This window comes from Caballeronia sp. DA-9, from assembly GCF_051615025.1.
In the GTDB taxonomy this organism is placed as follows: Bacteria; Pseudomonadota; Gammaproteobacteria; order Burkholderiales; family Burkholderiaceae; genus Caballeronia; species Caballeronia sordidicola.
The window spans coordinates 285,828-342,447 of the sequence record NZ_CP195131.1; the positions used below are offsets into that span (position 1 = coordinate 285,828).

General features: G+C 61.1%; 51 protein-coding genes (2 of these 51 only partly in view). 31 read left to right on the plus strand and 20 right to left on the minus strand.

The window, feature by feature from the left end; translation table 11 throughout:
• The 10 genes from ACRWA7_RS01295 to ACRWA7_RS01340 form a co-directional block, all read left to right on the plus strand.
• Positions 1–544, plus strand: the 3' portion of a protein-coding gene (locus ACRWA7_RS01295; protein WP_438390734.1) for a fumarylacetoacetate hydrolase family protein. The gene continues 236 nt to the left of window position 1, outside the view; 544 of the gene's 780 nt are visible here — the last part of the coding sequence; the start codon falls outside the window, past its left edge; its stop codon occupies positions 542–544.
• 1 nt (position 545) lies between these two features.
• Positions 546–2,093, plus strand: a complete 1,548-nt coding sequence (locus tag ACRWA7_RS01300; protein ID WP_438390735.1) for a Re/Si-specific NAD(P)(+) transhydrogenase subunit alpha — start codon at positions 546–548, stop codon at positions 2,091–2,093.
• Between the two features lie 11 nt (positions 2,094–2,104).
• Complete coding sequence (gene pntB / locus ACRWA7_RS01305; RefSeq protein ID WP_438390736.1) at positions 2,105–3,499, plus strand: Re/Si-specific NAD(P)(+) transhydrogenase subunit beta; 1,395 nt, start codon at positions 2,105–2,107, stop codon at positions 3,497–3,499.
• A gap of 18 nt (positions 3,500–3,517) precedes the next feature.
• Entirely contained in the window at positions 3,518–4,930 is a 1,413-nt protein-coding gene (pyk, locus tag ACRWA7_RS01310; RefSeq protein WP_438390737.1) for a pyruvate kinase, read from the plus strand.
• Between the two features lie 346 nt (positions 4,931–5,276).
• Entirely contained in the window at positions 5,277–6,284 is a 1,008-nt protein-coding gene (locus ACRWA7_RS01315; protein ID WP_438390738.1) for a 2-dehydropantoate 2-reductase, read from the plus strand.
• Positions 6,285–6,389: 105 nt separating this feature from the next.
• The gene (locus ACRWA7_RS01320; RefSeq protein ID WP_438390739.1) at positions 6,390–6,743 is read left to right on the plus strand and encodes a DUF1428 domain-containing protein; all 354 of its coding nucleotides are present in this window, start codon (positions 6,390–6,392) and stop codon (positions 6,741–6,743) included.
• 75 nt (positions 6,744–6,818) lie between these two features.
• Complete coding sequence (locus ACRWA7_RS01325; protein ID WP_438390740.1) at positions 6,819–7,574, plus strand: AAA family ATPase; 756 nt, start codon at positions 6,819–6,821, stop codon at positions 7,572–7,574.
• A 203-nt stretch (positions 7,575–7,777) separates the two neighbouring features.
• Positions 7,778–7,993 carry a hypothetical protein gene (locus ACRWA7_RS01330; protein ID WP_438390741.1) on the plus strand — a complete coding sequence of 72 codons (216 nt, stop codon included), beginning with the start codon at positions 7,778–7,780 and terminating at the stop codon, positions 7,991–7,993.
• Positions 7,987–8,166, plus strand: coding sequence for a hypothetical protein (locus tag ACRWA7_RS01335; RefSeq protein ID WP_438390742.1), 180 nt, complete (start codon positions 7,987–7,989; stop codon positions 8,164–8,166). The genes ACRWA7_RS01330 and ACRWA7_RS01335 overlap by 7 nt, the downstream gene beginning before the upstream one ends.
• A gap of 119 nt (positions 8,167–8,285) precedes the next feature.
• Positions 8,286–8,765, plus strand: a complete 480-nt coding sequence (locus tag ACRWA7_RS01340; RefSeq protein WP_060856474.1) for a ferritin-like domain-containing protein — start codon at positions 8,286–8,288, stop codon at positions 8,763–8,765.
• Positions 8,766–8,780: 15 nt separating this feature from the next.
• On the opposite strand, the gene ACRWA7_RS01345 is transcribed toward ACRWA7_RS01340, so the two are convergent.
• Positions 8,781–9,932, minus strand: coding sequence for an epoxide hydrolase family protein (locus ACRWA7_RS01345; RefSeq protein WP_438390743.1), 1,152 nt, complete (start codon positions 9,930–9,932; stop codon positions 8,781–8,783).
• A gap of 169 nt (positions 9,933–10,101) precedes the next feature.
• Here ACRWA7_RS01345 and ACRWA7_RS01350 point away from each other — a divergent pair, with 169 nt between their 5' ends.
• Complete coding sequence (locus ACRWA7_RS01350; RefSeq protein WP_060856472.1) at positions 10,102–10,500, plus strand: FKBP-type peptidyl-prolyl cis-trans isomerase; 399 nt, start codon at positions 10,102–10,104, stop codon at positions 10,498–10,500.
• A 94-nt stretch (positions 10,501–10,594) separates the two neighbouring features.
• Here ACRWA7_RS01350 and ACRWA7_RS01355 read toward each other — a convergent pair whose 3' ends face one another.
• Entirely contained in the window at positions 10,595–10,879 is a 285-nt protein-coding gene (locus ACRWA7_RS01355) for a hypothetical protein (protein WP_060856471.1), read from the minus strand.
• Positions 10,880–11,233: 354 nt separating this feature from the next.
• Between ACRWA7_RS01355 and ACRWA7_RS01360 the strand changes: the two genes are divergently transcribed.
• Positions 11,234–12,283 (plus strand): helix-turn-helix transcriptional regulator, encoded by a 1,050-nt coding sequence (locus tag ACRWA7_RS01360; protein WP_438390744.1) that lies wholly within the window; start codon positions 11,234–11,236, stop codon positions 12,281–12,283.
• A gap of 12 nt (positions 12,284–12,295) precedes the next feature.
• On the opposite strand, the gene ACRWA7_RS01365 is transcribed toward ACRWA7_RS01360, so the two are convergent.
• The 3 genes from ACRWA7_RS01365 to ACRWA7_RS01375 all read right to left on the minus strand — a co-directional run bounded on the left by ACRWA7_RS01365 (position 12,296) and on the right by ACRWA7_RS01375 (position 16,150).
• On the minus strand, positions 12,296–13,579 hold the full coding sequence (locus tag ACRWA7_RS01365) for an MFS transporter (RefSeq protein WP_438390745.1): 1,284 nt from the start codon (positions 13,577–13,579) through the stop codon (positions 12,296–12,298).
• An 88-nt stretch (positions 13,580–13,667) separates the two neighbouring features.
• Entirely contained in the window at positions 13,668–14,771 is a 1,104-nt protein-coding gene (locus tag ACRWA7_RS01370) for an adenosine deaminase family protein (RefSeq protein ID WP_438390746.1), read from the minus strand.
• A 29-nt stretch (positions 14,772–14,800) separates the two neighbouring features.
• Complete coding sequence (locus tag ACRWA7_RS01375; protein ID WP_438391024.1) at positions 14,801–16,150, minus strand: NCS2 family permease; 1,350 nt, start codon at positions 16,148–16,150, stop codon at positions 14,801–14,803.
• Between the two features lie 92 nt (positions 16,151–16,242).
• Between ACRWA7_RS01375 and ACRWA7_RS01380 the strand changes: the two genes are divergently transcribed.
• Positions 16,243–17,151 (plus strand): LysR family transcriptional regulator, encoded by a 909-nt coding sequence (locus ACRWA7_RS01380; RefSeq protein WP_438390747.1) that lies wholly within the window; start codon positions 16,243–16,245, stop codon positions 17,149–17,151.
• Between the two features lie 12 nt (positions 17,152–17,163).
• Here ACRWA7_RS01380 and ACRWA7_RS01385 read toward each other — a convergent pair whose 3' ends face one another.
• The 3 genes from ACRWA7_RS01385 to ACRWA7_RS01395 all read right to left on the minus strand — a co-directional run bounded on the left by ACRWA7_RS01385 (position 17,164) and on the right by ACRWA7_RS01395 (position 20,288).
• Positions 17,164–18,207 (minus strand): nucleoside hydrolase, encoded by a 1,044-nt coding sequence (locus tag ACRWA7_RS01385; RefSeq protein WP_438390748.1) that lies wholly within the window; start codon positions 18,205–18,207, stop codon positions 17,164–17,166.
• A gap of 2 nt (positions 18,208–18,209) precedes the next feature.
• Entirely contained in the window at positions 18,210–19,319 is a 1,110-nt protein-coding gene (locus ACRWA7_RS01390; RefSeq protein ID WP_438390749.1) for a porin, read from the minus strand.
• 240 nt (positions 19,320–19,559) lie between these two features.
• On the minus strand, positions 19,560–20,288 hold the full coding sequence (locus ACRWA7_RS01395; protein WP_438390750.1) for a GntR family transcriptional regulator: 729 nt from the start codon (positions 20,286–20,288) through the stop codon (positions 19,560–19,562).
• Positions 20,289–20,445: 157 nt separating this feature from the next.
• Here ACRWA7_RS01395 and ACRWA7_RS01400 point away from each other — a divergent pair, with 157 nt between their 5' ends.
• The 6 genes from ACRWA7_RS01400 to ACRWA7_RS01425 all read left to right on the plus strand — a co-directional run bounded on the left by ACRWA7_RS01400 (position 20,446) and on the right by ACRWA7_RS01425 (position 29,276).
• Positions 20,446–21,666 (plus strand): pyridoxal-phosphate-dependent aminotransferase family protein, encoded by a 1,221-nt coding sequence (locus tag ACRWA7_RS01400; protein ID WP_438390751.1) that lies wholly within the window; start codon positions 20,446–20,448, stop codon positions 21,664–21,666.
• Between the two features lie 15 nt (positions 21,667–21,681).
• Positions 21,682–24,705, plus strand: a complete 3,024-nt coding sequence (locus tag ACRWA7_RS01405; protein WP_438390752.1) for an FAD-binding and (Fe-S)-binding domain-containing protein — start codon at positions 21,682–21,684, stop codon at positions 24,703–24,705.
• A 198-nt stretch (positions 24,706–24,903) separates the two neighbouring features.
• Complete coding sequence (locus ACRWA7_RS01410; RefSeq protein ID WP_438391025.1) at positions 24,904–26,196, plus strand: MFS transporter; 1,293 nt, start codon at positions 24,904–24,906, stop codon at positions 26,194–26,196.
• Positions 26,197–26,207: 11 nt separating this feature from the next.
• On the plus strand, positions 26,208–26,990 hold the full coding sequence (locus ACRWA7_RS01415; RefSeq protein ID WP_438390753.1) for an enoyl-CoA hydratase/isomerase family protein: 783 nt from the start codon (positions 26,208–26,210) through the stop codon (positions 26,988–26,990).
• Position 26,991: 1 nt separating this feature from the next.
• A complete protein-coding gene (locus tag ACRWA7_RS01420; protein ID WP_438390754.1) occupies positions 26,992–28,230 on the plus strand; it encodes a CaiB/BaiF CoA transferase family protein in 1,239 nt (412 codons plus the stop codon).
• 146 nt (positions 28,231–28,376) lie between these two features.
• The gene (locus ACRWA7_RS01425; RefSeq protein ID WP_438390755.1) at positions 28,377–29,276 is read left to right on the plus strand and encodes a DMT family transporter; all 900 of its coding nucleotides are present in this window, start codon (positions 28,377–28,379) and stop codon (positions 29,274–29,276) included.
• 6 nt (positions 29,277–29,282) lie between these two features.
• Here ACRWA7_RS01425 and ACRWA7_RS01430 read toward each other — a convergent pair whose 3' ends face one another.
• A complete protein-coding gene (locus ACRWA7_RS01430) occupies positions 29,283–29,972 on the minus strand; it encodes a nucleoside 2-deoxyribosyltransferase (RefSeq protein WP_438390756.1) in 690 nt (229 codons plus the stop codon).
• Between the two features lie 478 nt (positions 29,973–30,450).
• On the opposite strand from ACRWA7_RS01430, the gene ACRWA7_RS01435 reads away from it, so the two are divergent.
• Entirely contained in the window at positions 30,451–31,593 is a 1,143-nt protein-coding gene (locus tag ACRWA7_RS01435) for a diguanylate cyclase domain-containing protein (protein ID WP_438390757.1), read from the plus strand.
• A 15-nt stretch (positions 31,594–31,608) separates the two neighbouring features.
• Here the strand turns inward: ACRWA7_RS01435 and ACRWA7_RS01440 are convergent, their stop codons facing one another.
• Positions 31,609–31,896: a transcriptional regulator gene (locus ACRWA7_RS01440; protein ID WP_060856458.1), complete on the minus strand. Its 288-nt coding sequence runs from the start codon at positions 31,894–31,896 to the stop codon at positions 31,609–31,611.
• Between the two features lie 296 nt (positions 31,897–32,192).
• Here ACRWA7_RS01440 and ACRWA7_RS01445 point away from each other — a divergent pair, with 296 nt between their 5' ends.
• Positions 32,193–32,843 (plus strand): DUF2278 family protein, encoded by a 651-nt coding sequence (locus tag ACRWA7_RS01445; protein ID WP_438390758.1) that lies wholly within the window; start codon positions 32,193–32,195, stop codon positions 32,841–32,843.
• Here the strand turns inward: ACRWA7_RS01445 and ACRWA7_RS01450 are convergent.
• Positions 32,840–33,181, minus strand: coding sequence for a zinc ribbon domain-containing protein YjdM (locus tag ACRWA7_RS01450; protein ID WP_060856456.1), 342 nt, complete (start codon positions 33,179–33,181; stop codon positions 32,840–32,842). The genes ACRWA7_RS01445 and ACRWA7_RS01450 overlap by 4 nt on opposite strands.
• Positions 33,182–33,283: 102 nt before the next feature.
• Positions 33,284–34,468 (minus strand): alpha-hydroxy acid oxidase, encoded by a 1,185-nt coding sequence (locus tag ACRWA7_RS01455; protein WP_060856455.1) that lies wholly within the window; start codon positions 34,466–34,468, stop codon positions 33,284–33,286.
• Between the two features lie 70 nt (positions 34,469–34,538).
• Here ACRWA7_RS01455 and ACRWA7_RS01460 point away from each other — a divergent pair, with 70 nt between their 5' ends.
• A complete protein-coding gene (locus ACRWA7_RS01460) occupies positions 34,539–35,366 on the plus strand; it encodes an IclR family transcriptional regulator (RefSeq protein ID WP_438390759.1) in 828 nt (275 codons plus the stop codon).
• 8 nt (positions 35,367–35,374) lie between these two features.
• Here ACRWA7_RS01460 and dapA read toward each other — a convergent pair whose 3' ends face one another.
• From dapA to ACRWA7_RS01485, 5 genes are all read right to left on the minus strand, one after another.
• The gene (gene dapA / locus ACRWA7_RS01465) at positions 35,375–36,280 is read right to left on the minus strand and encodes a 4-hydroxy-tetrahydrodipicolinate synthase (RefSeq protein WP_438390760.1); all 906 of its coding nucleotides are present in this window, start codon (positions 36,278–36,280) and stop codon (positions 35,375–35,377) included.
• A gap of 26 nt (positions 36,281–36,306) precedes the next feature.
• Positions 36,307–38,016 carry an ABC transporter permease subunit gene (locus ACRWA7_RS01470; protein WP_438391026.1) on the minus strand — a complete coding sequence of 570 codons (1,710 nt, stop codon included), beginning with the start codon at positions 38,014–38,016 and terminating at the stop codon, positions 36,307–36,309.
• 96 nt (positions 38,017–38,112) lie between these two features.
• The gene (locus tag ACRWA7_RS01475; RefSeq protein WP_438390761.1) at positions 38,113–39,210 is read right to left on the minus strand and encodes an ABC transporter ATP-binding protein; all 1,098 of its coding nucleotides are present in this window, start codon (positions 39,208–39,210) and stop codon (positions 38,113–38,115) included.
• A gap of 43 nt (positions 39,211–39,253) precedes the next feature.
• Positions 39,254–40,360 carry an ABC transporter substrate-binding protein gene (locus ACRWA7_RS01480; RefSeq protein WP_438390762.1) on the minus strand — a complete coding sequence of 369 codons (1,107 nt, stop codon included), beginning with the start codon at positions 40,358–40,360 and terminating at the stop codon, positions 39,254–39,256.
• Positions 40,361–40,448: 88 nt separating this feature from the next.
• Positions 40,449–41,876 (minus strand): FAD-binding oxidoreductase, encoded by a 1,428-nt coding sequence (locus tag ACRWA7_RS01485; RefSeq protein ID WP_438390763.1) that lies wholly within the window; start codon positions 41,874–41,876, stop codon positions 40,449–40,451.
• 732 nt (positions 41,877–42,608) lie between these two features.
• Here ACRWA7_RS01485 and rpoD point away from each other — a divergent pair.
• Positions 42,609–44,495, plus strand: coding sequence for an RNA polymerase sigma factor RpoD (gene rpoD, locus ACRWA7_RS01490; RefSeq protein ID WP_244164092.1), 1,887 nt, complete (start codon positions 42,609–42,611; stop codon positions 44,493–44,495).
• Positions 44,496–44,673: 178 nt separating this feature from the next.
• On the opposite strand, the gene ACRWA7_RS01495 is transcribed toward rpoD, so the two are convergent.
• The gene (locus ACRWA7_RS01495) at positions 44,674–46,230 is read right to left on the minus strand and encodes an acid phosphatase (RefSeq protein WP_060856448.1); all 1,557 of its coding nucleotides are present in this window, start codon (positions 46,228–46,230) and stop codon (positions 44,674–44,676) included.
• A 208-nt stretch (positions 46,231–46,438) separates the two neighbouring features.
• Between ACRWA7_RS01495 and ACRWA7_RS01500 the strand changes: the two genes are divergently transcribed.
• Positions 46,439–47,713 carry a cytochrome-c peroxidase gene (locus tag ACRWA7_RS01500; RefSeq protein ID WP_438390764.1) on the plus strand — a complete coding sequence of 425 codons (1,275 nt, stop codon included), beginning with the start codon at positions 46,439–46,441 and terminating at the stop codon, positions 47,711–47,713.
• A 19-nt stretch (positions 47,714–47,732) separates the two neighbouring features.
• On the opposite strand, the gene ACRWA7_RS01505 is transcribed toward ACRWA7_RS01500, so the two are convergent.
• Together ACRWA7_RS01505 and ACRWA7_RS01510 are read right to left on the minus strand one after the other, a co-directional pair.
• Positions 47,733–49,412: a S10 family peptidase gene (locus ACRWA7_RS01505; RefSeq protein WP_438390765.1), complete on the minus strand. Its 1,680-nt coding sequence runs from the start codon at positions 49,410–49,412 to the stop codon at positions 47,733–47,735.
• A 115-nt stretch (positions 49,413–49,527) separates the two neighbouring features.
• Positions 49,528–50,451, minus strand: coding sequence for a LysR substrate-binding domain-containing protein (locus tag ACRWA7_RS01510; protein WP_438390766.1), 924 nt, complete (start codon positions 50,449–50,451; stop codon positions 49,528–49,530).
• A gap of 137 nt (positions 50,452–50,588) precedes the next feature.
• Here ACRWA7_RS01510 and ACRWA7_RS01515 point away from each other — a divergent pair, with 137 nt between their 5' ends.
• The 7 genes in view from ACRWA7_RS01515 to ACRWA7_RS01545 are tightly spaced (at most 45 nt apart) and all read left to right on the plus strand, a layout consistent with a single transcriptional unit that may run on beyond the window.
• A complete protein-coding gene (locus ACRWA7_RS01515; RefSeq protein WP_438390767.1) occupies positions 50,589–51,665 on the plus strand; it encodes an ABC transporter substrate-binding protein in 1,077 nt (358 codons plus the stop codon).
• Positions 51,666–51,694: 29 nt separating this feature from the next.
• Positions 51,695–52,774, plus strand: a complete 1,080-nt coding sequence (locus ACRWA7_RS01520) for an ABC transporter ATP-binding protein (protein WP_438390768.1) — start codon at positions 51,695–51,697, stop codon at positions 52,772–52,774.
• Positions 52,761–53,633 (plus strand): ABC transporter permease, encoded by an 873-nt coding sequence (locus ACRWA7_RS01525; RefSeq protein ID WP_438390769.1) that lies wholly within the window; start codon positions 52,761–52,763, stop codon positions 53,631–53,633. Before ACRWA7_RS01520 ends, ACRWA7_RS01525 begins: the two co-directional genes overlap by 14 nt.
• Positions 53,634–53,646: 13 nt before the next feature.
• On the plus strand, positions 53,647–54,444 hold the full coding sequence (locus ACRWA7_RS01530; RefSeq protein WP_060856442.1) for an ABC transporter permease: 798 nt from the start codon (positions 53,647–53,649) through the stop codon (positions 54,442–54,444).
• Positions 54,441–55,583 carry an NAD(P)/FAD-dependent oxidoreductase gene (locus ACRWA7_RS01535; protein ID WP_438390770.1) on the plus strand — a complete coding sequence of 381 codons (1,143 nt, stop codon included), beginning with the start codon at positions 54,441–54,443 and terminating at the stop codon, positions 55,581–55,583. Before ACRWA7_RS01530 ends, ACRWA7_RS01535 begins: the two co-directional genes overlap by 4 nt.
• Positions 55,584–55,628: 45 nt before the next feature.
• Positions 55,629–56,000: a (2Fe-2S)-binding protein gene (locus tag ACRWA7_RS01540; RefSeq protein ID WP_438390771.1), complete on the plus strand. Its 372-nt coding sequence runs from the start codon at positions 55,629–55,631 to the stop codon at positions 55,998–56,000.
• On the plus strand, positions 55,990–56,620 hold the beginning of the coding sequence (locus ACRWA7_RS01545) for an FAD-dependent oxidoreductase (protein WP_438390772.1). 764 nt of this gene lie beyond the right edge of the window; 631 of the gene's 1,395 nt are visible here — the first part of the coding sequence; the start codon lies at positions 55,990–55,992; the stop codon falls past the right edge of the window. The genes ACRWA7_RS01540 and ACRWA7_RS01545 overlap by 11 nt, the downstream gene beginning before the upstream one ends.

Below are 56,620 nucleotides of genomic sequence, written 5' to 3' on the forward strand. Positions count from 1 at the left end.
TCCGCTCTTTCTCATCAAGCCGCCAACCTCCGTGATCGGCCACGGCGAACCTATCCAGCGTCCGAAAGCGTACAGCGGCAAGATTGCGTATGAAGGCGAACTTGCCATTGTGATTGGCAAGCGCTGCAGCAATGTATCGGCGGAAGAAGCCGACGACTACATCTTCGGCTATAGCTGCATCAACGACGTCACCGCCGCCGAACTCCTCAACGAAGATCCCAACTTCGCGCAATGGTGCCGCTCGAAGGGCTTCGATACATTCAGTTGCATTGGACCCGCGATCCAGCGCGATTTCGACTGGCGTAACGCACATGTCATCACTCGGCTCGATGGTGTCGAGCGCCAGAACTATCCGCTCTCGGACATGATCTTCTCGCCCGCGCAGCAAGTGAGCCTGATCTCGCAGGACATGACGCTCGAGCCCGGCGACGTGATCGCGTGCGGTACGTCCGTTGGCGTGGGATCGATCAAGGATGGCGCGACGGTTGAAGTGTCCATCGGCGGGATTGGCGTGTTGTCGAACGTTTTAGCGGGCGGGGTCTGACATGGCGATGACCATTGCAGTGCCGCGCGAGATTCGCGCTGGCGAGCGTCGCGTTGCAGCGACGCCCGAGACTGTCGGCCAGTTGCTGAAGCTTGGCTTTTCCGTGAATGTGGAATCGCAGGCAGGACTCGCCGCCTCATTCGATGACGACGCCTACCGTGCGGCCGGCGCACACATTGTGAGCGACACGAACGCGTTATGGTCCGACGCCGACATTGTGATCAAGGTCCGCGCGCCGGAGCCGCAGGAAGCCGCGTTGCTCAAGCGAGGCGCAACGCTGATCAGCTTCATCTGGCCCGCGCAAAACGCGGCGCTTCTCGCACAGCTTGCCGCGGCTGGCGCCAACGTCATGGCGATGGACAGCGTTCCCCGCATCTCGCGCGCGCAAAAGCTGGACGCGCTCAGCTCGATGGCGAACATGGCGGGTTATCGCGCGGTCATTGAAGCGGCGCAGCATTTCGGACGCGTGTTCACCGGACAGATCACCGCGGCCGGCAAGATGCCGCCGGCGAAAGTGCTGGTGATCGGCGCAGGCGTTGCAGGTCTCGCGGCGATTGGCGCGGCACGTGGTCTGGGCGCCATCGTGCGTGCTTTCGATACGCGCGCCGAAGTCGAGCAGCAAGTCGAAAGCATGGGCGCGGTGTTCCTCACGGTCGACATGGAGGAAGAAGGCAGCGGCGGTGGTGGCTACGCGAAACAGATGAGCGCGGAGTTCATCGCGGCGGAAATGGCGCTGTTCGCGGCGCAGGCGAAGGAAGTCGACATCATCATCACGACCGCGCTGATTCCGGGCAAGCCCGCGCCGAAGCTGATCACCGCCGAGATGGTCGGCATGATGCGCGCGGGCAGCGTGATCGTGGACATGGCGGCCGAGCAGGGCGGCAATTGCGAACTTACCCAGCCGGGCGAAGTGGTGCAGGTCCACGGTGTATCGATAGTCGGTTACACCGATCTCGCGAGCCGCATGGCGACGCAGTCGAGCCAGCTTTACGGCACGAACATCCGCCACTTGCTGACCGATCTGACGCCGCAGAAAGATGGCGTCGCGAAGATCAACATGGACGACGACGTGATGCGTGGCGCGACCGTCGTGCATGAAGGCGCCGTGAGCTGGCCGCCGCCCCCGCCGAAAACGGTTGCCATCGCGGCGCACAAGCCCGCGCCCGCGAAGCCCGTGGCGGCGGAAGTCAAGGAAGAGCCGCGCAATGGTTTCGTCTCGGTTGTGATTCTGGCCGTCGCCGCGCTGGCGCTGCTCGCGCTCGGCGCGGTCGCGCCGCCTGCGTTCGTCGCGCATCTGACCGTCTTCGTGCTCGCGGTGTTCGTGGGTTACCAGGTGGTCTGGAACGTGACGCCCGCGTTGCACACGCCGCTGATGAGCGTGACCAACGCGATCAGCGGGATCATCGTGATCGGCGCGCTGCTGCAACTCGGCACGTCCGACACGCTGGTGACGGTGCTTGGCGGTATCGCGTTGCTGGTTGCCACGATCAACATTGCAGGCGGGTTCCTCGTGACCCAGCGCATGTTGAAGATGTTTCAGCGCAATTAAGGAGAAAAAACATGCTGAACGGAATTGGCAACATTGCGTATCTGGGCGCGGCCGTGCTCTTCATCCTGAGCCTGCGCGGACTGAGTCATCCGAGCACCGCGCGCCGGGGCAACCTGTATGGCGTCGCGGGCATGCTGATCGCCGTTGTGGCGACACTGCTCATTGCGCAAGGAGCGGGGCTCGCGGTCGTGCTGGCGGCGGCCGTGATTGGCGCGGCGATCGGCGCCGTGCTCGCGCGGCGTGTCGAGATGACGCAAATGCCGCAGCTTGTCGCCGTGCTGCACAGCTTCGTGGGGCTGGCGGCGGTGCTGATCGGCTTCACCAACTACCTGATGCCGCTTGGCGATATCGCCGGCGCCGAGCTGACCATCCACCTGTGCGAGATCTATCTCGGCGTGTTCATTGGCACGATCACCTTCACGGGATCCATTGTCGCGTTCCTGAAACTGCAAGGCACGATCAGCGGCAAACCGCTCGTCTTGCCCGCGCGGCACCTTCTGAACCTCGCGGTGCTCGCGGCGTGCGTGGCGTTGGGATACCGGTTCCTCACGGCAAACGTGATCACCGACGGCATCACCGCGTTGCTCATCATGATCGTGCTCGCCGCGGCGCTCGGCGTGCATCTCGTGATGGCGATCGGCGGCGCGGACATGCCCGTGGTCGTCTCCATGCTCAACAGCTATTCCGGATGGGCGGCCGCCGCAACGGGCTTCATGCTCAGCAACGACCTGCTGATCACGACCGGCGCGCTGGTCGGCTCTAGCGGCGCGATCCTGAGCTACATCATGTGCCGCGCGATGAACCGCAGCTTCTTGTCGGTGATCCTTGGCGGCTTCGGCGCGGCAAGTGGGACGAGCACGGCGGACGTGGGCGGCGAAGTGGTGGCGACCAGCATCGATGAAGTCTGCACCATCCTGCGCGATGCCTCCGAGGTCATTATCGTGCCGGGTTACGGCATGGCCGTGGCGCAGGCGCAGACGACCATCAGCGACATCACGCGCAAGCTCGAGGCACTCGGCGTGCGCGTTCGCTTCGGCATTCATCCGGTCGCGGGCCGTCTGCCCGGCCATATGAACGTGCTGCTTGCTGAAGCGAAGGTGCCGTATGACATCGTGCTCGAAATGGACGAGATCAACGAGGACTTCCACACCACGGACGTCGTGCTCGTGATCGGCGCGAACGACATTGTGAATCCGGGTGCGCTGGAAGATCCGGGCAGTCCGATTGCAGGCATGCCGGTGCTCGAAGTGTGGAAGGCGCGCACGGTGGTGGTGTCTAAGCGCGGCATGGCGACCGGCTATGCGGGCGTGGACAATCCGCTTTTCTACAAGGACAACACGCGCATGCTGTTCGGCGACGCCAAGACGAGCGTCGACGCGTTGCTGCGCCAGTTGTCGGCCGCCTGATCACAAGACTGGAATCCCATGATCCGCTCACGCAAAGCCAGGATTGTCGCCACGCTCGGTCCCGCGACTTCCGATATCGATACGATCACGCAACTCTTCAACGCGGGCGCGGACGTGTTCCGCCTGAACTTCAGCCACGGTTCTCACGCGGATCACAAGCGCCGCTACGACCTCGTGCGCGAAGTCGAGCGCGTTTCCGGCCGGCCCATTTCCATCCTCGCCGACATGCAGGGTCCCAAGTTGCGGGTCGGCCCGTTTGCCGCGGGCAAGGTGATGCTGGCCGAAGGCGCGGAATTTTCACTCGATACCAACCCCGCACCCGGCGACGTGAATCGTGTGTACCTGCCGCATCCCGAGTTGTTCGAGGTCGTGGCCGCGGGCCAGTCGCTGCTGCTCGACGACGGCAAGCTGCGCCTCGAAGTACTCGATAACAATGGCGAGCGCATCCATACACGTGTGAAGCATGGCGGCGCGTTGTCGGACAGAAAGGGCGTGAACGTGCCGGACACCATCTTGCCCATTCCCGTGCTGACGCAAAAGGATCGCGTCGACCTGGAGTTCGCGTTGTCGCTCGGCGCGGACTGGATCGCGCTCTCGTTCGTGCAGCGTCCTGAAGATCTGGTCGATGCCCGCGAGTTGATAGGCGATCGCGCCGGCCTGATGGTCAAGCTGGAAAAACCGGCGGCGCTGGATCGTCTGGATGAAATCGTCCAGGCGTCCGATTCCGTGATGGTCGCGCGTGGCGACCTGGGCGTGGAACTTCCGCCCGAGCGCGTGCCGGGAGTCCAAAAGCGCATTCTTCGGTCATGCCGCAGCCACGGCAAGCCGGTGATCATCGCCACGCAAATGCTCGAGTCGATGATCGCCGCGCCCGTGCCGACCCGCGCGGAGGCGTCTGACGTGGCTACGGCAATCTACGACGGCGCTGATGCCGTCATGCTTTCGGCGGAATCGGCCAGCGGTGCTTTCCCGGTGCAGGCGGTCGCGATGATGGACCGCATCATCAAGGAAGTGGAGCACGATCCGTTGTATCGCAGCCTGATCGACGCGCAGCATGAACTGCCGCTGAACACGCCGGGCGACGCGATTTGCGCCGCGTTGCGCGATGTTGCGCAAACGATCAACGCGGTGGTCGCGGTGACCTACACCACGTCGGGACACACGAGCTTGCGCGCCGCGCGCCAGCGTCCGGCAGCGCCTATCCTGAGCATTACGCCGAAGCTTGCGACCGCGCGCCGTCTCGCGCTGGTGTGGGGCGTGCACTCCACGGTAAGCCCGGATATTGGTTCCGTCGACGAAATGGTGAGCGCCGCGTGCGGTACCGCTGCGCGGGAAGGCTTCGCGAGCCCGGGCGATCAGGTCGCCATTGCAGCCGGCATGCCGTTCGGCGAATCCGGCACGACAAACCTGCTGCGGATTGCACGCGTTTAGGCACGATGTAATTAAACGCTGCACGTGTACGCGCGCCTGAAAATCGCGCGCCGGCTATGCACGTCCGAATTTTATAAGGCATCCGAAATATATAAGCTTTAACTAATCCAAGGCATAAGAAACTTTCACTTTCGTTAATGGATGAAGGTTGCCATCATGGTTTCAGCCTGAGCAGTCAACGCACCGCATAAGGATGCCGGCGCGCGACGTGGAGACCGTCGCTGTCGCACGGCATGAACGAAACAGCGGCTTTCAACCACGCGCCGAGATATTCGCATCGCCTGAAGCCGGACTGAGGCTTTCGTCCGGCCCGACAGAATTCGTTATTTAAAACAGGAAGAGACCGATGAAAATCTGTGTATATGGCGCCGGCGCGATCGGCGCGTACCTGGGCGCGCAACTCGCTTTAGCCGGCGCGGATGTCAGTTTCGTCGCGCGTGGCCCGCATCTGGCGGCCATGCAGTCGAAGGGCGTGCGGCTGCAGATCGACGGAACCGAGCGGACCGTCAAGGTGCGATGTTCGTCCGACCCACGTGAACTCGGTGTTCAGGACTACGTGATCATTGCGTTGAAGGCGCATTCGGTGCCGGGCGTGGTCGGCGCAATGCAACCGCTGCTGGGTCCCGATACCGCCATCGTCACCGCCGTCAACGGCATTCCCTACTGGTATTTCCACAAGCACGGTGGCGAGTTTGCGGATACCACGCTCGACAGCATCGACCCGGGCGGCGCCCAGTGGAAGCAACTCGGACCTGGGCGCGCGATTGGCTGCGTGGTGTACCCCGCAGCCGAGATCACGGAACCCGGTGTGATCCGCCATGTATATGGCAAAAAATTTCCTATCGGTGAGCCGAGCGGCGAGCGCACCGAGCGGATTCAGAAACTGAGCGAAATCATGGTGGCGGCCGGACTCGACGCGCCCATCCGCGACAATATCCGCGACGAGATCTGGCTCAAGCTGTGGGGCAATCTCTGCTTCAACCCGATCAGCGCCCTGACCCACGCAACGCTCGACGTGATCACGAGCGATCGTGCAACGCGCGATGTATCGCGGACCATGATGCTGGAAGCCAAGTCCATCGCGGAACGTTTTGGCGTGCATTTTCGCGTCGATGTCGAAAAGCGCATTGACGGCGCGGGTGCCGTCGGCGCGCACAAGACTTCCATGCTGCAGGATCTGGAAGCCAATCGTCCGATGGAAATCGACCCGTTGCTGACCGTGGTGCAGGAAATGGGCCGGCTGGTCGGGCAGGCAACGCCGACTATCGATACGGTGCTGGCGCTGATCAAGCTTCGCGAGCAGATTGCGCAGCACGTGCCGGCGCCAGCGCCCGAACCCGCGCCGGTCAGCTGAAAAGGCATGTCGATTTCCTGCAAGGCCATTCGTCGTCAGGTAAGGGAGCGCGCAGCCTCGTTGTGCGTGCTTCCTTCTTTCGAATGATCGAACAGGAGATGCTTCATGACTTATGTCGATGGATTTGTTGCCGCCGTGCCCACGGCCAACCGCGAGGCGTTCCGGCAGCACGCGCAGATGGCCGCGGGGGTTTTCAAGGAGCACGGCGCGCTGAAAGTTGTCGAGTGCTGGGGAGACGATGTGCCGGAAGGCACGCTGACTTCGTTTCCAATGGCCGTCAAGCGCAAGGACGACGAGACGGTCGTGTTCTCGTGGATCCTCTGGCCGTCGCGTCAGGCGCGCGACGACGGCATGAAAGCGGTGATGGCCGATCCGCGCGTGCAGCCCGACAAGAATCCCATGCCGTTCGATGGCAAACGCATGATCTACGGCGGTTTTGAAATGATCGTGGAGGTGTAAGGCGCGGGCCCGGCGCGCGCTGAGCGAGCCGGGCGACACGCTAAGATAGCGCTTCGCCAAGCTCATCGCGCACGCATGATTTCCAGCCAGTACATCAGCCGCATCACATTGCAGCGGGACAAGGTCGAATCGTTCGATGCTTATCCGTTTTCGCTTCCCGCAGTTCGGTCGCTGGACACGCTCGACCTGCATCCGAAGGTGACGTTTTTCGTCGGTGAAAACGGCTCGGGGAAGTCGACGCTGCTGGAAGCGATTGCCGTTTCCATGGGTTTCAACGCGGAAGGCGGCACGCGGAATTTTCGCTTCGATACCCGGTCGTCCCATTCCACGCTCGACGCGTATCTTCGCGTCGCCAAGGGCTTCAAGAAGCCGAGGGACGGATTTTTCCTGCGCGCCGAAAGTTTCTTCAACGTCGCAACGGAAATCGAAAATCTTGATGCCGCCGGCGGCTTTGGCCCCCCGGTCATCAACTCTTACGGCGGGCAGTCGCTGCACGAGCGGTCGCACGGCGAGGCGTTTCTCGCGCTGTTGATGAACCGCTTCGGCGGCAAGGGGCTGTATCTGCTGGACGAACCCGAGTCCGCGCTTTCGCCGCAACGGCAGCTTGCCGCGCTGGCGCGCATCCACGACCTGGCGGGCGACGACTCGCAGTTTGTCATTGCCACGCATTCGCCCGTTCTCATGGCCTATCCGGACGCTTGGATTTACCAGTTCACTGCCGACGGCGTCGCGCGCGTGAATTACGACGACACCGAACACGTCCAGATCATGCGCGCGTTCATGGCGAATCCCGGGCGGATGATCCGCACGCTTCTAGACGATGAAAAGTGATTGCCAGGCATCGGCAAGGATGACCTGAAACGCGTCCGCCCTGGAAAAGACGCGGCGAAGCGCACGGTTTGATCTATAAAACGCAGTTCGCCGCGCAAGTTTTCCAGCCATACGCGTTGCGCGAAAACCGCCGAAAACCCCACGGGACAAGGGCGGACAATTATTAGAAGAATAGATCGAGCGGTGTGGCAGGACCGGGCGTGATGTTTGCGGTAATAAACGCACAACTGCTCATTATTGCTGCCATGTCCCGCTTTGCATCGCCATTTGTTTCGCGTCTTGTCATGCTGCTGAAGGCAGGTTTAGGCAATCTGGGCCAAAGAAACCATGTGGCCGTGCTCTGGCAACGCGTCCAACCGGCCCAAGAAGCCATCCAAACTGATGTGAGCAAGGGGCAAACCGGGGCGGCGTCATGTTGATACAAACCTTTGAAACCCTGGCGACGTGGCTGGCAATATGCGGTTTGCATTTTTCACTGCTGACGCCCGCAGCGCTGGCGCATGCGTTCGGTTCGCTGCTGGGCGTTATGGTGGGCGTTGTGTTGCCGCTTGGGATTGCCGTGAGTGCACACCGGCGACTGGAAGAACTTTAAGCACCCACCGCTTTGCTGCGGCGCGCAAAGCAACGCGCTTGATCTTCGCGCCGCTTGAGGCGCACCATGAAAAACGCTGTCTGTCCTGAGCGAACCAGTGCCCGCCTTTGGAGGCGAAGATGCCGGAAATCAATCAGCAAAGAGTCGTCGAAATTCTTAACGAGATCCTCGAATCGGAACTCGCCGGCGTCGTCCGATACACCCACTATTCATTCCTCGTATTCGGCTTCGGCCGCATTCCCATTGTCGGGTGGTTGAGGGAACAAGCCGACGAATCGCTGCTGCACGCGCAGCAGGCCGGCGAATGGATCACGACGCTCGGTGCGTATCCATCGCTTGAAATCGGACCTTTGCTCGATTCCCATACCTTCGACATAGGCTCCATTCTTCGCGAGTCGCTCGAAAGTGAAAAGATCGCGCTGGGTCACTACCGGGCGTTGCTGGCGCAGGTCGAAGGCCGCTCGATAGCGCTTGAGGAATACGCGCGGCAGATGATTCACGTGGAAGAACTGCACGCGGGCGAAGTCGACAAGATGCTGCGACGGCCCGGCGCCGTCGCCACGCTGCCGGAAGCCGGACTGGCGAAAGATCTGCTGTAGTCCGGCGCTCGAGATTCAGCGCAGCGGCCGGAAAAACGCCCGGATCTCTTCCGCGAGTTCATGCGGCGTTTCCATGGCGGCGAAGTGGCCGCCTCGTGGCATGGTGCTGTATCGCTGAAGGTTGTAGACGCGTTCGATCCACGAGCGCGGCGGCATCGGCAATTCGTGCGGGTAATGCGCAATGCCGGTCGGCGGCAACACGCGTTGTCCGCTCGCAAAATGCACCGGCCGCCGCCGGCTCTCCAGATACATGCGAAACGATGACCCTATCGTGCCCGTGAACCAGTAGATGGAAATGTTCGTCAGCAACGCATCGAGCGAAAACACCCGTTCGACGTCGCCGCCGCAATGGCTCCATCCGCGGAATTTCTCCACTATCCACGCCGCCAGACCCGCTGGCGAGTCATTCAGCCCAAACGCGAGCGTCTGAGGTTTGGTGCCCTGTATGTGCCCGTAGCCGCCTTCCGCGTCGGCCCAGGTTTTGGCTGTATCTAGAAATTGCGTTTCTTCCGGCGAAAGCGGCGTCTCACCGTTATCCAGCGGCGGCCGATACGACCCCGGAATGTAATTCAGATGAAGCCCGGCCACGTTTTCCGGATTCTGGAACGCCAGCCACGTGGACACGCTCGAACCCCAGTCGCCGCCTTGCGCGCCGAACCGTTCGTAGCCAAGACGCTTCATCAGCGCTGCCCACAGGCGCGCGACCTCGAACGGTCCCGTGCCCGGCGCGCATGGCGCGGACGAAAATCCATATCCGGGCAGCGACGGCACCACGACGTCAAACGCATCGCGCGGATCGCCGCCGTGGCTGGCGGGATCGGCGAGAAGGGGAATGATTGCCTCCATTTCCATGAACGATCCCGGCCAGCCATGCGTGAGGATCAGCGGCAACGGCGCCGGCCCATTTCCCCGCCGATGCACGAAGTGAATGGTTTTATCGTCTATACCCGTGGTGAATTGCGGCAGCGCGTTGAGCCGCGATTCCTGAGCGCGCCAGTCGAACGAATTTCGCCAATAGTCGACAAGGCGCCTGAGGAACGCCTCATCCGTTCCTTCGCTCCATCCCGAATCCGCAAGACTGTGCGGCCAGCGCACGCGAGACAAGCGCTCCTGAAGATCGTGCAGCGCGCTATCGGAGATGGCTATCTGAAAAGGCGTGACGTTCATGGCAGCACCGAAGTTGGTTTTCGTTGCCGCCGATGCTACTGCAGTTCCGCAATTACCGTCCCGGCACACGTCTGGAAATCCCACGGCCGTGCTATGGTATCCGGCTCGATTTCGCGTTATTCGAGTGATCGGGCACGCCATTTCACCCACGAAATACTCTGGACGTTTTATGAAAAAAGTTTCGCTTTTGCTTTCGATGGTCTTGATCGCTTCATCGGCGTATGCCGCCGCCGCTACGGAAACGCTGCCTTCGGGCGTGACCGTCACGCAACTGAAGGCGGGTACGGGCGCACAGCCCACTGCCGCCGATACGGTCACGGTGAACTACCGCGGCACGCTCGCGGACGGCACCGAATTCGACTCATCGTATAAACGCGGCACGCCGGCTTCGTTCCCGCTTGGACGCGTTGTTCCGTGCTGGACCCAAGGCCTTCAAAAGATGAAAGTCGGCGAGAAGGCCAAGCTGGTTTGCCCGCCGGCCACGGCTTATGGCGATCGCGGCGTGGGCGCCATTCCGCCGAACAGCACGCTGACCTTTGAAGTGGAACTGCTGAAGATCGGCAACTGAGCGCGGCGCGTCAAGCTGCATTGGGCGGTTCGCCTGCGCGGTGTTTTTTTCGGAAGACGCGCGCGGTGGACCGTACATCCAGGGCAAAGATGCCCTAGGCCGCCGACCGGTCCATCGTGATGCTTTTCGCGCGTTTCTGAAGTTCCGTCAGCAGGCGTCGCACCCTTTGCTGCTGGACGACCAGCAGGTTGCTTTCATCGACAAGCGCCTGGATACGGCTTTGCCAGTAATCAGGGTCCATGCCGTGAACGGCGCCAGCCGGGCTGTTTTTCACGATCGTGCGGATCATGCGCTCCAGATGGTCGAGTCGCTGATCGGCTAAACTCGCCGGCAGCAGATTTTCGGTTCCGGGCCGCGGCGTTTTCTTCTGGGCGTTCATACCAATACCTCGTCGACCTTTACCGGCCGCACCGTTTCTAACGGGGCCGTGATAGTGCCTTGTTCGATTATTGCGCGGCGCCGCCGAGCGATTCGTGCAGCGCGCGCCCAGCGGTCGACGAAAAATGGAGACCGCTGCGCGATTTTTAGCGCGAACCTACGATTCCCACGCTTGCCGCCGTAAACACTTGGGTCGGCGTGAGATGGGGAGATGGAAGGTGATTCAATAACTCAACCATAGCGCGGCGGTTTTGCTCCGCTTTACCCCACGTCTCAGTTTTCAAAATTAAATTGGCGACGCCCCGGCGTGCGCCTATTTTTGATTCACCAGGACCCGCCCAGGCGCTCAACGCACATGTCATCGCCCTTCCTTCCAGACGACGCGCTTTCTGCCGGCATTACCCGCAACACGTTCAGTACGCACGGCGTGGCGAGGACCGGCCAGTTGCTCGCATGGCGGGAACGGGTCGGGCACGTGGTGGACGTGCCGCCCGCAAAGTCGCAACTCGCCGATGGTTTTCGCGGTCGTATCGATAAATACGTGGCCGGCGACATCGTCTTTACGGATTCACGCACGGACGCGCTCACGCTTGAGCGCTCGGTGGCGAGAGTTTCCGCCGACATGCGTCGCGACTACGTGTTCCATCTGTTCGTGGAAGGCGGCGTGGGCCAGGTTTCGGGCACGCCCACCAAACGCAGCGCGGCAAATTCATCGGGCGGAATGATTGCGTTCGATCTGGATCAGCCGTTTCGCGTCGAGCGTCCCGCTTGCCATGTGCTGACACTTTTTGCGCCGAAAGCAGTGGTGGACGCCGCGTTTCCCGGAGCGGACTCAATCCACGGCCGCATCGTGGGGCAAGGCTCGCCGCTGACCCAGCTCGTTTTCGACCACGCCAACGCGCTCGCGCGCCATCTGCCGCGCATGAGCGCCGTGCAGGCCCAGGGCGAGCTGGACGCCGCCACGCAACTGCTGATTGCCGCGTTTCGCAAGCAGGTGCGTCTCTCCGGCGACACTCGCGCGGCGGTCCAGGTCGCTGTGCTGGGCCAGGTGCGCAGATACATTGAGGCAAATCTGCATCAGCCGGAGCTGTCGCCGTCGAGCGTGGTCGAAGCGCTGCAACTCAAGCGCGCGACGATTTATCGATGGTTCGAGCATGAAGGCGGCCTGGGCGCGTACATCCGCAACCGGCGCTTGCGGGAAGCGGCCGGCGAGCTGGTGCGCTTTCCCAACCTGCAAGTCATCGATATTGCCTACGGGCTGGGTTTCAGGAGTGCGTCGGATTTCACGCGCGCGTTCCGGCGCGCTTACGGCATGAGTCCGCAGGATGCGCGCGTGCGCGCCTTCGAGTTGCAGCGCGCGGGCACACCCGGCGTGTTGTCGCCGTACGGGCCGGGCGGAAAATAACTCAGCGCGAGATCAACGCGCGGGCGCCGGAAAGCGCCACAGCGCGAACAGCGTGACGCATGTCGCGGCGACCAGATACCACGCGGGCAACATCGGATTGTTGGTTGCAGCGATCAGCCACGTCACGATAAGCGGCGAAAATCCGCCGAAGAGTGTCACGCCGAAGCTGTACATCATCGAAAGCGCGGCGGCGCGGTGCGAAGGCGCAAACGCTTCCAGCATCATGACCGTGCTCGCGCCCGCGTTGTTGAGCGCCAGAGCCACGTACGCCAGGATGATCGCCGTCGCGGCGGCGTCGCTCACGCCCGTCTTGAGCGCGAGAAACGTGGGATACGTCAGCACGAGGCAGATCGCGAGCATCAGGTACTGAATCGGCTTGCGGCTCGCCTGCCGGTCGGCAACCCGCGCGACGAGCGGATTGACGACCAGGATCACGAGGCCGGAGAGACTGGCGATCAGGAGACTGATCGCAGCCGGCCTGTGCAGCGTGCGCACCAGATAGCTCGGCATATAAAACACGGTGATATAGATGCCAACCGACGGCGCGGCCATCATCAGCGTGCCGTAGCAGAGCGTGCGCGCGTGTTGCCTGAAGATGGTGGTGAAACGCGGCCGTTCGGGCGCGTTGATGGTGACGGATGGCATGCGCCGCCGCAAATACCATCCCACCGGACCGATAAAACCGCCGAGCACGAAGGGAATGCGCCAGCCCCAGTCGTGCATGGCTTCGGGTGAAAGCAGCGCGGTGGTGATCGCGCCGACCAGCGCGGCCGCGAACGCCGCCGCGCCCTGGCTCGCGCCGCGCCAGCTTGTCAGATAACAGCGCCGGTCGTGCGGCACGGATTCCATCAGCACTGCCGACGCCGGGCCGATCTCCCCGCCCGCGGCGAGCCCTTGCATCAGCCGCGCGATCACCATCAGCCACGTTGCAGTGACGCCAATGGACGCGACAGTCGGCAGGCACGCGATCAGCCATGTGCCGAGCGTCATGAGCGTGATCGACCACGTCATGGCAGTTTTGCGCCCGCGCGTGCCTGCCACATGGCCAATAAACATCGCGCCGAGCGGACGCATGACAAAACCCGCGCCAAACGTTCCCAGCGAAAGCAGGAGCGAGGAGAGCGGATTATTGGACGGAAAGAACAGCCGGCCGATAATCAGCGCCGAAAAGCTGTAGACCGTAAAGTCATAGGCAACGAACGCGTTGCCTATGATCGTCGCGACGACAATGCCCCCGGGCTTCGTGCCGAAAGGCTGGCCGGACGGCTGCGTTGATTCGTTACCTGCTGGTTGCATGCGCGCGGTGCTTTGGGTGTCTGAACGTCAACGCGCGATGATAAGCGGGTTTTCGCATCGACACCCGCACGATAAAAAAATCAACTGTTCAAGCTAACGATTTCGCGAGGTTGTCGAATTCCGCGAGCCATGACGTGCGCCACGTTTCGCGCGTGGCTGGGTCGATCCACGCGCCGTCGATGCCATTGATCATGAAGCCGCGCAGATCATCCAGACCAAAACCGAAGTGGCTGAACATCAGTTCCCAGGCTTCGCTCGGATTTACCTTGTGCAGCGTGGGATCGTCGGTATTCGGATGAATCTTCAGGCCCAGTTCCGGCATCCGGCGAATCGGATGCCGCTCGGCCCAGTGCTCCGGCGGCAATGTGCGCAAATAGTACGAGTTGGTCGGCACCACGGTGAAGACAATGCCGCTCGCGGCGTACTTCGCCGCGAGCGCGGGATTATCGACAATCGTATAGCCGTGATCCAGCCGGTCCACTTTCAATAACTCGATAGCCGTTTCCACGTTGCGCCACGGCATGCCGAATTCGCCCGCGTGCGCGGTCGTTCGGAACCCCGCTTCGCGCGCATTGCGATACGCCTTCCAGAACAATTCCGGCGGCCGGTCGTTCTCGCGATAATCAATGCCGATGCCGGCGACTTCATCGGCGCGATGCGCTTTCATCCATTCGACCAACGCCACTGCTTCGTCCGGATCGGCTTCGCGGTCAATGCTCGGAATCAGCCGGGCCGACATGCCGAAGTCGCGCGACGCGTCGCGGATCGCCTGGACAATGCCCGCCTGCGCATCGCCGTATTCAATTTTCGATACACGCACCGTTCCTGTCGGATTCCAGAAAAACTCGGCATGGCGCACGTTATGGGCGGCGGCGTCCTCGAGATATTCATACGTGATCCGATGCAGGTCGTCCGGGCCCGTGAGAAGGTATTCGTCGAGCGCACGCAGCACGCGCAACACGCCGACAGGCTTGTCGCCGCGCGTATAAAACGCATCGATTTCGGCGCGCTTGATCGGCGCACGGCTCTTTTGCGCGAGCGCCACGAACGTCTCGTGGCGGACCGCGCCCAACAGATGGCAATGCAGTTCGGCCTTCGGAATCGCCTTGAAAAATGCGCGGTGCGCATCCGTGATTTCTATTCCCGTGCGTGAAGCCGGCACGTTGCCGTATGTCTCGTTCGTTTCTTTCATGGTTCCCGGTACTAGCGGTGATGCGAAAATTAATGATGCTTGACTACGGTCCAGAAGTAATACCCAAGCGGAATGGCCAGCACGACGAGACCCCACGGCACTTCCTTGAAGCGTCCGGCGAGCAGTTTCACGATCACAAAACACAGCAGGCCGCCCGCAATGCCCGTGCCGAAACTGTTCGACATCAGCGTGAGCAGGACCATGGAAAGGACCGGGAAAGCGTCGGTGAAATCATCGAAATGCGCGTGGCGGATGGTGCTGAACATCGACAGGCCAATCAGGATCAGCGCGGGCGCCGTGGCTTCTTTCGGGATCGCGAGCGCGACCGGCACGAACAGCAGCATCAGCGCGAACATGGCCGCCGCCGCGAGCGACGAAAGCCCGCTGCGTCCGCCCGCTTCCACGCCCGCCGCGGATTCGACCAGCGCGGTCAAGGCCGGAATGCCGAGCACGGGACCGAGCGTGGCCGCGATCGAATCGACCAGGAATGGGCGATTGATGTTCGGCAGGTTGGCGTTTGCATCGAGAAGATTGGCTTTTGCGCCGACCGCGAGCGTCGTGCCGAGGGTCGAGAAAAACTCGGCGGCGAAGAACACGAACAAATACGGAATGGCCGCGACTGTCAGCGCGCCCGGAATGTCCAGCTTGAACGCGACCGGCATGATGTCGTGCGGCAGGGAGATCATGGTCGACGGCAGATGCGTGACGCCGAGCGGCACGCCCGCAGCCGCGGCAATCAGGATTGCCCAGAGAATCGCGCCGGGGATTTTCCGGCCCTGCAGCACCACGGCGGCCGCCAGTCCGATCAACGCCACAATTGTGCCGGGACGCGAAAAGTCGCCGAGCGCGAGCGCATTGGTCCTGGCGTTCGCGATCACCATGCCCGCGTTGCGAAATCCCAGCACCGCGATAAACAACCCGATCGATGCACCCAGCCCCAGCTTGATCTGCTGTGGAATCAACCGCACGACAAGGCTTCGTGCCCCGACCAGCGTGAGAATCAGGAACAGCAGTCCGGAGACGAATGCAATGCCCAGTCCGGTTTGCCATGCGACATGTTCGGTGGCGGCAAGCGTCACGCCGAGGATCACGGACCCGCCAATGCCCGGCCCGACAATGAACGGCAGGTTCGTATAAAGCCCCATCAGGACCGTGCTCAGGACGAACACGATGATGGTCGAGGTCGTCGCCGCGCCGCGATCCATGCCGCCGGTGGCAAGCAATGACGGGATCACGACGAGCAGATACGCCGCCGCGAGAAACGACGTGATGCCCGCGAGCGTCTCGACGCGCACGCTGGTCTTGCGCTCGCTCAATGCAAAGCGGCGATCCAGCCAGCCGCCCGGCTTGTGGGTTACGGTTGCATCGGGAGAAGCCATCGAAGATTCCTTGTTCACTATTTTTTCCTTGAGCGCGGGCCGGCGCACACGCGTTTTATACTGCGGCGCATCTATCCAACTGGTAGCGCTTCATGTCCGATCGTTCAGGCCCGTTGCCCGCGCTGACCTTGCGGCAAGTGCAGTACTTCGTCGCGCTCGCGCATGCGCGCAGCTTCACGCAAGCCGCACAGTCGCTCTCGCTCACGCAACCCGCGCTGACCGCCGCGATCCGTCAGATCGAATTCCTGCTCGGCGGGCCGCTGTTTCTGCGCTCCGCGCATCGCCTGACGCTCACCGACGCGGGCGCGAGCATCCTGCCGCTCGCCGAGCGCTTGCTGAACCACGCGCGCGGCACCTTCGACGACATGGCGAGCACGTTCCTGGAACGGCTGCAGACGGTGCGCATTGCGATGATTCCATCCGTGGCGGGACGCTTGCTGCCCGTGCTCAACGCCTTTCGCGAACAGCGGCCCGCGCTGCGCTTCACGCTTACCGACTTGCCGAACACGGCGCTGATCGACGCCGTGCGCGACGGCGTGGCGGATATCGGCATTGGCGTGCACGAGCCGGAAGCGAACCACGAAGCCCTGCGTTTCAGGGATGTCTTCGAGGACGAGATCGTGGTCGTCGTGCGGCGTGACGACCCGCTCGCGAAGCTCAAGACCGTGCCGTGGAAAAAGCTCGTAGGCCGCGATCTTGCCGTGTTCGTGCGCGGCAGCGTGAGCGATACCTTGCATAGAACCAGTGGCGACGAAAAGCTGCGTCTCTCGGTGACCTACACCATGGAATACACCGAGCCGCTGTATGCGTTGGCGCGCAACGGGCTCGCGATCGCGGTCATGCCGAGTCTTTACACCCTGCATCTGCACGACCCCGAACTGATCGCGCTGCGGCTCGATAAACCTCGCGTCACCCGCGCCATTGCGCTGATTTCCCTGGCAGGCGTCGACCGCGGCCCGCACGTAAAAGCGTGTTGGGACTTTGTCGCCGCGCACATTTAAGCTCTACGCGGCTCAAGGCAACGTCGCAATGCTGGCGCGCAGCGCGGCGTAGAACGCGTCGGCATCGACATCCGTGATCCACGTCGCGTTGGGCGTCCGCCCGCTATGTCCCGACCAGTCGACGACCGTTTCACCCAGCGTCCATTGGCCGGTTGTTTCGACCACCACGTTCACCAGCTTGCCTTTGAACAGGCTCGGATCGACCAGATAACCTGCCGCGGTGGGATCGTACATCGGCGCTTCTTCCACGCCCCGGCGGCCTTTCTGGTACTTCACTTCGGCCGCCATGATGTCCGCGACAATCGTGCCGCAGCGGTTGCCAATCGCGCGGATCGGCGCGATGCGAGCCGGCGTGATCGGCGCTTTCACGGCGACATCGCGCGGCAGCACGACAATCGGAACGCCGCTCGAGAACACGATGCTCGCCGCTTGCGGATCGACATACACGTTGAATTCGGCGGCCGGCGTGATGTTGCCGCGCTCGAAGAACGCGCCGCCCATCAGCACGATTTCGCACAGCGCGTCGCGAATTTCGGGCGCTTCGGTCAGCGCGGTCGCAATGTTCGTGAGCGGTCCGATCGCGCACAGCGTGACGCTTTTCGGCGGCGCGGCTTTCAAGGTATCGATGAGATACGCCACCGCGTGCTGGCCGCCAAGCGCGCCGAGCGGCTCGTGCAGTTCGACGCCTTCCAGCCCGGTCTTGCCGTGCACGTTCGCGGCGGTAATCAGTTCGCGCATGAGCGGACGCGGGCAGCCCGCATAGACGGGCAGTGTTTTCGTGGCGCCCGCCCAGTCGCGGATGATGCGCGCGTTGCGCTCCGTCAGGTTCAGCGGCACATTGCCCGCCACGGCGGTCAACGCGCGCACGTCGAGCCGGTCGCGCGCGCCGAGCGCGAACAGGATGGCGATGGCGTCGTCCTGACCCGGATCGCAGTCGATGATCACCGTGCGGCGCTCGCCCGCCGCATGCGCGAGCGGGTTGAACAAAGCTGAAGCGCTCAGCGCAGCCGATGCCTTCAGGAAACTGCGTCGGGTAAAACTCGAAGTCTGGCTCATGTTCAGAATACGTGGCGCATGCCGAGGGTGGCGACCAGTTGGCGCGTGGTCGTGGAGCGCGCGAAGGCGAAGATCTGCGCGTGCTGCGCGTCCCCGGCGGCTTGCTGGCCGATCACGGTCAATGCCACGTCCGTGCGCTTCGAGAGGAAATAGTCGGCCTGCAAGTTGACCTGATGCCACGCGGGCTTCTGGTTGATGACGTCGTACTTGCCGTCCGTGTAGCCGTACGCCGCGCCGAGGAACAGCGAAGGCGTCATGGTGTACACCACGTTCACGCCGAAGTTCTGCAAGTGCAGGTGCGAGTTGTCGAGGTAATCGTAATGGACATCGGTGAAAAGCGCTGCGAACTGGGCCTTGCCGATTGTGTAGAAACCACCCGTGCCGGCAATGCGCTGCTTCTTCGCGAACACCGAGGGATTGGTCGCGCTTTTATCGAAGATCAGGATGGGCGACGAATAATCGTTCGAGATCGCGCCGTCGGAATTCGTGCTGCTGAACGGATGGTTGTATTGCGCGTAGACCGCACTCCAGCGCAGCGGACCATGCTCGTAACCAATGCCGAAGCTGTAGGCGTTGTTGTCGCCGAAACCGGTTGAATTGCTGAAGCCGTAAATGGCCGTTGCCTTCAGCCCGCGATAATCGGGGCTCACGTATTTCACCGAATTCTGGATGCGGATGTCGTTGTAGCCGTTGTCGTTATCGCCAATATTCACGCCGTTGCTCGCAATGATCACCGGGCCAATGTAGTCGTGAATGGCGTCGTACTGGCGGCCGAGGGTCAGCGTGCCATACTTTTTATCCGATAGACCCACGGCGGCGAGGCGGCCGAACTCGCGGCCATTTTGCGCGGCCGTGCCGGTCATGATGTTGAATCCGTTTTCCAGCTGGAAGATCGCGCTCAAGCCGCCGCCCAGGTCCTCACGCCCCTTCAGGCCCCAGCGCGGATTCTGATTCGTGCCGCTCAGCGCCTGATACGCGTTGTGTCCGCCCTGGTTCGTCGCGAAGCCGATTCCCCCTGAAATCAGGCCATAGAGCGTGACGCTGCTTTGCGCATACGACGTGGCGGTGAACGCGCCGAGCATTGCGAGAGGAGCAAGCTTGAGTAGTTTCATGGTGGTCCGATGAGCGTGTGAAATGTGTTCGTCGCGCCTTTTTGGGTTCGTGGCGCCTGGCGAGTGCATCGGACTGTACAAAGCTGAAAACCATAAAAATAATTATGAATTTTTATGATCCCATCAAATGGATTTATACGAGGGGCGTGACGCATCCGCTTGGGCGGTGCGTTTTAGATCTTTAGACCCGCGCGGGTCTATGTGCCGCAGGTGTCATGCAAGGCGGCGTTGCGGGCTCGATCACCCCGGCAACGTCCCGCCTTCCGAAATCGGCTTCACGGTTGTCATGGTCCGCTCGGCGAGCACCGCGTCGCGCTTCGCCATCAAATGCGCGCGCATGATCTCGGCCATGCGCTTTCCATCGCGTGATTCGAGGGCTGCAATCATGGCTTCATGATCCCGGATCGCGCTGTCCCACTTCGTGGTCTGGAAATTCGAGCGGAACCGCAGCGCCTGCAACCGCCGGTTCACCGATACATACGTCTGCCGCAACGCGGAGTTCCGCGCGGCGTTGTTGATCTTGTCGTGGATAGCCTGATTGCGGCTGTAGTACCCGGAAAGATCGTTCTGCTCGCGGCAGGCGAGCATGGCGTAGTGCAACGCCTTGATGTCGCTGAGTTCGGCAGGCGTGATGCGCTCGCACGCGAGTTCCCCCGAAAACGCTTCGAGTCCGCCCATCAGTTCGAACGTCTCGCGAATCTCCGCGTCGCTCATCTGTGAAACCGATGCACCCCGGTTCGGCAGGATGTCGATCAAACCCTCCGACGCAAGGACCTTCAACGCCTCGCGCAACGGCGTGCGCGAAATGCCGAGCGTCTCGCACAGCGTGCGCTCGTTCAACTTCATGCCCGGCGCAAGCAGCCCTTCCACGATGAAATTGCGCAGGTGATCGACCACCGTGTCGTGCAGACGTTGCCGCTCGACTCTGGGAAGCGTGAATTCGCGATCCGCGACGCGATCATTTTGCATGCAATACCTCTAGTCATTCTGTTGACGCGATTTTACCGCGCCGCTCCCAGAAAACCCTAGGGACGGGTTTTCACCTAAGAAAAACAAGCATTTATCGCTTTCAGTCGATGCAACGCTGCGTTAGAGTATTTTGCATGCAAAATTCAAAGGACGCATCATGTTGAAGCTCGATTTCCATCCCGCCGGTCGCCATTTCCTGCAGATTCCTGGGCCGAGCCCCGTGCCCGACCGCATCCTGCGCGCGATGAGTTATCCGACCATCGACCATCGCGGGCCGGAATTCGGTGCGCTCGGGCTGAAGGTGCTCGACGGCATCAAGGCGATCTTCAAGACCGCGCAGCCCGTGGTGATCTATCCCGCGTCGGGCACGGGCGCATGGGAGGCGGCGCTCTGCAACACCCTCAGCCCCGGCGACACGGTGCTGATGTTCGAGACCGGCCATTTCGCGACGCTGTGGAAAAAAATGGCCGAAAACCTCGGACTCAGGCCGGAGTTTCTCGGTTTGCCCGGCATTGAAGGATGGCGGCGCGGCGTGCAGGCCGACCTGATCGAAGCCCGTTTGCGCGAAGACACGCAGCACGTGATCAAGGCGGTCTGCGTTGTGCACAACGAGACATCGACGGGCGTCACGTCGGACATCGCGGCGGTGCGCCGGGCGATCGACGCGGCGGCCCACCCGGCGCTGTTTCTCGTCGATACGATTTCCGGGCTCGCTTCAGCGGATTACCGGCATGACGAATGGGGCGTGGACGTCACCGTGTCCGGCTCGCAAAAAGGGTTGATGCTGCCGCCGGGGATCAGCTTCAACGCGGTATCGAAGAAGGCGATCGAGGCAGGCAAGACGGCCACGCTGCCGCGCGCGTTCTGGGCGTGGGATGAAATCATCGAGATGAACAAGAGCGGTTACTGGCCGTACACGCCTAATACGAACTTGTTATATGGCTTGTCGGAAGCGCTCGAGATGATTGGCGACGAAGGCCTCGACAACGTCTTTGCGCGTCACCAGCGGCTGGCGGCGGCGTGCCGCGCGGCGGTGAACGCGTGGGGCCTCGAGATCCAGTGTGCCGATCCGGCTGTGTATTCGCCGGTGCTGACGGGCGTGATGACGCCTGAAGGCGTGGACGCCGACGCGATCCGCAAGCTGATCTACGAGAAGTTCGACATGTCGCTGGGTACGGGACTCGGAAAGCTGAAGGGCCGCATGTTTCGCATCGGGCACCTTGGCGACTGCAACGACCTCACATTGATGGCGACGCTTTCAGGCTGCGAGATGGGTCTCAAGCTGGCAGGCGTGAAACTCGCGGCAAGCGGCGTGCTCGCGGCAATGGACTACCTGACGAACAACGCCGCGGCGCCCGCCTTGAAAGCGGCTGCCTGAGAATACGCCAGAGCGATGCTGACCCGATCCCCCGAAGCACTCGTCCAGCCGATCCACCTGATGCCGGAATCGGCCAGGGCCACGCTTTCTCCGCTCGCCGCGCGATTGCGCCGTGAGCTGAAAGGCGACGTGCTGTGCGACCGCGCGGCGCGCGGCCGTTATGCGACCGATGCGTCGATCTATCAGATCATGCCGATGGGCGTTGTCGTGCCACGCGACCAGGCCGACTTGCTGCTCGCGCTGGACATAGCGCGCGACGCCCGTGCGCCCGTGCTCGCACGCGGCGCGGGAACGAGCCAGTGCGGGCAGACGATTGGTGAAGCGCTGGTTATCGATACAAGCAAGTGGCTCAACAACATTGTCGATTTCGACGCCGAAGCGCGCACCGTGACAGTGGAACCGGGCGTGGTGCTGGATCATCTGAATGCGTGGCTCAAACCACATGGCTTGTGGTTTCCCGTGGATGTATCGACAAGTGCGCAGTGCACGATCGGCGGCATGGCGGGCAACAATTCGTGCGGCTCCCGTTCCATGGAATACGGGATCATGGTGCACAACATTGCGTCCATCGACGCCGTGCTGGCTGACGGTCATCAAGCGGCGTTCGGCGCGTTGAGCGCGATGTCTCCGGATGCGCGCATGCGCTCCCTGATTGAAGGCATACAACGCATCGCACAACGCGAACGCGATGAAATTCGCGAGCAGGTGCCGAAGGTGTTGAGGCGCGTGGCGGGCTACAACATCGATCTCTTCGATTGCCAAAGCCCGTTGCCCTTCAGCGCCAATGGCGAACCGAACCTCGCGCATCTGCTGGTTGGCTCGGAAGGCACGCTCGCGTTCAGCCGGCGCCTCACGTTGAAGCTCTGGCCGCTGCCGGAGCACAAGACGCTGGGCGTCGTGAATTTCCCGACGTTCTACGACGCAATGGACATGACGCAGCACATCGTCAAGCTGGGTCCGGTTGCGGTGGAACTTGTCGATCGCACCATGATCGATCTTTCGATGTCCAATCCGGCGTTTCGACCGGTCATTGAAAAGGCGCTGGTGGGTCAGCCGCAAGCGGTGTTGCTGGTCGAGTTTGCAGGCGCCGATAAAGCCGTGCAACTCGCCAAGCTTGCGCAGCTTGTTGAACTGATGGGCGATCTCGGCTTGCCCGGTTCGGTTGTCGAGATGCCCGAGGCCGCACAGCAAAAGGCCTTATGGGAAGTGCGCAAGGCCGGGCTCAATATCATGATGAGCATGAAGGGTGACGGCAAGCCGGTGTCGTTCATTGAAGATTGCGCGGTGCCGCTCGAGCATCTCGCGCAGTACACAACACGTCTTACCGAGGTCTTTCACAAGCACCATACCGAAGGCACGTGGTACGCCCATGCGAGCGTGGGCACGCTGCACGTGCGGCCGATTCTGGACATGCGCCGCGACGGCGCGCAAAAGATGCGCGCGATCGCGGAAGAAGCGTCGGCGCTGGTGCGCGAATACAAGGGCGCTTATTCGGGCGAACACGGCGACGGTTTGTGTCGTGGCGAATGGGTCGCATGGCAGTACGGACCCCGAATCAATGAGGCCTTCCGCGAGATCAAGACGTTATTCGATCCCGAGAACCGCATGAGTCCGGATCGCATCGTGAACCCGCCGAAGATGGACGACGCGAGCAACTTCCGTTTCCCGCCGTCGTACCGTGAACGGGCGCTCAAGACGCAACTCGACTGGTCGCAATGGAACGTGACGCGTGATCCGCTGACCGGCGACGAAACGCCGGAGGGTACTGGCGACGACCGCACCGGCGGTCTCGCGAAAGCGGTCGAGATGTGCAACAACAATGGCCATTGCCGCAAGTTCGATGCAGGCACGATGTGCCCGAGTTACCGGATCACAAAGGACGAGCAGCATGTGACGCGTGGCCGCGCGAATACGTTGCGGCTCGCGATCAGCGGGCAACTCGGCGACGAAGGGCTCGCAAGCCAGGACGTGAAAGACGTGCTCGATCTGTGTGTGTCGTGCAAGGGCTGCAAGCGCGATTGCCCGACGGGCGTCGACATGGCGAAGATCAAGATCGAGGCGCGCGCTGCGTGGACCTTGAAGAACGGATTGCGCTTGCGCGATCGGCTGGTGGGATTCATGCCGCGTTACGCGCCTTATGCGAGCCGCGTGCCTTCGTTGTTCGGTTCGGTGGAACGTCTGCCGCGGGTCGCCGGCTGGCTCAAGACGCGTCTTGGCCTTGCGCCTGAACGCGCGTTCCCGAAGTTCGTTGCAGCGTTTTTATCGACGGCTGAACAGCCTTTGCCGCCCTCGGTCAATGGCAAGGAAGTGCTGCTGTTCGTCGATACTTTCAACAACTACATGGAGCCGGACAATGCACGCGCGGCCAAGCAGGTGCTGGAGGCCGCGGGTTATACCGTCCATCTGAACCTGAAAGACGGCGAACGTCCGCTGTGTTGCGGACGCACGTTTTTGTCGGCGGGAAAAGTCGATGAAGCGAAAGCCGAAGCGCGCCGCACGCTCGATACGCTGCGGCCGTTCATTGAACGCGGCGTGCCTGTCGTGGGTCTCGAACCTTCGTGCCTGCTGTCATTTCGCGATGAATTCCTCGACTATGGCTATGGCGAGGAAGCGCGCAAGCTCGCGCAGACATCGTTCCTGTTCGAAGAATTCCTGGTGAAGGAAAAACAGGCGGGGCGCTTGCGGCTTTCGTTGAAATCGATCGCCAATCCAAAGGCGCTCGTGCACGGCCACTGTCATCAAAAAGCATTCGATGTATTTCGCCCGGTTCAGGCCGTGCTTGGCTGGATTCCTTCGCTGGAAGTGCAGGTGATCGAATCGTCGTGTTGTGGAATGGCTGGCAGTTTTGGCTATGAAGCAGAACACTACGCGGCGTCCAAAGCGATGGCCGAGTTGTCGCTCCTGCCTGCCATACGCAAGGCGGCAGGCGCGCTGATTGTTGCCGACGGCACCAGTTGCCGCCATCAAATAGCCGACGGAACGAATGCGAAGGCAATGCACGTTGCCCGCGTTCTTGCGTCCGCGCTAAAGAATTCTTGAAAGCCGGAATCGCTTCGTACACATAGCGGACGTATTCAGAAGTTCGCGCACTGGAGACAAGCATGACACGACCGCGCAAGCCCAGGATTCGCAGCACCGCTGCCATACCCAACCACTAAGGCTTTTCGAAGTTCCGGATGCAGTTCGCTTCAGGCGCTCCAGGGCGTCGCGATGAAGCACGCACTAATCAAGGAGACGATGATGTTCCGTCGAGCTACGACGCGCGTTTTGCTACTGCTGTGCGCCATGTATTTCATCACGTATGTCGACCGTGTAAACGTCAGTACCGCGGCCTCGCAGTTCGGCGCGGAACTGCATTTGTCGCATACGCAGATCGGTTTTGTTTTCTCTGCATTCGCTTATCCGTATCTCGTGTTCCAGATCATCGGCGGATGGGTTGGCGACAGGTTCGGGCCGCGTCGGACACTCGCTGTATGCGCCGTGATCTGGGCGGGCGCAACGGTCATGACGGGACTGTCCGGCGGGTTCATATCACTGATCATTGCGCGCTTGCTGCTTGGACTGGGCGAAGGTGCGACATTCCCGACCGCCACGCGCGCCATGTCGAACTGGATGCCCGCCGATAAACGCGGCTTTGCCCAAGGCGTCACGCACGCGGCATCGCGCATTGGCAACGCCGTTGCGCCGCCGTTGATCGTGTGGCTGATGATTGCGACAAGCTGGCGCGGCGCGTTCATTGTGACGGGGATCGTGAGCTTTCTTTGGGCGGTCGTGTGGATCTTCTATTTCCGCGATAACCCGCGCGAGCACAGCGCCATTACCGACGCCGAGTGCGAGACGCTTTCATCGTTCTCCGGCGTGAAGCAGAGAACGCCCGTGCCGTGGCGTGCGTTGCTCGGACGCATGGCGCCGGTCACGGCCGTCTACTTCTGCTATGGCTGGGTGTTGTGGCTCTTCCTTGGATGGATTCCGCAGTACTTCCTTCACAACTACCACATGCAGTTGGGCAAGTCCGCGCTCTTTGCTTCAGGCGTTTTCTTTGCGGGCGTGCTGGGCGACTGGCTGGGTGGATCGGTGACGGATCGCATCTTGCGGCGCAGTAAGAACCTTCGCCTCGCGCGCAATGTGATGGTCGGCGTGTGCATGTTGCTGACGCTGCTTTCGCTTGCGCCAATCATGCTCGTGTCCAACATGTCGATCACGTTGGCGGCACTGTGCCTGAGCGGCGGCTTTTTCTTCAACGAAATGACGATCGGACCGATGTGGGCCGTGCCCATGGACATCGCGCCGAAACACGCGGGCACCGCCAGCGGCATCATGAATTCGGGCTCGGCGTTGGCTGCGATCATCAGCCCGGTTGCAGGCGGGTTTCTTATTGATCGGACGGGGAACTGGAACCTGCCGTTCACGGTATCCATGATCCTGATGGCGGTTGGCATCGTGCTCTCGTTCACCATGCGGCCGGACCGGATGCTCGCGGACGTACCCGCCGGCGGCGAGAACGCCGAGCCGCTGCGCAAGTTCGTATAAAAGGAGACGACGTGACTGACGCTTCCATTCGAGTCGAGCGCGACGAGACCATCGCTACGGTTGTCATCGACCGGCCAGCGAAACTCAACGCGATGACCAAGCCGCTCTGGCAAGCGCTGGGAGAAACCATCGACACGCTTTCCGCCGATGACACCCTGCGCTGCATCATCCTTCGTGGCGCGGGCGAGAAGGCGTTCTCGCCGGGCAACGATATAGCGGAGTTTCGCACCGACCGGTCCAACGTGGAACGGGCGCGTGCGTATGGCGCGATCATGCATCGCACGCTGGCGTCGCTCGATGCGTGCCGCCATCCGATCGTCGCGATGATTCACGGAATATGCGTGGGCGGCGGACTTGAAATTGCCGCAATGTGCGACCTGCGCATTTGCGGCGAATCGAGCCGCTTCGGTGTGCCAATCAAGAACCTGGGCCTCGTGATGGCGCATGCGGAACTGGACGCGCTCGTGCAGCTTGCCGGCCGCGCCGTGGCGCTGGAGATATTGCTCGAGGGCCGTATCTTCGATGCGCAAGAGGCGTTCGCGAAAGGCCTCGTTACCCGGATCGTTCCCGACGATCAGGTGACAAACGAGACGCTGGCAACCGCACGCCGTATTGCCGATGGTGCTCCGCTTGTCGCGCGCTGGCACAAGCAGTTCGTCAAGCGCGCAATGAACCCGGCGCCGCTCACCGACGCAGAACGCGATGAAGGTTTCGCGTGCTTTGGCACGGAAGATTTCCGCACCGGCTATCAGGCCTTCCTCGACAAGGTCAAACCGGAATTCAAGGGGCGTTGATATGGCAGAACACGAAACATCCGATAGTAAAAGCCCTGGCCCGCTCGCCGGCATGCGCGTGATCGAACTCGCGCACATCATGTCCGGACCCATTTGCGGCATGATGCTCGCCGACATGGGCGCGGACGTCATCAAGGTCGAAAAGATTCCCGGTGGCGACGATTGCCGCCGCTTCGCGCCTATTCTGGAAGGCGGCGAATCGGCGTCGTTCATGATCGTGAACCGCAACAAACGCGGTGTCGCGATCAACCTGAAAACCGATGGCGGACGTGAAGTGCTGCGCAAGATGCTCGCTACGGCCGACGTGGTCACGGAGAACTATCGGCGCGGCACGATGGAAAAACTTGGCATGGGTTACGAGGCGCTAAAGGCTGACAATCCCGGGCTGATCTATTGCGCGATATCGGGCTTCGGGCGCAGCGGTCCGATGGCCGATAAAGGCGGCTTCGACCTCATCGCGCAAGGCATGAGCGGTTTGATGAGCATGACTGGCGAACCGGGACAGGCGCCGATCAAGGCCGGTTCGCCCGTGACCGACATCAATGCGGGCATCCTCGCGGCGCTTGGCATTTGCGCGGCGTATGCGGGCAAGCAGAGAACTGGCCTGGGGCAGATGGTCGACACATCGCTGTTCGAAGCGGGTTTGCAGCAGATGTATTGGGCCTTCGCCAACTATTTTGCCGACGGCACCGTGTTGCCGAAAGCAGGTTCGGCGAATCCAACGAGCGCGCCTTATCAGGCGTTTCGCACGAGCGATGGCTGGGTGAATATCGGTGCGGCGAACCAGAGCAACTACGAGCGCCTGGTCGGCGCGCTGGATATTCCGGGCCTGGCTGACGACGAGCGTTTCAAGACCAATGCCGGGCGCATGAAGCATCGCGGCGTGCTGGTGGAGATCCTGACGAACCGGCTGATCGAGCGGACAACAAGCGAATGGCTCGCGATGTTCGATGCAATCGGCTTGCCGTCGGGTCCGGTGCTTGGCGTGCCGGAAGCGGTCGCGCACGAGCAGGCGCTGGCGCGCGGGATGATCGTGGAAACGACGCATCCGCTAGCAGGGCGAATGCGCGGCCTGGGTCTGCCGATTCATTTCTCCGATGGCCGCACGCAATCCCCCGTGCCCGCGCCGCTTTTGGGGCAACATACGTGGGAAGTGCTGCGCGAATACGGTTTCTCCGATGAACGCATCAGTGCGCTGAAGGACGAGGGCGCGATTCTAGGCAGCGATATAACGGTCTGAGCGCGGCAAAACCCTAAAACGACAACGGATTGACGCCAGCCGACACAGCGGGCCGGCTGAGCGAATACGCGGTTCTGTTCGCGAATTCCCGGTGCTAAGCTACGCGGTGTTCAAAGCCGCCGTTTTACCCGGGAAACGTGAACCTCATGCCTCTTTCGATCGCGCAAAGCAAAGCCGTGCCGCTGCGCAGCGTCACGCAGATTCTCGCCGCCATGCTTTGCTTTGCGTTGGTCGATGCTCTCGCGAAGTCGCTCAGCCTTCGCTATCCAGCGAACGAAGTGACCTTCTTCCGGATGGTTTTCGGCCTGCTGCCCGCTATCGTCATAAGCCTTCAAAGCAGCAAACCGCTGGCGCGACGCTTGATGAACCTTGACATCAAGGCGCAGACGCTGCGGGCGATCACCTTGCTTTGCGCGCTTGGACTTTTCTTTGCTGGCTTGCCTTATGTGCCGTTGAGCGAGGCCGTTGCCATCGTCTATTCGGAGACGATTTTCGTGATCGTGCTGGCCCCCTTGCTGCTTAAGGAAACGTTGAGGCGGCGCGATGCGGGCGCGGCGGCCATCGGCTTTATTGGCGTGTTGCTGGTCGTGCGTCCGAGCAGCGATCAGACGAGTTGGCTTGGTCCGTTGCTGTTGATTCTCAGCGCGATATTCGGCGCGTTGTCGATCTTGCAGATCAAGCGGCTTCGCGCAAGCGATGACTCCGGCGTCACCGTGCTTTACTTCACTTTGATTGGCGCGGTGGTCAGCGGCTTCTCGCTGATGTTCGCCTGGACGCCGCCGACGCTGGATTCGCTCGCAATTCTGGCGCTGGTCGGCGTTCTCGCCGGCACGGGTCAATTGCTGATGACCATGGCTTTCCGCCAAGCCGATGCGAGCGCGCTCGCGCCGTATAACTACACGAGCATTGTGTGGGCCGCGATCTTTGGCTACGTGGCGTGGGGTGAGACCATAGGCATGGTGTCGCTTGCCGGTATTGTGCTGATTGTAGGGAGTTCCATAATGGTTGCTATCCGGCGCCAGCAGGCCGATGGTCCCATTGTTTAAAGCAATTTAAATCAGTCCCTCCGCGGCCATCGCGTCGAGACAATCCTCCGGGCCACCCACGACAATACGTGCTGAACACGCAAGCATGAGATTGAACCTCAAGTCGAAATCCTCGACCACAAAGCCGTTGGCGCAATAAGAAGCGCCGCCGTCTGTTCTAATCGATACGCGCTCGATCAGCGTGCGGTTATCGCCGGTGTAAGCCCATATTGGTTTGCCTAGCGCGGCGGCAAATCCCACCTCGAACGCGGTGCCGCTGTCCGGCTCTCCAGCGCCGCGGAAGTCGTTGAGATTCGCCATGACAATATCCGCCGAACGGATCGCTTCCATGTTTGCGCGGCAAATCCATTGCGCCTTGCCGAGATGATCCAGCTCGCCGGGAACCTGCCCGTCAAGCGGATACAAGCCTATCGTCCCGCGCGACTGGCACATCGCCTTGAGCGTCTCGCCGTGACTCATGGCGTCGGAACGGAAAACGTCGAAACCGGCAAGATAGATGCGCGGCTTCGCCGCTGCCAGCTCGATAGGAAGCGGCGCGGGCGCAAAGTGCCCCTCGCGCACTTTGCGCCGGACCCGGTTCAACTGTTTGTGAACCGATGCCACGAGCTTGCCCGTGCGCATCGCAATCTCCTCGACGCTCAGGCCTTGGTCGACCAGTTCGACTAACGACAGTTGTTTTTTGGTGGGGCCGCGCATTGTTCTCCTCAGCACCGCATGGGCAAGCAATTCCTGACAGGGGCGTTAGTAGAAACGCGAAGCTTTCGTGAGTCAAGCCATACCAGCGTGGCTGGCGGAATTGGACGTGCATATTAACGGCTCAAGATTATCGCATTCACGCCGATAACCCCGATAACGCGTAATCGAATCTAAACACGATCCTGCCTCGAAGAAGACGGCCCGGTTAAAATCCGCCGAGCCAGGTTAGAGGCGATTCACCACTGATTCACTTGGCTTGACTGGTTATCGGGTGTTAAGCAAGCTTAGAATACGTGCATGCGCGGGCCATGTTTTGCGGCAGCCCGGCATGCGTCAACGGGGCAGTTCGGGGATTAATAAAGACCGCCTGCGTTATTTGTTTGATAGACAGATATTGAACACACCGATTGAGTCCATGGCAGGCAGAAGCTGCGATGCCGACGTGGCAAAAGCAGTCGCGCAAAAAAAGCGAAGATCCATGGATAACAAATTAGCGCCGTTCAGTTTGCCTCGCTGGCGGTTCACAACGTGGTTGTGCCATTCCGGCCACGACGTACCGGACGACATACGGGTTGCGTTGATCGGAAGTCTTTTTGGCACCCTGCCTATTTTTGCCGGCGGCGTTCTCAATACCATCGCCGTTTCGATCGCCATCACCTTGAGGGAACCCACGCCGGCGTTCATGGCGTGGGTAATTATGGAAGTGCTGCTGTGCGGCACGCGCCTGATCCTTTTGGTCGCGGCGCATCGGGCCGCGCGACGCGGACAGCCGACTTACACAGATGTCTACTTGCTTCTAGGCGTGCTGTGGGGCGCAAGCGTTGGCTATGGCGCGTTCATCAGTATCCTGAGTAACGACTGGATTGCCGCGACGCTTTCCTGCCTGTCGGCGGCTGCCATGGTGGGCGGAATCTGCTTCAGGAATTTCGGTGCGCCGCGGCTCGTCGCCATCATGATTTTGTTGTCGCTGGGTCCTTGCTGCATTGCCGCCGCAATGTCCAAAGAACTTATCCTCACGCTGACGCTGATTCAGATACCTTTTTATCTGGTGGCAATGAGCATTGCCGCGTTCCGTCTTAACGGACTGCTCGTTTCCACCATGAAAGCTGAAAGGGAAAACGATTATCGCGCGCGGCATGACGCACTGACCGGTTTGCCCAATCGCGCGGGATTGATCCATGCATCGCAGACACGGTACAAGGCGGTGCCGGGCAAGGGCGGAAAAGTCGCGGTGCTCTACATTGACCTGGACGGTTTCAAGCCCGTCAACGACCAATATGGACACGAAGCCGGCGACCTGCTGCTCGTGATGATCGGCGGGCGTCTGAATGCGCTGAAAGGTCCGGACGACATGGTGTTTCGTATAGGCGGCGACGAATACGTGGTGACCATGAGCGTGCCGGATCGCAATGACGCCGCTGCGTTTGCGGACCGGCTGATCAACGAAATGTCGGCGGCGTTCGCGTTGACGTCGAGCGTCTCGGTCAATGTTGGCGCGAGCATTGGCGTGGCGCTCGTGCCGGATCACGGCTTCGACGTCCTGACCGCGCTCAACGCCGCCGATAAAGCCCTGAACGTCGCCAAGGCAATGGGCAAGGCGCGCTGGAGCCTGGCGGCTTAGCGCGTCCTGTTCGCGCTATCGTCTTTCGGCTGGCGCGGACCGGCCGCTCAGCCAGGAGATATCCACGTGCAGCAATTCGGCTAGACGCTGGCAATCGGCGTTACGCGGCAGTGTAATTCCTGCGCGCCACAGCGCAACGTCGCCCTCGGTCACGCCAAGCGATTTCGCCACGCGCTGCGAAGTCAGTCCCGAGCGCTTGATGGTCATGTCGAGTCGTGCGGCAAATGCTCGGCCCAGGCGCTGGCCGCCGCTATGTTCGATGCTGTCGCTGACGTGGTGGTCGGTGAGAGTGTGTGCGTTCATGAATGCGCAAAGCCATGGGCGGTTACGGTGTTCGAACGGGGAACTCTACGTGATGAAAGAGTCGTGCTGGTGACATTACATTCGCTTTCACGGACGAAATGTTTTCAGGCGCACACAACAATAGAGATGCATGAATGCCAAGAGGCGCCAGGCATATTTTCTTGACGGTTTGATGGCAAACGCACATTGAACCGGTTTTTTTCGGAGTTTCCGTAATCCTGACCGCCGGCATCATGAACGGCCCGAACCTTGCTGCAAAATAAACTTCGGCTCGTACGCCAATCAGGGAGAAACGCATGTCAGTAAATTACGGGGTGCTCAAGGGCACAATAACCGGCCATCTTCGCAATGCCGACGACGACCACTACCAGATCCTCGTTCATGGCGGCACGACGGTTTTTCGAATTGCATCGAACGTGAAATCGTCGGCGCCCCACGCGCCATCAACCGTGTTGTTTGAAGAACTGGATACGCTGCCCGATAAATTCTTGAGCGAGTTGGGCGCGCTCGCGCCGGGCTTCACCAAGTTGCCCTCCAGGCCCGGCGGACTGGCAATCGACTACGTTCGCGGCGGTCTTGTCGATACGAAATCGATGAAACCCGTGCCGCCCGACGCACCCGGCGTGAACAACGACCTGAAAGACAAACTGGAAGACGCGGTGGTGACCGCAATGGCCATGGAGGGATCGATTGTGTATGCGTTCGGGTCGCGATGGGGTCCCGAACAAGGCAAGCCGGATCAGTATTTCCACTTCGTTCCCGGCAACGGCGTTCACGATATCCACATGAACCAGGGCAACGGCGGCCAGTACGCAGGGGACAACGGTGCATACCAGGACGGCGCGCTGATGATTGCGTATCCGAACAATACATGGCGCGCGTTTTTCTTCGCGTTCCAGTCGCAAACCTTTGATACGGATGCGAACGGAAATCCGGCGAAAGCCTAGACCTTCTTCAAATAGCAGGCCTTGAGCATGAAGCTGCCGGCGTCCATCTTGCAGTCGACTTCATGGTCGCCGCCAACAAGCCGGATGCTTTTTACCTTCGTGCCGACTTTCAGCGTGATCGACGAGCCTTTGACTTTCAGGTCCTTTATCAGGACCACCGAATCGCCGTTGGCAAGTACGTTGCCGTTCGAATCCTTGACGACGGACGTTTCGTCGTCGTCGGGGGAAGCCGCTTCAGTTGCGGACCATTCGTGACCGCAGTCCGCGCAGATGATGCGCTCCGCGTCGGCGTAAGTGTTTTCCATCGCGCAGAGTGGGCAGGGTGGGAGTGTAGGCATGATTCCTCAAATAATCGTGACAGTCGATGCCGTGCGAACGCGTTTTGAAACGCGAACGGAACCGCTTCGAAAGGTGGGATTATAGAGGGCGGCTTAACCGCTTCATGTTCTGCAATGTAACCTGCGATGCGTTACTTCACTCATTGCTTCGTTTGCATTGCCAATGAACGCGGGGCCGAGGTCCGCAAGCGTCTGGCATCCAAGCAAGCGCATCGCGATCGTCATTTCGTCATGCATCAGTGCCAGGACACCGGCGGCGCCCGGCAAGCCGTTTGCCGCCACGCCGTACAGCGGCGCGCGTCCGAGCAGGACGCCGTGCGCGCCGAGCGCGATGGCTTTCAATGCATCGCTGCCGCGGCGCACGCCGCCATCAATCAAGACCGTCAGTTTGTCGCCGACCGCGTCCACGATCCCCGGCAGTACTTCAACAGGCGCGAACGTGCTGCCCAATTGCCGCCCGCCGTGATTCGATACCACGATGCCATCCGCACCGTGTTTTACCGCAAGCGCTGCATCGTCGGCGCTCATCACCCCCTTGACGATCACCTTGCCGCTCCAATGTTTGCGCACCCAATCGAGATCCGCCCATCCCAGACTCAGGTCCATCTGCCGGCTCAACATGGCGGAATGACGCGATAAATCCGCACGCTCGCCAACGCTCTTCGCGATGTTCTTCAACTGCGGCGAACCGAAGCGCGCCATTTGCAGCGACCATAGCGGATGCGTCACGCAATCGGCGACAAGTTTCGGCGTCAGCTTCAATGGCAATTTGAATCCATTGCGTGTGTCGTGATCGCGTTTGCCGTGCACAGGGACATCGACGGTCAGGAGAAGTGTCGAATAACCTGCAGCGCTTGCACGCCGCATGATGTCCTCCGCAATTGCGCGATCCTGCTGCACGTAAAGCTGCATCCACAGGTCGCCCTGCTGCGCGGCGGCGCGCACATCTTCGAGCAGCGACGTGGAAGCCGTCGACAACGCAAACGGCAAACCCGCGCGGCTCGCCGCCTGAGCAAGCAGTTCGTCGGCACGGGGCCAGAAAAGGCCGTTCAAACCCGTCGGCCCGACGATCATCGGCGCTGCGGCTTCGCGTCCGAAAAACCGCGTCGAGGCAGAGCAAAGGGACACGTCTTTCAGCACGCGCGGTTTGAAAAGCCACTGCTTATACGCATTGTTATTGCGCTCCAGCGCGTCGCCGTCCTCGGCTCCGCCATCGAGATAATCGAACGCTAAGCGCGGCAAGCGCCGTCGCGCAGCAAGCCTGTAATCCGCGACCGATGAAACCATTCAAGCTCCCCGATTCGATTGCACTACAATTGTGATAATCACAATCCGATACATCAAAATCCAAACAAGCATGTCCAAAAGCGCTGTCGGCAAGCCGGAAGAGTCAGGCGAAAAAGAGGCTCGCCGCTCGCCGCTGTTTGTCGGATCAACTGAAAAAGCCTTCCAGGTCCTGCACGCGTTCGACGGCCCGAGCCGCCACATGACCCTCGTCGATATTGCGCGCGCGTCGGGCCTCGACCGCAGCGCCACGCAGCGCCTCGTGCATACGCTCGAAGTGCTCGGGTATCTTTATCGCGTGCCGGAAACGCGCAACTACGGCCTGACCACCAAGGTGCTGCAGTTCTCGTACAACTACGTGCGCGCCAACGAACTCATCGACAAAGCGTCGCCGTATCTTCTGGACATCAGCCGCCGCCTCGGCGAAACCACCAACCTCCAGGAACTCGACGGCCACGAGATCGTGTTCGTCGCGCGCTTTCCGGGGCAGCATCTGGTCAATATCGACATTGTGGTCGGCGCGCGCTTGCCGGCCATGTTCACGGCGTCGGGCATCGCAATCCTGTCGCGTCTCTCCGATGAACGCGTGCGCGAAATCCTTTCGCAAACGCGGCTCGATCCCATCACGCACTACACCGAAACCAATCCGGACAAGCTGCTTGAACGCGTGCGCAAAGTGGCGCGGCGCGGTTATGCGGTGATCGAAAACGAAACCGTGCTCGGCGATATTTCCGTGGCCGCGCCGGTGACCGATCACGGCGGCATGGCCGTCGCCGCGATCAACATTTCGGTGCCCACGTCGCGCTGGTCCATCGAGCGTGTCGAGGCCGAACTCGCGCAGCACGTGCAGGTCGCCGCGACTTCCATTTCCAAGGCGCGGCTTTCCGGCTACAAGCGCTAAGCGTCAAATCAAAGCTTGCGTTCGAACAGAGCGAGCTGCTTTTCGAGTTCCACGCGCAAGTTCGCCGACAACGCCGGGTCCGCCTGAACCAGAGGCGCAAGCATGTCGGGCGCGTGGACGTCGATCAGGTCCATGACCGACTTCATTGGGCCGGGATTCGTCTCGGCGAACGCCATGTTCATCAGCGGAATCAGCGAGCGATGCAACGCGAGCGCATCCTGCGTCCTGCCTTCGCGCGCCAGCTCGTAAATCTTTTTCCACGCGGTGGGCAACAACGTTGCCGTCACCACGATGCCACCGCGCGCGCCTGCTGCAACATGCAGCGGGAACAGCGTGTCCTCGCCGCTCAGCACGGCAAACGATTCGTCCACGCCTGCAACCGTGCGCAGGAAGTGCCACATGTCCGTGTTGCACGCCTTCATGCCAATGATCCGCTCATGCTTCGACAACTCGTGCAGCACTTCGGGCGCGATCGCAATCCGCGTGCGATACGGGATCTCATAGATGAGGATCGGCAACGGCGATTCGTCGGCGTAGCGCAGGAAATAATCGCGTATGCCGCCTTGCGTCGGGTTGGTGTAGTACGGCGTCAGCACCAGCAGACCGTCTGCGCCGGCAGCGGCGAAGTCCTTCCCAGCCTGCATTGCATCGTGATAACCCGGATCCAGCACGCCCGCGATCACCGGAATCTGGCCAGCCGCTTCCTGCGCCGTGATCTCGGCCATGCGAATGCGTTCTGCACGCGAGAGCGCGCCGTATTCGCCCGTGCCGCCAAGCGGCACCACGCCATCCACGCCTTGCTTGAGCAGATAGCGCATCAAGGCGCGCGCGGCCTCGGCGTTGATGCTGTCGTCGGAATTGACGGGGGTCGGAATGGCGGGAAAAACGCCACGCAGTTGTTGAGCTGAAAGCATGAGGAAGTCCTGTAAAACGATGGTTTTCAAGAAGCAAGGCTGCGCCGGCGCAAGCGATCGGCGACCCAGATCAGCACCGCGATAAACACGAACAAGCACGTCGATACCGCTGCGATCACCGGCGAAATCTGCATTGTGATTTCGTCCCAGAACTTCTTGGGCAAGGTCGTGCTCAATCCGCCCGACGAGAACAGCGCAATGGTCAGTTCATCGAACGAAGTGGCGAACGCGAACAGGAACGACGACATCAGACCTGCGCCGAGAATCGGAAACGTGACCCGGCGCAAGGTGGCCCACGGGCGCGCGCCCATGCTTTGCGCGGCGAGGTCGAGCCGCGTGTCGTAGTTGCGAAGCACCGCCATCATGGTGATCACCACATAGGGCACGGCAACCACCGTGTGAGCGAGCACGAGTCCATAAGAGGAGCCGATCAGCCCGATCTTCGCAAAGAAATAGAACACGCCAACCGCAATGATCATGCGTGGGACCACGATTGGCGCGAGGACGAACGCGAGCATCGCGGCCTTGCCTTTCATGCCGCCGCGCACGAGCAGGAAGGCGGCGGGCGTGCCGATCAGCATGGAAAGAATGCCGGTGCCCACACCCACGAGCATGGAACGCGTGACGGCCTGCATCCACAAGGGAGAATCCGTCATCTGCCGATACCACTGCAGCGAAAATCCGTGCGGCGGCCACGCAAGACCGGAAGCGGCATCGAAGGAAAGCGGGATCATGAGAAACGCGGGCGCGCTCAGGAACACCAGCAGCAGGGTCACGACTACGCGCAAGCTCAGGCTCGCACCAGCGGCCGCGCGCTTGCGGCGTTTGGGGAGCAGGCCGATCATGAAATCGGTGGCGTTGCCGAGCGCCGTCAGGATCAGGTCGCCGAGCTTGCGGCTCAATCCGCCGCCATGTTTCGGACCGCGTGCGGAGGCGCCGCCAGCCATGGTGGAAAGACCCACGAGACGGTCGTAGATCAGGAACACGATCAAAACGACAGCCAGCAGCAGCACGGAAATGGCGCCCGCGAATCCCCAGTTCAACGCCTGCATCACCTGGTCGATGATCAGTTGCGTGATCATGGTCTGATGGCGTCCGCCGAGCAGCGTGGGCGTAATGAAGAAGCCGATGGCGGTCACGAACACCATCAACGCACCCGCCGCGACGCCCGGCAGCGACAACGGGAAATACACTTTCCAGAATACCGTGCCCGGCCGCGCGCCGAGGGTTGCCGCAGCGCTCGGCAAACGCCGGTCTATGTTCTCCATGACCGACAACATGGTCAGCACCGCAAGTGGCATCAGTGCGTGAACCATGCCGACAATGACCGCGGAGAAGTTATAAAGCAGGTTCAACGGCCGGTCGATAATCCCCAGTCCCATCAGCACCTGATTGATCACGCCGTTGCGCCCAAGCAGCACGACCCACGCGAACGTGCGCACGAGAAAGCTGGTCCAGAAGGACAGCAAGACCCAGAACAGCAGGCGGTTCTTGCGCTCCCGCGTAAGCGATGAAATCAGATACGCAATGGGATAACCGGTGAGCACGGAGAAGAACGTCGTCCACAAGGACACCTTCAGCGTGATCAGCAACACATCCACATAGACCGACGACGCAAAGAGCCGCTTGTATTCCACGAGCGTGAAACCCGCGCCGTTATGCACGCTCAAGAGCAGCAGTTGGCCGACGGGATAGACCAGCATCACGAGCAGCAGGATCACGATCGGCGCGCTCATCGCGCCGGGGCGCAACCATGCGCGCCACCGTGCCGGCCGATGCGGCGGCGTATCGGAACGCGTCTGTCCAGCAATCAGGGCGGAGCGATTCATCATTTACCCCGCAATGGCCACGGCGTCCGCCGTCAGCCACGAAAGCCCGAGCGTCTGCCCGATTTCGTACTGGCTGCCGAGCAGGTTGGTGGGGAATGCCGCGACGAGCGGCGCTGCGTCGGTGATATGCGACTGCAGATAAAGCTTCGTCATGCTGCCCGTGACCATGATGTCGGTGAGTTTCGCCGACAGCGTGCCGCCATTGATGAACTCCGCTGGCGGTCCATCGTGGATCTGCAGGTTTTGCGGACGGAGCATCAGTTTCACAGGCTTGCCGTCGCGGATCACGGCGTCATAAGCCATGGCGTTTACGTTCGCGCCGCCTTGCACGCTGATCCGAACCTCATCGCCTATACGGCTGGTCACGACCGCATCGAGCAGATTCGATTCGCCCAGGAAGTCCGCAACGAACACGCTCTTCGGACGGAAATACAGATCGCCCGGCGAGCCAAGCTGCGCGATCGACCCCGCGTTCATCAGGCAGATGCGATCGGACATGGTCATCGCTTCCTCCTGGTCGTGCGTGACGTACACAATCGTCGTGCCCAGATCGCGATGAATCCGCTTGATCTCCAGTTGCATCTGGTCGCGCAATTTCTTGTCGAGCGCGCCAAGCGGTTCGTCCATCAGAATGATCGACGGCCGATAAACCATGCAGCGCGCAAGCGCAATCCGCTGCTGCTGGCCGCCCGACAACTCTCGCGGATAACGCCCGGCAACATGCGGCAGATGCACCATTTCCAGCGCCTGCATGACCTTCTCGCGCGTCGCCTTTGCGTCGGTCTTGCGCATCTGCAACGGGAACGCGACGTTCTCCGCGACCGTCATGTGCGGGAACAGCGCATAGTTCTGAAACACCATGCCGATGTCGCGTTCATACGGCGCGCCATACGTCACGTCCGTACCATTGATGCGCACCTGTCCGTCGTCGGGTTGCGACAATCCCGCGATAAGACTCAGCAACGTGGTCTTGCCCGAACCGCTCGGCCCGAGCAGGGTCAGGAATTCGCCCTGGGCGACGTCGAGATCGATGGGCGCAAGCGCGACAAAGTCACCGTAGCGCTTGCACAGTCCCGTGATTTGAAGGTTCGAGGCAGACATGGTGATGACATCCCTGGCAATAAAACGCGGTGACAAAAAGGGTTTAGGTCAGGATCCAGCTATTGAACCGCTCGAGTCCAACGCTTTGTTTTTCCTGCCAGAATTTCGCGTCGATATGCAGGCCGTTCTTCATGTTCTCCGGGAACGTCGGGCAATTCTTCGCGATTTCCGGCTTGATGAAGTTGAATGCTTCGGGCTGCGTAACACCTGCGGGGAAGTATTCCACGAGCGCAGCCTGCCGTTTAGGGTCGGACGCGAACTTGATGAACTCGCGGCACGCCGCGGCGTTTGGCGTGCCTTTGAGGATCGACCAGTTGTCGCAACCCCAGATGTTCTGGTTCCAGACAATCGCCACGGGCGCGCCGTTGGCAATCGCCGATTGCGCGCGCGATACCCATGTGCTGATCATGTCGACTTCGCCCGAGCCGAGCATCTGTTCGACTTGCGCGCCGGTTGTCCACCACACATCGACGTGCTTCGAAATCTTGTCGAGACTCGCAATGCCTTTGTCGAAATTGACCGGATACACCTGCGAGGTCGGCACGCCGTCGCCCATCAGCGCTTCTTCGAAAGTATCGAACGGATATTTGCGCAGTCCGCGACGGCCCGGATAATCCTTGACGTTCCACATGTCGGCCCATGACGAAGGCGCCTTGCGTCCCTTGAACGCATCCGTGCGATAGGCGAGCACCGTTGTATAAACATTCGTGCCTACGCCATACGGCGACATGTATTGCGATGGAATCTTCGCGACCGTCGGGTCGGATTCAAGGCCGTGTTTTTCCAGATATTCCTTGCCGCCGCCGGTGAGCAGCAGGATTGCGGGCTGGCTGATCTTCGCCATGTCCCAGGTGTAGCTGCCGGTCTCGACCATGCTCTTGATCTGCGCGGTAGGTTCGGCATTTGCCTGCACGCCGACCACTTCAATGCCGGTTTTTTCGGTGAAAGGCTTGTAGAACACGGCGCCATACGCTTTCGTGTAGATGCCGCCATCGTCGCGAATCACGATGCGTTTGCTCGCCGCCCGCGATGGCGTCCAGACAAACGGGAACGCGACCGCTGCGGCGCCGGCGGCAGCAATCTTGATGACCGTGCGGCGGCCGGGATTTTGGATCGCTTGAATCTCATCGCGTGCGGGCTGCTTTTTCATGTCGGCTCCAAGGGTGTGGATGAAAACAGAAACGCTAGGGGTGCGAGTGTCCGGGCTTCTTCAGGTGGCCCGGAGCGGGCCGGGCAGTTCAAGGAATCAAACGTCCCGGATTAAGCAGGTTTCGCGGATCGAGCGCGGTTTTCACGGCGCGCATCAAGGCAAGTTCCGCGGGTGATTTGTAGTGCGCCATCTCCGGCAAGCCGGTTTGTCCAACACCATGCTCGGCGCTGAACGTGCCGTGTAATTCGTGCGCGACATCGTTTACGCAGCGGCGCATGGCGGCCGCCATCGCGGCGGGATCGGCGAGTTCGCGCCAGGCGTCGAAGGTGAAGAAGGGAATGAAATGCGCGTTGCCATCGCCGAGATGCGCAACCACGAGAATGTCGAGCGCCGGGACGATTGCGTGCACCGCTTGCGTTGCCCGTTCAATAAACGCCGGCACCGCCGAAACCGGCACCGCGCAGTCTGTCGTGAGACCCACGCCCGCTTTCTTGTTTGCCTCGGACACGCTGTGGCGAATCTCCCAGAGCGTTGCGCGTTGAGTCTCGTTGCTCGCGAGGATTGCGTCGTGGATAAGGCCTTGTTCAGCCGCGTGCTCGAGCGTTTGCTGAAGCAGCGCGGCCATTTCGTTGCCGCCGCTGGTATCGGCGAGTTCGACCAGTACGTGCCATTCATGCAGTTCGCCGAGCGGATTGCGCCGCCCCGGCACGTGTTGGATAACCAGTTCCAGCTGACGCCGGTTGATCATCTCGAAGGCGCTCAGGCGCGAGCCGCATGCTGCCTGAAACAAACCGAGAATCTGCAGTGCGGCAGCGGGGTCTGAGGGCGCGAACCACGCGAGCGCATGTTGCGTTGGCAGCGGATGCAGCTTGAGCGTTGCCGCCGTGATGATCCCGAGCGTGCCTTCCGTGCCGATGAACAAATGCTTCAGATCGAGCCCCGTATTGTCCTTGCGCAAGGCACGCAAGCCGTTCCAGATGGTGCCATCGGCGAGAACCACTTCCAGGCCGAGCACGTTGTCGCGGGTGTTGCCGTAGCGCACGACGCCCGTACCGCCCGCATTCGTCGATAAATTTCCACCGATCTGGCATGAGCCTTCCGCACCGAGGCTCACTGCGTACAGCCGGTTTTCCGCCGCCGCTGCGTCTTGCACCGTCTTGAGCACGCAGCCCGCTTCGACTTCCATCGAGCCATTGGCGGCGTCGATGTGACGAATGCGGCGCATGCGCGCCAGATTGAGGATGACCGGCGCCACGCCCTCATTGCGCGGGATGGCGCCAGCGCAAAGACTGGTGTTTCCGCCTTGCGGCAGGACCGGCACGCCGCGCGCCGCGCACAGCCGGACGATTGCCGCGACCTGCGCCGTGTTCGACGGCTGCACGACCGCTGCGGCAGGTCCTTTATACCGGCCGCGCCAGTCTTCAGTGAAAGGCGCGAGATCGGCGGCGTCGGTCAACACTGCGTCGGCTCCGATCTCGGTTTTCAGCGCGGCAATCAACGGGGTGACGTCATTCATGTTCCAGTTCCTCGGATCGGACGCCGGGCGTTACTTTGAACCAGCCAAAGCCCGCGTCTGAAGAGCAGGATATGAAGAAAAAAATCGCATTGAAATGCCTTTAATCGTAATGCGATTAAAATAGGCGTTTTCGCCGATACAAAATAGGCATTGAACGGACTTGCTGCGGCATGATGCCGCAGCAAGAGCAGGGGATTTTTCGGTTTGATATCGGTCTGAAAGCACTGGCGCCGCCTTCAGACACTCTTCAGAAATTGAAATCAAACAGGGTGCGATCAAAGCGATGCAAAGACGCCATCAAGCCTTCTACGGCCTTGATTCGGCTCGATTCGTCCGCAAATGTGTTCGTATCCGGCCGAATGTTGTTGTTTCGCTGCGTGTGAATGCCGGAAACGCCTGTTTATTGGCGCGTAACGCACTCGCAGCAACGAAGTTGCTATAGACTGTACGGCCCGCGCGAATCCTGCGCTTGTTAGCGCGCCCCGCCTCCAACTGATTCAGCTTGCTCGAATCAACGCATTGATTAGCTCAACCCGAGGTGACGATCCTGTCGGTCTTCACGGTAGTGCGCGTGTGTGACCGCCTGTGCACCGGATTGCTTTTCTCAGAGCAAGGCCATCGAGGAAATGTATGACAAGTTTTGATCCAACCGAATCTACCGCCGGAAACGGCGTTCCTGCCAAGAAATCGAAAGCCCGCCGTGGGTCCGCAGACAAGCTGTCGCGTCCTTCAATGGACGAAGGCGTCGTCTCGCCCGAACAGGCCGACGAACGTCAACGCCAGATGCGCGCGTTGATCCAGCTAGGAAAGCAGCAAGGCTACCTCACGCACGCGGAGATCAACGACCACCTGCCCGGTAACTTTGCCCAGACGTCGGCTATCGAAACCATCGTCAGCACGTTCCGCGACATGGGCGTGGCGGTCTATGAAGAAGCGCCGGACTCCGAGACGCTGCTGCTGAACGACTCCACGCCGACCGCCGTGTCGGACGAACAATCGGACGAGGAAGCGGAAGTCACGCTTGCGACCGTGGACTCTGAATTCGGCCGCACGACCGACCCGGTGCGCATGTACATGCGTGAAATGGGCAGCACGGAGTTGTTGACCCGCGCCGGCGAAATCGAGATTGCGAAGCGCATTGAAGATGGCCTTGGCGAAATGATCAAGGCGGCCTTCGCGTGCCCGTCTACGGTTGTCACGCTGCTGACGACGGTGGACAAGGTCGTGGCGGGTGAATTGCGCATCGACGAACTCGTGGACGGCTTCAAGGACGCGAGCACGCTCGACGAAGCAGTCGTTGACGACGCGGACGCGGAACTCGACGAAGCCGAGCTTGCATCGGAAAGCGACGACGAAGAAGGCGAAACCGACGACGAACAGGCTACGCGCGCGAATGCCACGCGCCTCAAGCACTTGCTGCGCGATTGCCTGCCTATTTTCGTCAACGTGCGCGATCAGTTCGACGCATTCCATGCGGCTTACAGCGCCAACGATTCGCGTACCGGCGACTGGCCGACGGTGCAGGAACATATCCAGAATGAACTGGCGACCGTGCGGTTTACCGCCCGGACCATCGACCGGTTGTGCGCCGAGGTGCATGAGCAGGTCGAGCAGGTTCGCGCCATTGAACGCCGTATCCTGAAGATCGCTGTCGACCTAGCGGGCATGCCGCGCGAGAAGTTCGTTGAAGTGTTCCCGGGTCACGAGACCGATCTCGAGTGGACCATGCGTCACGCGGCGGCATCGAGCGCATATGGCAAGGCGCTCGAACGCGCGTTGCCCGCGATTCAGGCCGAACAGCAAAAGCTGATCGAAATCGAATCGCAACTGATGTTGCCGCTGTCGCAACTGAAGGCGCTCAACAAGCAGATGACGTCGGCCGAGCACAAGATGCGTCAGGCAAAGCGCGAGATGACGGAAGCGAACTTGCGTCTCGTGATTTCGATCGCGAAGAAGTACGTGAACCGCGGCATGCATTTCCTGGATCTGATCCAGGAAGGCAACATCGGCTTGATGAAGGCCGTGGACAAGTTCGAATACCGGCGCGGCTGGAAGTTTTCCACGTACGCAACATGGTGGGTTCGCCAGGCTGTGACACGTTCGCTCGCCGATCAGGGCCGTACCATTCGTGTGCCGGTGCACATGATCGAGACCATCAACAAGCTGAACCGTGTATCGCGTGAAATCCTGCAGCAGACCGGGCAGGAAGCGCATCCTTCGGTGTTGGCGGTTCGGCTCGACTTGTCGGAAGAGAAGGTTCGCAGCATCCTGAAGATCGCGCGTCAGCCGGTTTCGCTGGAAACGCCCTTGGGCGAAGACGGCGACACCACGCTCGGCGACATGGTGGAAGATTCGGCGACCGAGTCGCCGGCAGATGCCGCCATGCACGCGGACATGCGTCTTGCGATCAAGGACGCGCTGGATTCGCTGTCGCCGCGCGAGGCGAAGGTGTTGAGAATGCGCTTTGGTATCGACACGGTTTCCGACCATACGCTGGAAGAAGTCGGCAAGCAGTTCGATGTAACCCGCGAGCGGATTCGTCAGATCGAAAGCAAGGCAATGCGCAAGCTCGTGCATCCAAGCCGGTCGGAGAAGTTGAGATCGTTCCTGGCGCATTAAGCGCGCTGCCTGTTTGTTCGCAGGCTTAACGAAGACTTGGAAGTACATGTCCGCGGTTGGTGGGTCCGGTGTTCCGGGTCGCCAACCGCGGATTTTTTTATTCGGTCTCCAGGTATTAACAAAAAAAGCGCGATGGGCTTTCAAGCCGCATCGCCCTTTTTTCCATGAGGCTTGGCTATCAGAAGTCCAGTGCCGCCGTCAGATCGCCCATCGGCTTGCCGCCGGCCGCGACCATTGCGGCGTCGCGTGCCGTCAGGCCCGGCAGCTTCGGCAACGAGTAGCGCGTGGTAATCAGGCGCAGGATCGAGGTCGTGTCGTATTGCGTGTGATCGACAAAGCCCTTCTTCGCGTACGGCGAAATCACGAGCGCCGGAATGCGCGTGCCCGGACCCCAGCGATCACCCTTCGGCGGCGCGACGTGATCCCAGAAACCGCCGTTTTCATCGTAGGTCACGACCACAACCATGTTCTTCCACTGCGGGCTCGCTTGCAGATGCTGGATTACGTTCGCAATGTGCGCATCGCCCGAAGCCACGTCCGTATAACCCGCGTGCTCGTTCAAGTTACCTTGCGGCTTGTAGAACGCAACGGACGGTAGCGTGCCCGCATCGATTGCCTTGATGAACTCCGAGCCGTCCGTGCCGCCATCCAGCAAATGCTGCGTGCGGTTGGCCGTACCCGGCGCGAGGTCGGCGAAGTAATTGAACGGCTGATGATGCGTCTGGAAGTTCGGCACCGAGTTCGTCGAGCCGCTGATCTTCGTGCGATCGGCGAGCGCCGCGCCCCACGAGCCGCCGTACCACGCCCACGATACGTTCGCCGTGTTCAGCAGATCGCCAATATGCGTCTGCGTTTGCGGCGGCAGCGTGGTGGCCACGGCCGGATCGGCGAGGGTTGCGTCGCCACCCGCGGGCGGTGTGTTGCCGCTTGGCTGATACGGCGGCTGCATGGTGTTGATGGCGAAGAAATCAGGCGTCAGGTTGCCCGAATTGACGAACTTCGGAATGCCCGCGATAGCCGATGCCGGCGATGTCGCCGTCAGTTTCAGCGACACACCATCCGCATTCACCGACGAAATCGATCCGGACGCGACGCTCTTGTCCGCGTTCGGATAGATCGGCGTGCATGCGCAGACGAGCCACTGGTGGTTCAGGAACGAGCCACCGAATGCGCCCATGAAGAAGTTGTCGGCGAGCGTGAATTGCTGGGCGATCTTGTAGAGCGGCAGCTTGTCGGCGTTGGTGTTGTAGTGACCCATGACAAGGCCGCCCGAGTCGGCCCACGCGGCGAACTTGTCGTTCTTGCCGCCATTGATCTGCATCTGGTTTTCATAGAAACGGTGATACAGGTCACGTGTGGTCAGCGACAAAGGCGTGTTGAAACCCGCCGGATCGTCAATGGCAAACGGCGCATTCGGCAAGTTCGCGGTCATGGCTTGTGTGACTACGGGCGTGACGCCGGTCGCAGTCAGGCCGCTCCAGACGGGCGGCAATACCGGAAGCACGCTGCCGTCGCGGTCGAGCTGCTGTGCGCTCGCGGCTGTCACGCCTTGTAGCCCGTTCGCGCCGGGGAAGTTGCCGTAGAGGTTGTCGAAGCTGCGGTTTTCCGCGTAGATCACGACAATGTTCTTCACCGATGTCAGGTCGGCTTTCTTGTCGTCATTGCCGCCGCATGCGTATAGGCCGAATGCGATCGACGCCGTGAGCGGCACGGCGAGGACGAGTTTCTTGTTCATCGATAGGTCTCTGTCGTTGGGGAACCGGCGGGGTGGATCTGGATGTTTGCCGGTGCCGCAGTGTCCCAAGCGGATTTGACAGGAACATTTAATATAGCTTTCAATAAGTAAGACTGTGTCAGGTTTTAACGGAAACAACGAAGGGCATTTGTCATGTCACGTGAGTGACATACGAGCGTCATACGCTTCGTCTTCTCTCTGAAGCCTTATGCATATGCCATCCATCGTTTCCTTATCGCTGTCCCTGGCCGCGTTGTGCGTGTCATCAATCATCCTTAGCGGTTGCGATTCACACGCAGCTTCAACGGCGCCGCAAGCCGGGTCTTACAGTGCAAGCGAAGCGAAATCTCGCGCGCAGGTCTTTGCGCAGGTGAAGCTGATGACGTCGGTGGGCGAGAAGATGTTCATGGACCCATCGCTCTCGGGATCTGGGAAGCTTGCGTGCGCGTCGTGCCACAGTCCGAGTCATGCGTTCGGGCCACCGAACGGGTTGTCGGTGCAACTGGGTGGAAGCGACATGCACAGGCCTGGATTTCGCGCGGTGCCGTCGTTGCGTTATCTCCAGTCGGTGCCGCAATTCACGCAGCATTTCCACGACTCGGACGACGAAGGGGACGAAAGCGTCGATGCCGGCCCGACTGGCGGCCTGACATGGGACGGACGGGTGGATCATGGCGCGGATCAGGCGCGCATACCGTTGACGTCATCGTTTGAAATGGGCAGCACGCCGGCGCAAGTGGTGGCGGCGGTCAAGGCCGCGCCCTACGCGGGCGAGTTCCGCGAGGCGTTCGGCGCGCAAGTATTCGACCAGGACGACAAGGCGTTCGACGCCATTCTCCGTTCTCTCGAAGCCTTTGAACAGACGCCGCAAAAGTTCTATCCGTACACGAGCAAGTTCGACGCGTTCCTTGCAGGCAAAGCGAAACTGAATGAAGCGGAACTGCGCGGCCTCGAGCTTTTCAACGATGAAAAGAAGGGCAACTGCGCCGCGTGCCATATCAGCCAGCGCGCGAAGGACGGCTCGCCGCCGCAGTTCAGCGACTTTGGTCTGATTGCTGTTGGCGTGCCGCGCAACCGCGCGTTGCCTGTCAACCGCGATCCGAAATTTTTCGATCTTGGCGCATGCGGGCCGGAGCGCAAGGATCTCAGGGGCCAGTCCGAATATTGCGGCATCTTCAGGACGCCCTCGCTGCGCAACGTGGCAACGCGCAAGGCGTTCTTCCACAATGGCATTTATCACTCGCTGGATGAAGTGGTGCGCTTCTATGTCCAGCGCGATACCAACCCGGAGAAGTTCTATCCGGTGGTGCACGGCAAGGTGCAGAAGTTCGATGACCTGCCCAAGCGCTACTGGTCGAACATCAATACGGAAGCGCCGTTCGACCGCAAGCCCGGCGAGCAGCCCGCGATGAACGAAGCCGAAATCAAGGACGTTGTCGCGTTTCTTAATACGCTGACCGACGGATACGAAGCGGCGAAGTAGGCGAGGTCCACGCTTGACTTCACTGACTCGCGGTTTCGTCCGCTTTATAAAAGCGCGTCAGGTCGCTCTTTAACGCATGCAACGCCGCGTCGTCGAGATAGATCATGTGCCCGGTCGGGTAATACGCGCGCTGGATATTCGCGCGCAAGGACGGGTCCAGGCCCATGTGCGACAGGTCATATTCGGTCTGAAAGAATGGCGTTGCCAGATCGAAATATCCATTGAGCGAAAGCACGCGAAGGCGCGGGTTTTGCCGCATCGCCGCAGCAAGATCGCCTGCTGCATAAGGTTGCGACAACTGCTCGCCCCATGACGCCCGATGCTTCCAGTTCCATTGCGTCAACGCGCTGTCATTGAATACGCGATACGCATCCGGCGCCTCGAAATGAAGATCCTGCACGAGATGCTGATGTAACGCGGCATCGAATGCGCTTGCCACGCTGGTCACCGAAGCATCGTAATCGGGATGCTCGGCGGCGTCGTCATAGTCGATACCCTCGAATCGCGCGTCGTATCGTCCGAGACTGCGCGATTCGCCGCGCAGCAGTTGCTTGCGAAAACGCGATGGCCAGATTTCGAGCCGCGTCTGTTTGACGTACTCGGCGGTGAGCCCTGTGTATCCGGCGACGCGCGCCGCAATGGCGTCGCGTTCGGAATCCGGCAGCGCGTCCCCTTTCGCCAGCGCCTCTGCGTAAGGGCCCGCCGCGAATGCGCGGACTTCGTCGAGATAGGCGTGCAAATCAGGTGGCTTGGGGACCAGTTTGTCGTGATACCACGCAATGGCGGCGTACGTGGGCAGATAGCTCACCGCTTCAAGGTCGGTGCCGGGCGCGCGCGTGGCCGAGTTGAGCACCGACGACATCAGCACCACGCCATTCAACGCAATGTTGTTCTGGCTCAATCGGTACGCAAGCATGGCGGCGCGCGCTGTGCCATACGACTCGCCAAGCATATACTTGGGCGAGTTCCAGCGCTGGTTGACGCTTAGGTATCGCTCGATGAAACGCTCGAACGCGCCGAGGTCTTCATCCACACCCCAGAACTGCTTGCCGGTCGCGCGGCCCACGATGCGCGAAAAACCCGCGCCGGGGGCATCGATAAACACGAGATCGGTGGTGCCGAGAAGACTGTCCGGGTTATCCGCGAGCACGTAAGGCGCGGGTGGCGTGATCGCCGGACTCGATGTATGCGCGCGTTTCGGTCCGATCGATCCCATCAGCAGGAACATGCTGCCAGCGCCCGGGCCGCCGTTGAAGAGAAAGGTGATGGGGCGCGTGGCGGCGTGCTTTGCGTCGGACGTATAAGCCACGTAGAAGATGCTGGCTTCGGCCTGGCCTGCGTTGTTGCGCAAGAGCAGATTGCCGGCTGTTGCGGTGTAGTCGACCTTCTTGCCATCGAGCTTGATGGAATGCTGCGTGACCGATTGCGTTTCGGGCGGGACCGGGATGGCGTTGTCCGGCTTGACGCCGCTGGCGGTATCGCTTGCAGCCGATGCGCGCGCCGTGCGCGGACGCTCCGCCGCGCGCGGTGCGTTCGCAGCCGGTCCCGAGGCGGGCCGCGCAGCGGCTGCGGAAGCGGCTTCATCGGTTGGCGCGGCGTTTGCGTTTGCGCCCTCGTCCTGCGCCACGACCGCGAATGCGTTGCCTGTCAGACCGATCACGATCAGACCCCGTACCAACTTCCTGAAGCAAGCGCGCATCGTAGTCCCGGTCGTTGTTTGGCTTGTCTGCCGTCTGGGATTCTCGATAAGCCCGCGCACCGCGTCAATAGTCTCTAGTGGGAGAGCAGCGCGCTTTACTCGCCCGGGACCCCGCTCATGCACGCTTTAACCGCTGCGGCTTGTCCACAACTGCAAGCTGGTCATCATGCGTTTGCCTCAGCATATCAACGAAATCCATCGTCAACCGCGCCCTTGGCTGATGAGGCGGGAACAGCAGATACATGGGGAACATTACCGCCGGCGAAAACGGCCGGATCGCGATCTCGGGTCCCGCAAAGTCCTGCGCCACGATTGGATGCGCGAGCGTCACGCCCATTCCGCACCGGACCATCTCGCAGCAGATCGCCGCGTACTGCGCTTCGATTGCGAGCACGCGCTCAACGCCCGCACGCGTGAAGGCTTCGTCCATCAGCGTGCGTGTGCCGTCGCCATGACATAACGATACGAACGGCTCGCCCGCGAAATCCTTCGGCTTGAGCGCAGCCTTTTTTGCCAGCCGATGACCCGCCGGCAGCACGCATACCGCCGCGACTTTCGATAACAACTCGACCTCGCAATTCGACGCCTCGCTCGAATAGATGGCGACCCCGAGATCGCAAAACTGCGAACTGGTCCAGTGATTGACCGTGCCCGATGTATTCACATGGAGCGACACAGTGACTTCCGGATATTTCGCCTGGAAGCGCTGGATTGCATGCGGCACGAGCGTCATTCCGGCAGACGGCATTGCTGCAATGCGCAATCGCCCGGTGCCGAGATTCTTGATTTGCGCCGCAGCATTCGTCAGCCCCTGCAGGCCCACATACGCGCGCTCCACCTCGCGGAAAAACGAGTTCCCCTCGCTCGTGGGAATCAGTCTCACGCCGCTGCGCAGGAACAATTGCAGCCCGGTTTCACGTTCCAGCTGCGTAATCAGGCGGCTGATATTGGGCTGCGACGTGAACAGTTCCTTCGCTGCAGCGGTCATGGACCCCGCAAGCATCACAGCCCGGAACGCCTCGATGTGCTTAAGATTCATGAAAGGCAACCCATATCATTGTTGTATGGGTAGTTATTTTATTCGTATTGGACGATATGCCTTGCGACGAACAAAATAAATTCGCCTACCCCACATTCGTTGAACATCCGACCCTGCACTGTCTGGAGAAAACGCACATGAAAGAACTGCAGCACGTCCGTCGCTCGTCGTCTTCCCGTTCATCTCTGCGAAAGCGTGCTGCCGCATTCGGCATTGCAGGCGTGCTTGTCACGCCACTGGCGCACGCCGAGACGACGTTGTACGTCGCCAATGTGGGCGGCTCGAACGAGACCATGTATCGGCAGAAGATCATTCCGCCGTTCGAGAAAGCGCATGACGTCAAGATTGTCTACGTGGCGGGCAATTCCAGCGACACGCTCGCCAAGCTGCAGGCGCAAAAGGGTCATGAGCAGATCAACGTCGCGGTGATGGATGACGGCCCCATGTATCAGGCCATGCAAGCGGGTTTGTGCGGAAAGATAGATGAAGCGCCGGTCATGAAGGACCTGTACCCGCTTGCGCGTCTTGGGCCGACTTCGGTGGGCGTTGGAATGGTCGCGACCGGCATTGGCTATAACGCGGACGCGTTCAAGAAGATGGGCCTGCCGGCTCCCGACTCATGGAATGTCCTCACCGACAAACGCCTGAAAGGCAAGCTGGGTGTTCCGCCGATCACGAATACCTACGGGCTGCATACGCTCGTGATGCTCGCGCGCATGAACGGCGGCGGCGAAAAAAATATCGATCCGGGTTTCAACACGATCACCAAGCAAGTCGCGCCCGATGTGCTGTCGTGGGCGCCCACGCCTGGCGAGATGGACGGCCTGATGCAAAGCGGCGATGTGATCCTCGCGCCATACGGAAGCGGCCGCGCGGTCGCCCTGCAGAACACCGGCTTTCCGCTCAAGTTCTTTTATCCGAAGGAAGGCGGCGTAGCGCTGCAGGTAGCCGCCTGTTCGGTGGCGGAAAACGCGCAGCCGGCGCTCTCGCAGCAGTTCATCCAGTATCTGCTGAGTCCGGAAGTGCAGGCCATTCAGGCGCAGGCAATCGGTCTGGGTCCCGTCAACAAGACGGTCAAGTTGTCGCCTGAAGTTGCCGCGCGCGTGCCTTATGGGCCCGATCAAATCGCCAAGCTGATTGCAGTGGACTGGACGACGATCAACCAGCACAGGACGGAATGGACGGATCGCTGGAATCGCACCGTTGAACGCTGAAATACACTAACAAGCAGACAAGAACCCCCATGAGCTTTCTGACACTCAAAGGCATTTCGAAGCGCTACGGCGACTTCACGGCAATCGAGCAGATCGACCTCGACGTTGAGCGCGGTGAGTTCTTGTCATTGCTCGGTCCATCCGGTTGCGGCAAGACAACGACCTTGCAGATGATCGCCGGCTTTGTCACGCCGACCAGCGGCGCCATCTTGCTCGATGGCCGCGACATCACGCACGAACGCCCGGAAAAACGCGGCATGGGCGTGGTATTCCAGAGCTATGCGTTGTTCCCGCACATGACCGTTGATGGCAACGTGGGCTTCGGTCTCGAGATGCGCAACATGAAACGCGCGGCGCGCGCCGAACGCGTGGCCGAGGCGCTCGAGCTCGTGCGTCTGACGGGACTTGGCGCGCGGTATCCGAAAGAGTTGTCGGGCGGACAAAGGCAGCGTGTGGCGATTGCCCGCGCGCTCGCGATGCGGCCCGAACTTCTTTTGCTCGATGAACCCATGTCCAATCTCGACGCCAAGCTGCGCGAGGAAATGCATATTGAATTGAGGGGCATCCAGAAGCGCCTCGGCATTACCACGATCCTTGTCACGCACGATCAGGTCGAAGCCATGACCATGAGCGATCGGATTGCGGTGATGCATCGTGGAACCATTGCGCAGTTGAGCACGCCGTTCGAAGCGTACGAGCGGCCGGAGACGCCGTTTGCATCGGCGTTCCTTGGCAAGACGAATTTGTTGCCGGGCGAAGTGCTGCGCCGCAATGGCCGATGCGCGGAAGTCGACGTGGCCGGCACGACGCTCAACGTGCCGCACGAAGGACGCCATGTGCAGGGCAAGGTCAACGTATATATCCGGCCGGAGAAGGTGCATCTGGCCAACTATGGCGTTGGCGAAATCCGCGCGACGGGCCGCATCACCACGCGCGTGTTCACGGGCAACCAATGGCTTTTGCTCATCGATACAGGCCTTGGACAAGTGAGCGTCGCGCAGCCGAACAATGGCGCGCCTCCGCCCGGGGAAGGCGAGCAAGTGGGCCTCACGTGGTCGGATGACGACTTGCGCGTGCTGCAAACGGAGGCGTTCGATGGCCACGCTTGACGACGATCGCGCCGGCGCCGCGCCGTGGATCCTGTCGGCGCCGGCGCTGCTCTTGTTCTGCGGCTTGCTGCTCGTTCCGTTGGTGTTGACGCTCGTCCTGTCCTTCCACGTCTTCAGCGACACCGCCGGCACGCTCGCCACCTACACATGGCGCAACTACTTCGAGGTCGTAACCGATCCATATTACGCCGCCATTTTCGGCCGCACGGCTGCGCTCGCATTCGCGGTGACGTTCTTCTGCATTGTGCTCGGCGTGCCGGAAACCATCGTGCTCGCGCGCATGAAGCGGCCCTGGCAATCGATCTGCCTCCTGATCGTGCTTGGACCCCTGCTGATATCCGTGGTCGTGCGTACGCTCGGCTGGCAAATCCTGCTCGGCAACAACGGTGTACTGAACAATGCACTTCAGGCGTTGCACATCACGTCCGAACCCATCCGGCTCGTGTTCACCATGACCGGCGTCATCATCGCGCTTACGCATGTGCTTGTGCCGTTCATGGTGATGTCGGTATGGGCCACGTTGCAGAAGCTCGATCCGCAAGTGGAATGGGCAGGTCTTTCAATGGGCGCGTCTCCGTTTCGCGTGTTTCGCCGTGTGGTGCTGCCGCAGATCCTGCCGGGCATCCTGTCGGGTTCGATCATCGTGTTCGCGCTGTCGGCATCGGCGTTCGCAACGCCTGCGCTCATTGGCGGACGCCGCTTGAAAGTGGTCGCGACCGCCGCCTACGATGAATTCCTCGGCACGCTCAACTGGCCGCTGGGTGCGACGATCGCGGTGCTGTTGCTGATTGCGAACGTGGCGATTGTGATGGGCTGCAGCCGGCTTGCCGAGCGCCGTTTCAAACACATCTTCGACTGAACCGGGATACGTCATGAAACAAAACGGGTTCCTGGGTCTCTTGTTCAATGCGCTGTTCTTGACGTTCATTGCTGCGCCGCTGGTCGTGGTGATCGCCGTGGCGTTCACGGACAAAGGCTTTATCTCGCTGCCTTTCGATGGCGCGTCGCTACGCTGGTTCAAGGCCATTCTTGAGAATGACCAGATCCTCGATGCGTTCCTGTTGTCGCTGAAGCTTGCGCTGGTTGCATCGACCATTGGCGTGGCGCTTGCGGTGCCGGCGGCGCTTGCGATTGCGCGATACCGCTTTCCCGGACGCGGCGCGCTCACCGGTTTTTTCCTTTCGCCGATGATGATTCCCGCCGTCGTACTCGGCATTGCGTTCCTGCGGTTCCTGAGCCTGCTCGGACTCGGCGGCTCGTTCTGGGCGCTGTGCGCAACGCACGTGATCATTGTGTTGCCGTATGCGTTGCGCCTCGCGTTGTCTTCGGCCGTCGGGCTCGATCGCGATGCCGAGCGCGCGGCGCTGTCGTGCGGAGCAAGCCGCTTCACGGCGTTTCGCCGCGTGGTGTTGCCCATGATCCGTACCGGCGTGGCGGGCGGATGGGTGTTGTCGTTCATCCAGAGCTTCGACGAACTCACCATGACCATTTTCGTCGCGACGCCGGGCACCACCACGCTGCCCGTTGCAATGTACAACCAGATTGCCCAGACGATCGATCCGCTGGTCGCTTCGGTGTCGACGGTGATGATTGTGGGAACAGTGATCCTGATGCTCGTGCTTGACCGCATGGTGGGTCTGGACCGCGTCCTGATAGGAGAGACACGATGAAAGGCAATGCAGTCGACAGTCCCGACGTGCTGGTGGTCGGGGGCGGACTGGTGGGAACCGCGGTGGCCTACGGGCTCGCATGCGAAGGCTTGAAAGTGACGGTGCTGGATCAGGGCGACGGCGGCTTTCGTGCATCGCGTGGCAACTTCGGGCTGGTGTGGGTGCAGGGCAAGGGCTACGGCCTCTCACCCTATGGCCGATGGACGCGCAGTTCGTCGCGATTGTGGCCGGGGCTCGCGGCGGCGCTGCTGGAGGAAACAGGAATCGATGTATCGCTCAAGCAGCCGGGCGGTTTCCACCTCTGCTTTTCCGACGACGAAATGGCCGAGCGCGAGAAACGCCTGTCGACGTTGCAAGCGGAACTTGGCGGCGATTACCCGTTTGAATTACTCGATGCAAAAGCGTTGCGCGAGCGCCTGCCCGCCGTTGGACCTGAAGTGATCGGCGCGAGCTACACGCCCATGGACGGCCACGTGAACCCGCTCAAGCTGTTGCGCGCGCTTCATGAAGGCATGCAGCGGCGCGGCGTGAAGCTCGTGAGCGGCGAGGACATTGGACGTATCGTGCCGGATTCGGGCGGCTTCGCGGTCCATGGAAGGAACGCGGTATGGCGCGCGCCGCGCGTGGTGCTCTCCGCCGGTCTTGGCAATCGTGCGCTGAGTCCGCAGGTCGGCCTGCATGCGCCCGTTGCGCCGAACCGCGGTCAGGTTCTGGTGAGCGAGCGCGTCGCGCCTTTTCTGCACTATCCGACCATCAACGTGCGCCAGACCGACGAAGGCTCGGTGCAGTTCGGCGACTCCATGGAAGAGGCCGGCTACAACGACTTCACCACCACCGATGTGTTGTCGGCCATCGCGCGTCGCGGCGTGCGCAGCTTTCCAATGCTCAAGAACGTTCGGCTCGTACGCACGTGGGCTGCATTGCGCGTCTACAGTCCCGACGGCTTTCCAATCTACGAGCAATCGTTGCAATACCCTGGCGCGTTTGTCGTGACCTGCCATAGCGGCGTCACGCTTGCCGCCGCGCATGCAAAACGCATCGCGCCATGGGTGGCCGGCGGCGAGATTCCCGAAGAGCTTCCCGCGTTTCGCGGAGGACGGTTTCTCGACTCGGCCCAGGTTGCCGCCAATGCACATTAGCCGCGTTATTCCAGCTATTCCCGAACACCGACCTTGCGCATCGATATGACATCCAAACCGCTATTCAGGGTGCTTGCACCGGTCGCGCCCGCCGTGGCCGACGACATCGTCCAGATCTGGTTCAACGACCAGCCGCTCAACGTGCCGGGCGGTCGTTCCGTTGCCGCCGCATTGCTTGCGGCGGGCGTCCAGCGTTTTCGCGCCACGCCGGTTTCCGGCGCGCCGCGCGCACCGTACTGCATGATGGGCGCGTGTTTCGAATGCCTCGTGGAAATCGATGGCGTACCGAGCCGGCAAAGTTGTCTCGTGACCGTGCGCGACGGCATGCGCATTCACTCGCAGGAAGGTGCGAGCGATCTTCCTCCCACGTCCGGCGCGAACGCCTTGCAGATGAAGGAGAGTGCTCATGGCCGCTGAATCCATCGATGTCGCCGTGGTCGGCGCCGGTCCCGCCGGGCTTTCCGCCGCCACGCAGGCGGCGCGCGCGGGCCTGTCCGTCGTCGTGCTGGATGAACAGGAGTCGGTCGGTGGCCAGATCTATCGTGCGATAGAACGCAGCGATGCGCAGCGCCGCGACATCCTCGGTCCTGACTATCAGGCAGGCAGCGCGATCACGACGGCGTTTGCCCGCTCTGGCGCGCGATACGTGCCGAACGCGTCCGTCTGGCAAGTGACGCGCGAAAAGACGGTGCATTACCTGAAAGACGGCAAGGTTGGCAGCTTCGAGGCCAAACGCGTGGTGCTTGCAACTGGCGCGCTCGAGCGGCCGTTCCCGATCCCCGGCTGGACCTTGCCCGGCGTGCTGACTGCGGGCGCCGCGCAGATCCTGCTGAAGAGCGCGGGCGAAGTGCCGAGCGAGCCGCCGGTTCTCGTCGGCTGCGGACCGCTTCTTTATCTGCTTGGCTGGCAATATGTGCGCGCAGGCGTGCCGATTCGCGCACTCGTCGATACCACCCGCCACGAGGACCGCTGGCGCGCGAAGCGCTACATGGTGTCCGCGCTGCGCGCGTGGCCCTACCTGAGCAAGGGCCTGCAGT

What these genes read in the sequence shown, in the direction of transcription:
- ACRWA7_RS01300 (WP_438390735.1), top strand. Translation starts at nt 546, where the DNA reads ATGGCGATGACCATTGCAGTGCCGCGCGAGATTCGCGCTGGCGAGCGT.
- pntB (WP_438390736.1), top strand. Translation starts at nt 2,105, where the DNA reads ATGCTGAACGGAATTGGCAACATTGCGTATCTGGGCGCGGCCGTGCTC.
- pyk (WP_438390737.1), top strand. Translation starts at nt 3,518, where the DNA reads ATGATCCGCTCACGCAAAGCCAGGATTGTCGCCACGCTCGGTCCCGCG.
- ACRWA7_RS01315 (WP_438390738.1), top strand. Translation starts at nt 5,277, where the DNA reads ATGAAAATCTGTGTATATGGCGCCGGCGCGATCGGCGCGTACCTGGGC.
- ACRWA7_RS01320 (WP_438390739.1), top strand. Translation starts at nt 6,390, where the DNA reads ATGACTTATGTCGATGGATTTGTTGCCGCCGTGCCCACGGCCAACCGC.
- ACRWA7_RS01325 (WP_438390740.1), top strand. Translation starts at nt 6,819, where the DNA reads ATGATTTCCAGCCAGTACATCAGCCGCATCACATTGCAGCGGGACAAG.
- ACRWA7_RS01330 (WP_438390741.1), top strand. Translation starts at nt 7,778, where the DNA reads ATGTTTGCGGTAATAAACGCACAACTGCTCATTATTGCTGCCATGTCC.
- ACRWA7_RS01335 (WP_438390742.1), top strand. Translation starts at nt 7,987, where the DNA reads ATGTTGATACAAACCTTTGAAACCCTGGCGACGTGGCTGGCAATATGC.
- ACRWA7_RS01340 (WP_060856474.1), top strand. Translation starts at nt 8,286, where the DNA reads ATGCCGGAAATCAATCAGCAAAGAGTCGTCGAAATTCTTAACGAGATC.
- ACRWA7_RS01345 (WP_438390743.1), bottom strand. Translation starts at nt 9,932, where the DNA reads ATGAACGTCACGCCTTTTCAGATAGCCATCTCCGATAGCGCGCTGCAC.
- ACRWA7_RS01350 (WP_060856472.1), top strand. Translation starts at nt 10,102, where the DNA reads ATGAAAAAAGTTTCGCTTTTGCTTTCGATGGTCTTGATCGCTTCATCG.
- ACRWA7_RS01355 (WP_060856471.1), bottom strand. Translation starts at nt 10,879, where the DNA reads ATGAACGCCCAGAAGAAAACGCCGCGGCCCGGAACCGAAAATCTGCTG.
- ACRWA7_RS01360 (WP_438390744.1), top strand. Translation starts at nt 11,234, where the DNA reads ATGTCATCGCCCTTCCTTCCAGACGACGCGCTTTCTGCCGGCATTACC.
- ACRWA7_RS01365 (WP_438390745.1), bottom strand. Translation starts at nt 13,579, where the DNA reads ATGCAACCAGCAGGTAACGAATCAACGCAGCCGTCCGGCCAGCCTTTC.
- ACRWA7_RS01370 (WP_438390746.1), bottom strand. Translation starts at nt 14,771, where the DNA reads ATGAAAGAAACGAACGAGACATACGGCAACGTGCCGGCTTCACGCACG.
- ACRWA7_RS01375 (WP_438391024.1), bottom strand. Translation starts at nt 16,150, where the DNA reads ATGGCTTCTCCCGATGCAACCGTAACCCACAAGCCGGGCGGCTGGCTG.
- ACRWA7_RS01380 (WP_438390747.1), top strand. Translation starts at nt 16,243, where the DNA reads ATGTCCGATCGTTCAGGCCCGTTGCCCGCGCTGACCTTGCGGCAAGTG.
- ACRWA7_RS01385 (WP_438390748.1), bottom strand. Translation starts at nt 18,207, where the DNA reads ATGAGCCAGACTTCGAGTTTTACCCGACGCAGTTTCCTGAAGGCATCG.
- ACRWA7_RS01390 (WP_438390749.1), bottom strand. Translation starts at nt 19,319, where the DNA reads ATGAAACTACTCAAGCTTGCTCCTCTCGCAATGCTCGGCGCGTTCACC.
- ACRWA7_RS01395 (WP_438390750.1), bottom strand. Translation starts at nt 20,288, where the DNA reads ATGCAAAATGATCGCGTCGCGGATCGCGAATTCACGCTTCCCAGAGTC.
- ACRWA7_RS01400 (WP_438390751.1), top strand. Translation starts at nt 20,446, where the DNA reads ATGTTGAAGCTCGATTTCCATCCCGCCGGTCGCCATTTCCTGCAGATT.
- ACRWA7_RS01405 (WP_438390752.1), top strand. Translation starts at nt 21,682, where the DNA reads ATGCTGACCCGATCCCCCGAAGCACTCGTCCAGCCGATCCACCTGATG.
- ACRWA7_RS01410 (WP_438391025.1), top strand. Translation starts at nt 24,904, where the DNA reads ATGATGTTCCGTCGAGCTACGACGCGCGTTTTGCTACTGCTGTGCGCC.
- ACRWA7_RS01420 (WP_438390754.1), top strand. Translation starts at nt 26,992, where the DNA reads ATGGCAGAACACGAAACATCCGATAGTAAAAGCCCTGGCCCGCTCGCC.
- ACRWA7_RS01425 (WP_438390755.1), top strand. Translation starts at nt 28,377, where the DNA reads ATGCCTCTTTCGATCGCGCAAAGCAAAGCCGTGCCGCTGCGCAGCGTC.
- ACRWA7_RS01430 (WP_438390756.1), bottom strand. Translation starts at nt 29,972, where the DNA reads ATGCGCGGCCCCACCAAAAAACAACTGTCGTTAGTCGAACTGGTCGAC.
- ACRWA7_RS01435 (WP_438390757.1), top strand. Translation starts at nt 30,451, where the DNA reads ATGGATAACAAATTAGCGCCGTTCAGTTTGCCTCGCTGGCGGTTCACA.
- ACRWA7_RS01440 (WP_060856458.1), bottom strand. Translation starts at nt 31,896, where the DNA reads ATGAACGCACACACTCTCACCGACCACCACGTCAGCGACAGCATCGAA.
- ACRWA7_RS01445 (WP_438390758.1), top strand. Translation starts at nt 32,193, where the DNA reads ATGTCAGTAAATTACGGGGTGCTCAAGGGCACAATAACCGGCCATCTT.
- ACRWA7_RS01450 (WP_060856456.1), bottom strand. Translation starts at nt 33,181, where the DNA reads ATGCCTACACTCCCACCCTGCCCACTCTGCGCGATGGAAAACACTTAC.
- ACRWA7_RS01455 (WP_060856455.1), bottom strand. Translation starts at nt 34,468, where the DNA reads ATGGTTTCATCGGTCGCGGATTACAGGCTTGCTGCGCGACGGCGCTTG.
- ACRWA7_RS01460 (WP_438390759.1), top strand. Translation starts at nt 34,539, where the DNA reads ATGTCCAAAAGCGCTGTCGGCAAGCCGGAAGAGTCAGGCGAAAAAGAG.
- dapA (WP_438390760.1), bottom strand. Translation starts at nt 36,280, where the DNA reads ATGCTTTCAGCTCAACAACTGCGTGGCGTTTTTCCCGCCATTCCGACC.
- ACRWA7_RS01470 (WP_438391026.1), bottom strand. Translation starts at nt 38,016, where the DNA reads ATGAGCGCGCCGATCGTGATCCTGCTGCTCGTGATGCTGGTCTATCCC.
- ACRWA7_RS01475 (WP_438390761.1), bottom strand. Translation starts at nt 39,210, where the DNA reads ATGTCTGCCTCGAACCTTCAAATCACGGGACTGTGCAAGCGCTACGGT.
- ACRWA7_RS01480 (WP_438390762.1), bottom strand. Translation starts at nt 40,360, where the DNA reads ATGAAAAAGCAGCCCGCACGCGATGAGATTCAAGCGATCCAAAATCCC.
- ACRWA7_RS01485 (WP_438390763.1), bottom strand. Translation starts at nt 41,876, where the DNA reads ATGAATGACGTCACCCCGTTGATTGCCGCGCTGAAAACCGAGATCGGA.
- rpoD (WP_244164092.1), top strand. Translation starts at nt 42,609, where the DNA reads ATGGACGAAGGCGTCGTCTCGCCCGAACAGGCCGACGAACGTCAACGC.
- ACRWA7_RS01495 (WP_060856448.1), bottom strand. Translation starts at nt 46,230, where the DNA reads ATGAACAAGAAACTCGTCCTCGCCGTGCCGCTCACGGCGTCGATCGCA.
- ACRWA7_RS01500 (WP_438390764.1), top strand. Translation starts at nt 46,439, where the DNA reads ATGCATATGCCATCCATCGTTTCCTTATCGCTGTCCCTGGCCGCGTTG.
- ACRWA7_RS01505 (WP_438390765.1), bottom strand. Translation starts at nt 49,412, where the DNA reads ATGCGCGCTTGCTTCAGGAAGTTGGTACGGGGTCTGATCGTGATCGGT.
- ACRWA7_RS01510 (WP_438390766.1), bottom strand. Translation starts at nt 50,451, where the DNA reads ATGAATCTTAAGCACATCGAGGCGTTCCGGGCTGTGATGCTTGCGGGG.
- ACRWA7_RS01515 (WP_438390767.1), top strand. Translation starts at nt 50,589, where the DNA reads ATGAAAGAACTGCAGCACGTCCGTCGCTCGTCGTCTTCCCGTTCATCT.
- ACRWA7_RS01520 (WP_438390768.1), top strand. Translation starts at nt 51,695, where the DNA reads ATGAGCTTTCTGACACTCAAAGGCATTTCGAAGCGCTACGGCGACTTC.
- ACRWA7_RS01525 (WP_438390769.1), top strand. Translation starts at nt 52,761, where the DNA reads ATGGCCACGCTTGACGACGATCGCGCCGGCGCCGCGCCGTGGATCCTG.
- ACRWA7_RS01530 (WP_060856442.1), top strand. Translation starts at nt 53,647, where the DNA reads ATGAAACAAAACGGGTTCCTGGGTCTCTTGTTCAATGCGCTGTTCTTG.
- ACRWA7_RS01535 (WP_438390770.1), top strand. Translation starts at nt 54,441, where the DNA reads ATGAAAGGCAATGCAGTCGACAGTCCCGACGTGCTGGTGGTCGGGGGC.
- ACRWA7_RS01540 (WP_438390771.1), top strand. Translation starts at nt 55,629, where the DNA reads ATGACATCCAAACCGCTATTCAGGGTGCTTGCACCGGTCGCGCCCGCC.